Annotated in this window: 53 protein-coding genes (1 of these 53 only partly in view); 20 read left to right on the plus strand and 33 right to left on the minus strand. The window is 73.1% G+C overall.

Going from position 1 to position 56,599, the window contains the following annotated elements; all coding sequences use genetic code 11:
* Positions 1-205: 205 nt before the first annotated feature.
* The 6 genes from AB0D94_RS09575 (at position 206) to AB0D94_RS09600 (ending at position 7,903) form a co-directional block, all read left to right on the plus strand.
* Positions 206-1,411 (plus strand): ADP-ribosylglycohydrolase family protein, encoded by a 1,206-nt coding sequence (locus tag AB0D94_RS09575; RefSeq protein ID WP_362048593.1) that lies wholly within the window; start codon positions 206-208, stop codon positions 1,409-1,411.
* A 7-nt stretch (positions 1,412-1,418) separates the two neighbouring features.
* The gene (locus AB0D94_RS09580) at positions 1,419-2,564 is read left to right on the plus strand and encodes an ADP-ribosylglycohydrolase family protein (protein WP_362048193.1); all 1,146 of its coding nucleotides are present in this window, start codon (positions 1,419-1,421) and stop codon (positions 2,562-2,564) included.
* Positions 2,565-3,682: 1,118 nt separating this feature from the next.
* A complete protein-coding gene (locus tag AB0D94_RS09585) occupies positions 3,683-4,987 on the plus strand; it encodes an ADP-ribosylglycohydrolase family protein (RefSeq protein ID WP_362048596.1) in 1,305 nt (434 codons plus the stop codon).
* A complete protein-coding gene (gene rbsK / locus AB0D94_RS09590) occupies positions 4,984-5,892 on the plus strand; it encodes a ribokinase (protein WP_362048196.1) in 909 nt (302 codons plus the stop codon). Before AB0D94_RS09585 ends, rbsK begins: the two co-directional genes overlap by 4 nt.
* Positions 5,892-7,091 (plus strand): CoA transferase, encoded by a 1,200-nt coding sequence (locus AB0D94_RS09595; RefSeq protein WP_362048199.1) that lies wholly within the window; start codon positions 5,892-5,894, stop codon positions 7,089-7,091. Before rbsK ends, AB0D94_RS09595 begins: the two co-directional genes overlap by 1 nt.
* A complete protein-coding gene (locus tag AB0D94_RS09600; RefSeq protein WP_362048202.1) occupies positions 7,088-7,903 on the plus strand; it encodes a CoA ester lyase in 816 nt (271 codons plus the stop codon). The genes AB0D94_RS09595 and AB0D94_RS09600 overlap by 4 nt, the downstream gene beginning before the upstream one ends.
* Positions 7,904-8,054: 151 nt before the next feature.
* Here AB0D94_RS09600 and lgt read toward each other — a convergent pair whose 3' ends face one another.
* From lgt to hisI, 11 genes are all read right to left on the minus strand, one after another.
* The gene (gene lgt, locus AB0D94_RS09605) at positions 8,055-9,065 is read right to left on the minus strand and encodes a prolipoprotein diacylglyceryl transferase (protein ID WP_362048205.1); all 1,011 of its coding nucleotides are present in this window, start codon (positions 9,063-9,065) and stop codon (positions 8,055-8,057) included.
* A gap of 88 nt (positions 9,066-9,153) precedes the next feature.
* Positions 9,154-10,188: a thioredoxin domain-containing protein gene (locus AB0D94_RS09610; RefSeq protein ID WP_362048208.1), complete on the minus strand. Its 1,035-nt coding sequence runs from the start codon at positions 10,186-10,188 to the stop codon at positions 9,154-9,156.
* Between the two features lie 95 nt (positions 10,189-10,283).
* On the minus strand, positions 10,284-11,120 hold the full coding sequence (trpA, locus tag AB0D94_RS09615; protein ID WP_362048211.1) for a tryptophan synthase subunit alpha: 837 nt from the start codon (positions 11,118-11,120) through the stop codon (positions 10,284-10,286).
* Positions 11,117-12,358, minus strand: a complete 1,242-nt coding sequence (gene trpB, locus AB0D94_RS09620; protein WP_362048214.1) for a tryptophan synthase subunit beta — start codon at positions 12,356-12,358, stop codon at positions 11,117-11,119. The genes trpA and trpB overlap by 4 nt, the downstream gene beginning before the upstream one ends.
* A gap of 204 nt (positions 12,359-12,562) precedes the next feature.
* Positions 12,563-12,772, minus strand: a complete 210-nt coding sequence (locus AB0D94_RS09625) for a tryptophan synthase subunit(beta) (RefSeq protein WP_362048217.1) — start codon at positions 12,770-12,772, stop codon at positions 12,563-12,565.
* Between the two features lie 9 nt (positions 12,773-12,781).
* On the minus strand, positions 12,782-13,591 hold the full coding sequence (gene trpC / locus AB0D94_RS09630; protein WP_031148320.1) for an indole-3-glycerol phosphate synthase TrpC: 810 nt from the start codon (positions 13,589-13,591) through the stop codon (positions 12,782-12,784).
* Positions 13,592-13,762: 171 nt separating this feature from the next.
* Complete coding sequence (locus AB0D94_RS09635; RefSeq protein ID WP_362048221.1) at positions 13,763-14,353, minus strand: DUF2752 domain-containing protein; 591 nt, start codon at positions 14,351-14,353, stop codon at positions 13,763-13,765.
* A gap of 63 nt (positions 14,354-14,416) precedes the next feature.
* Positions 14,417-14,668 (minus strand): HGxxPAAW family protein, encoded by a 252-nt coding sequence (locus tag AB0D94_RS09640; protein ID WP_362048224.1) that lies wholly within the window; start codon positions 14,666-14,668, stop codon positions 14,417-14,419.
* A 102-nt stretch (positions 14,669-14,770) separates the two neighbouring features.
* Positions 14,771-15,430, minus strand: coding sequence for a TIGR02234 family membrane protein (locus AB0D94_RS09645; protein WP_362048227.1), 660 nt, complete (start codon positions 15,428-15,430; stop codon positions 14,771-14,773).
* A 23-nt stretch (positions 15,431-15,453) separates the two neighbouring features.
* Positions 15,454-16,944, minus strand: coding sequence for an anthranilate synthase component I (locus tag AB0D94_RS09650; protein ID WP_362048230.1), 1,491 nt, complete (start codon positions 16,942-16,944; stop codon positions 15,454-15,456).
* A 16-nt stretch (positions 16,945-16,960) separates the two neighbouring features.
* Positions 16,961-17,329 (minus strand): phosphoribosyl-AMP cyclohydrolase, encoded by a 369-nt coding sequence (gene hisI / locus AB0D94_RS09655; protein ID WP_266937140.1) that lies wholly within the window; start codon positions 17,327-17,329, stop codon positions 16,961-16,963.
* Positions 17,330-17,421: 92 nt separating this feature from the next.
* Between hisI and AB0D94_RS09660 the strand changes: the two genes are divergently transcribed.
* Positions 17,422-18,054 carry a TIGR03085 family metal-binding protein gene (locus AB0D94_RS09660; RefSeq protein WP_362048235.1) on the plus strand — a complete coding sequence of 211 codons (633 nt, stop codon included), beginning with the start codon at positions 17,422-17,424 and terminating at the stop codon, positions 18,052-18,054.
* 80 nt (positions 18,055-18,134) lie between these two features.
* Here AB0D94_RS09660 and AB0D94_RS09665 read toward each other — a convergent pair whose 3' ends face one another.
* From AB0D94_RS09665 to hisD, 9 genes are all read right to left on the minus strand, one after another.
* Positions 18,135-18,797 carry a hypothetical protein gene (locus AB0D94_RS09665; protein ID WP_362048238.1) on the minus strand — a complete coding sequence of 221 codons (663 nt, stop codon included), beginning with the start codon at positions 18,795-18,797 and terminating at the stop codon, positions 18,135-18,137.
* A gap of 108 nt (positions 18,798-18,905) precedes the next feature.
* On the minus strand, positions 18,906-19,661 hold the full coding sequence (hisF, locus tag AB0D94_RS09670) for an imidazole glycerol phosphate synthase subunit HisF (RefSeq protein ID WP_362048241.1): 756 nt from the start codon (positions 19,659-19,661) through the stop codon (positions 18,906-18,908).
* Positions 19,658-20,041: a RidA family protein gene (locus AB0D94_RS09675; RefSeq protein WP_362048244.1), complete on the minus strand. Its 384-nt coding sequence runs from the start codon at positions 20,039-20,041 to the stop codon at positions 19,658-19,660. Before AB0D94_RS09675 ends, hisF begins: the two co-directional genes overlap by 4 nt.
* Entirely contained in the window at positions 20,038-20,775 is a 738-nt protein-coding gene (gene priA, locus AB0D94_RS09680) for a bifunctional 1-(5-phosphoribosyl)-5-((5-phosphoribosylamino)methylideneamino)imidazole-4-carboxamide isomerase/phosphoribosylanthranilate isomerase PriA (protein ID WP_362048247.1), read from the minus strand. Before priA ends, AB0D94_RS09675 begins: the two co-directional genes overlap by 4 nt.
* Positions 20,775-21,425 (minus strand): imidazole glycerol phosphate synthase subunit HisH, encoded by a 651-nt coding sequence (hisH, locus tag AB0D94_RS09685; protein ID WP_362048250.1) that lies wholly within the window; start codon positions 21,423-21,425, stop codon positions 20,775-20,777. The genes priA and hisH overlap by 1 nt, the downstream gene beginning before the upstream one ends.
* Positions 21,422-21,589, minus strand: a complete 168-nt coding sequence (locus tag AB0D94_RS09690; protein WP_362048253.1) for a hypothetical protein — start codon at positions 21,587-21,589, stop codon at positions 21,422-21,424. Before AB0D94_RS09690 ends, hisH begins: the two co-directional genes overlap by 4 nt.
* Positions 21,590-21,591: 2 nt before the next feature.
* Positions 21,592-22,185, minus strand: coding sequence for an imidazoleglycerol-phosphate dehydratase HisB (gene hisB / locus AB0D94_RS09695; RefSeq protein WP_326591415.1), 594 nt, complete (start codon positions 22,183-22,185; stop codon positions 21,592-21,594).
* Positions 22,182-23,306: a histidinol-phosphate transaminase gene (locus AB0D94_RS09700; RefSeq protein ID WP_362048256.1), complete on the minus strand. Its 1,125-nt coding sequence runs from the start codon at positions 23,304-23,306 to the stop codon at positions 22,182-22,184. The genes hisB and AB0D94_RS09700 overlap by 4 nt, the downstream gene beginning before the upstream one ends.
* The gene (hisD, locus tag AB0D94_RS09705) at positions 23,303-24,625 is read right to left on the minus strand and encodes a histidinol dehydrogenase (RefSeq protein WP_362048259.1); all 1,323 of its coding nucleotides are present in this window, start codon (positions 24,623-24,625) and stop codon (positions 23,303-23,305) included. Before hisD ends, AB0D94_RS09700 begins: the two co-directional genes overlap by 4 nt.
* Positions 24,626-24,766: 141 nt before the next feature.
* On the opposite strand from hisD, the gene AB0D94_RS09710 reads away from it, so the two are divergent.
* Genes AB0D94_RS09710 through ybaK form a run of 3 tightly spaced genes read left to right on the plus strand, consistent with a single transcriptional unit; the run spans position 24,767 to position 27,642 of the window.
* Positions 24,767-26,362: an oxidoreductase gene (locus AB0D94_RS09710; protein ID WP_362048262.1), complete on the plus strand. Its 1,596-nt coding sequence runs from the start codon at positions 24,767-24,769 to the stop codon at positions 26,360-26,362.
* 34 nt (positions 26,363-26,396) lie between these two features.
* Positions 26,397-27,134 carry an LON peptidase substrate-binding domain-containing protein gene (locus AB0D94_RS09715; protein WP_362048265.1) on the plus strand — a complete coding sequence of 246 codons (738 nt, stop codon included), beginning with the start codon at positions 26,397-26,399 and terminating at the stop codon, positions 27,132-27,134.
* 13 nt (positions 27,135-27,147) lie between these two features.
* Positions 27,148-27,642 carry a Cys-tRNA(Pro) deacylase gene (ybaK, locus tag AB0D94_RS09720; protein ID WP_362048268.1) on the plus strand — a complete coding sequence of 165 codons (495 nt, stop codon included), beginning with the start codon at positions 27,148-27,150 and terminating at the stop codon, positions 27,640-27,642.
* Positions 27,643-27,966: 324 nt separating this feature from the next.
* Here the strand turns inward: ybaK and AB0D94_RS09725 are convergent, their stop codons facing one another.
* The 4 genes from AB0D94_RS09725 to AB0D94_RS09740 all read right to left on the minus strand — a co-directional run bounded on the left by AB0D94_RS09725 (position 27,967) and on the right by AB0D94_RS09740 (position 31,922).
* A complete protein-coding gene (locus tag AB0D94_RS09725) occupies positions 27,967-28,620 on the minus strand; it encodes a hypothetical protein (RefSeq protein WP_362048271.1) in 654 nt (217 codons plus the stop codon).
* Between the two features lie 50 nt (positions 28,621-28,670).
* The gene (locus tag AB0D94_RS09730; RefSeq protein WP_362048274.1) at positions 28,671-29,552 is read right to left on the minus strand and encodes an ABC transporter permease; all 882 of its coding nucleotides are present in this window, start codon (positions 29,550-29,552) and stop codon (positions 28,671-28,673) included.
* Positions 29,549-30,511, minus strand: coding sequence for an ABC transporter ATP-binding protein (locus tag AB0D94_RS09735; RefSeq protein ID WP_362048599.1), 963 nt, complete (start codon positions 30,509-30,511; stop codon positions 29,549-29,551). The genes AB0D94_RS09730 and AB0D94_RS09735 overlap by 4 nt, the downstream gene beginning before the upstream one ends.
* 115 nt (positions 30,512-30,626) lie before the next feature.
* Positions 30,627-31,922 (minus strand): NYN domain-containing protein, encoded by a 1,296-nt coding sequence (locus AB0D94_RS09740; protein ID WP_362048277.1) that lies wholly within the window; start codon positions 31,920-31,922, stop codon positions 30,627-30,629.
* A 222-nt stretch (positions 31,923-32,144) separates the two neighbouring features.
* Here AB0D94_RS09740 and AB0D94_RS09745 point away from each other — a divergent pair, with 222 nt between their 5' ends.
* A complete protein-coding gene (locus AB0D94_RS09745) occupies positions 32,145-32,312 on the plus strand; it encodes a hypothetical protein (protein WP_362048280.1) in 168 nt (55 codons plus the stop codon).
* A gap of 90 nt (positions 32,313-32,402) precedes the next feature.
* On the opposite strand, the gene dnaE is transcribed toward AB0D94_RS09745, so the two are convergent.
* Positions 32,403-35,945 carry a DNA polymerase III subunit alpha gene (gene dnaE, locus AB0D94_RS09750; RefSeq protein ID WP_362048283.1) on the minus strand — a complete coding sequence of 1,181 codons (3,543 nt, stop codon included), beginning with the start codon at positions 35,943-35,945 and terminating at the stop codon, positions 32,403-32,405.
* Positions 35,946-36,141: 196 nt separating this feature from the next.
* Between dnaE and AB0D94_RS09755 the strand changes: the two genes are divergently transcribed.
* The 5 genes from AB0D94_RS09755 to AB0D94_RS09775 all read left to right on the plus strand — a co-directional run bounded on the left by AB0D94_RS09755 (position 36,142) and on the right by AB0D94_RS09775 (position 42,063).
* Entirely contained in the window at positions 36,142-37,467 is a 1,326-nt protein-coding gene (locus tag AB0D94_RS09755) for a DUF2252 domain-containing protein (RefSeq protein WP_362048286.1), read from the plus strand.
* A 71-nt stretch (positions 37,468-37,538) separates the two neighbouring features.
* The gene (locus AB0D94_RS09760) at positions 37,539-38,228 is read left to right on the plus strand and encodes a hypothetical protein (protein WP_362048289.1); all 690 of its coding nucleotides are present in this window, start codon (positions 37,539-37,541) and stop codon (positions 38,226-38,228) included.
* Positions 38,229-38,294: 66 nt separating this feature from the next.
* The gene (locus AB0D94_RS09765; RefSeq protein WP_362048292.1) at positions 38,295-39,089 is read left to right on the plus strand and encodes a DsbA family protein; all 795 of its coding nucleotides are present in this window, start codon (positions 38,295-38,297) and stop codon (positions 39,087-39,089) included.
* Between the two features lie 131 nt (positions 39,090-39,220).
* Positions 39,221-40,882: an alkaline phosphatase D family protein gene (locus tag AB0D94_RS09770; RefSeq protein ID WP_362048295.1), complete on the plus strand. Its 1,662-nt coding sequence runs from the start codon at positions 39,221-39,223 to the stop codon at positions 40,880-40,882.
* A gap of 233 nt (positions 40,883-41,115) precedes the next feature.
* Positions 41,116-42,063, plus strand: a complete 948-nt coding sequence (locus tag AB0D94_RS09775) for a M43 family zinc metalloprotease (RefSeq protein WP_362048602.1) — start codon at positions 41,116-41,118, stop codon at positions 42,061-42,063.
* Between the two features lie 112 nt (positions 42,064-42,175).
* Here AB0D94_RS09775 and AB0D94_RS09780 read toward each other — a convergent pair whose 3' ends face one another.
* The gene (locus tag AB0D94_RS09780) at positions 42,176-42,754 is read right to left on the minus strand and encodes a dienelactone hydrolase family protein (RefSeq protein ID WP_362048298.1); all 579 of its coding nucleotides are present in this window, start codon (positions 42,752-42,754) and stop codon (positions 42,176-42,178) included.
* Between the two features lie 62 nt (positions 42,755-42,816).
* Here AB0D94_RS09780 and AB0D94_RS09785 point away from each other — a divergent pair, with 62 nt between their 5' ends.
* Positions 42,817-43,860 carry a mechanosensitive ion channel domain-containing protein gene (locus AB0D94_RS09785; RefSeq protein WP_362048605.1) on the plus strand — a complete coding sequence of 348 codons (1,044 nt, stop codon included), beginning with the start codon at positions 42,817-42,819 and terminating at the stop codon, positions 43,858-43,860.
* 289 nt (positions 43,861-44,149) lie between these two features.
* Here the strand turns inward: AB0D94_RS09785 and AB0D94_RS09790 are convergent, their stop codons facing one another.
* Together AB0D94_RS09790 and AB0D94_RS09795 are read right to left on the minus strand one after the other, a co-directional pair.
* Positions 44,150-45,487: a HAMP domain-containing sensor histidine kinase gene (locus tag AB0D94_RS09790; RefSeq protein WP_362048608.1), complete on the minus strand. Its 1,338-nt coding sequence runs from the start codon at positions 45,485-45,487 to the stop codon at positions 44,150-44,152.
* 239 nt (positions 45,488-45,726) lie between these two features.
* The gene (locus AB0D94_RS09795; RefSeq protein WP_266937111.1) at positions 45,727-46,422 is read right to left on the minus strand and encodes a response regulator transcription factor; all 696 of its coding nucleotides are present in this window, start codon (positions 46,420-46,422) and stop codon (positions 45,727-45,729) included.
* A gap of 73 nt (positions 46,423-46,495) precedes the next feature.
* Between AB0D94_RS09795 and AB0D94_RS09800 the strand changes: the two genes are divergently transcribed.
* Positions 46,496-47,692: a UDP-N-acetylglucosamine--N-acetylmuramyl-(pentapeptide) pyrophosphoryl-undecaprenol N-acetylglucosamine transferase gene (locus AB0D94_RS09800; protein WP_362048302.1), complete on the plus strand. Its 1,197-nt coding sequence runs from the start codon at positions 46,496-46,498 to the stop codon at positions 47,690-47,692.
* On the plus strand, positions 47,689-48,684 hold the full coding sequence (locus AB0D94_RS09805; RefSeq protein ID WP_362048305.1) for an SDR family NAD(P)-dependent oxidoreductase: 996 nt from the start codon (positions 47,689-47,691) through the stop codon (positions 48,682-48,684). Before AB0D94_RS09800 ends, AB0D94_RS09805 begins: the two co-directional genes overlap by 4 nt.
* A gap of 362 nt (positions 48,685-49,046) precedes the next feature.
* On the opposite strand, the gene AB0D94_RS09810 is transcribed toward AB0D94_RS09805, so the two are convergent.
* The 5 genes from AB0D94_RS09810 to AB0D94_RS09830 form a co-directional block, all read right to left on the minus strand.
* Positions 49,047-50,639: a Na+/H+ antiporter gene (locus AB0D94_RS09810; protein WP_362048308.1), complete on the minus strand. Its 1,593-nt coding sequence runs from the start codon at positions 50,637-50,639 to the stop codon at positions 49,047-49,049.
* Positions 50,640-51,409: 770 nt separating this feature from the next.
* Entirely contained in the window at positions 51,410-51,847 is a 438-nt protein-coding gene (locus AB0D94_RS09815) for a GNAT family N-acetyltransferase (protein WP_362048611.1), read from the minus strand.
* Between the two features lie 89 nt (positions 51,848-51,936).
* Positions 51,937-52,878: an RluA family pseudouridine synthase gene (locus AB0D94_RS09820; protein WP_362048311.1), complete on the minus strand. Its 942-nt coding sequence runs from the start codon at positions 52,876-52,878 to the stop codon at positions 51,937-51,939.
* Between the two features lie 41 nt (positions 52,879-52,919).
* Positions 52,920-53,480: a signal peptidase II gene (gene lspA / locus AB0D94_RS09825; protein ID WP_362048314.1), complete on the minus strand. Its 561-nt coding sequence runs from the start codon at positions 53,478-53,480 to the stop codon at positions 52,920-52,922.
* Positions 53,481-53,712: 232 nt separating this feature from the next.
* Complete coding sequence (locus AB0D94_RS09830; protein ID WP_362048317.1) at positions 53,713-54,672, minus strand: TraR/DksA family transcriptional regulator; 960 nt, start codon at positions 54,670-54,672, stop codon at positions 53,713-53,715.
* A gap of 544 nt (positions 54,673-55,216) precedes the next feature.
* Here AB0D94_RS09830 and ileS point away from each other — a divergent pair.
* Positions 55,217-56,599, plus strand: the 5' portion of a protein-coding gene (gene ileS / locus AB0D94_RS09835) for an isoleucine--tRNA ligase (RefSeq protein ID WP_362048320.1). 1,764 nt of this gene lie beyond the right edge of the window; 1,383 of the gene's 3,147 nt are visible here — the first part of the coding sequence; it begins with the start codon at positions 55,217-55,219; the stop codon falls past the right edge of the window.

Genomic DNA, 56,599 nt, shown 5'->3' on the forward strand with positions numbered 1-56,599 from the left:
CGCCGCCCCAGCCGACACCACCCGCACGGGGACACGTACAGCCGCAGTCCCGGCCCCGGACCACCTCGCCGCCCCAGCCGACACCACCCGCACGGGAACACGTACAGCCGCAGTCCAGGCCCCGGACCACCTCGCCGCCCCAGCCGACACCACCCGCACGGGGACCCGTACAGCCGCAGTCCAGGCCCCGGACCACCTCGCCGGCCTGGGCGACCCCGCCCCCGCCAGGGCCCGTGCAGCCGCCGGCCGGGCCGCCCGGAACCCCGCCGAGCCCCCCGCAGGGGCACCGGCAGGGGCCCGGCGGATCGAGGGGCTGCTCCTCGGGCTCGCCGCAGGCGACGCGGCAGGCTGGCCCGCCGCCCGGCACCGGGCCAGCCGGATGCCCGAGTGGACCCGCCGCCTCACCCGCGAGCTCGACACCTTCGCCGAGCAGAACGCCACCACCACCCTCCCCGTCCCCATCGCCCTCAACCAGCCCCCCGAGCCCCTGCGCCTCGGCCCGAGCGACGACGCCGAATGGGCCGCCTTCGTCGCCGAATCCGTACTCACCGCCGCCGGCGTGCTGCTCAGCGACCTGTCCCGGTCCCGCCGCATGCGGGCCGCCATCGACCTCGCCTGGAACGCCCTCGCCTCCGAGGTCGCCGCCGCGGCGGAACGCGCGCCCGAGGTCGAGTCCGCCGTGCTCCCCCTCCGCGCCCGGATCTCCGTCCGCGCCGGCCTCGGCAACCTCGCCACCGGCCTGCGCCCGCCCGCCACCGGCCACGACAACCCGCACTACTTCGACGACGCCGCCTGCATCCGGGCGTGCGTCCTCGCCGTCGTCCACCCCGGCGACGCCCACGCGGCGGCCGATCTCGCCGAGTTCGACGCCCGCTACACCCAGGACGGCGACGGCGTCCACGGCGCCCGCGCCATGGCCGCCGCCATCGCGACCGCCCTCGCCGGCTCGGACGTCGACGCCGCGGTCGACGCCGCCCTCGAACAGCTCCCCGAGAGCACGGAGATCGGCCGCAACGCGCGCCATGCCGTCAAACTCGCCCGGACGAGTGGGGAAGGCGGGGCGTTCGCCATCGTTCCCACCCTTGAGCACGAGATCGTGGACCACGTGTACAGCTACGGAATCGCCGCCGCCGAGACCGTGCCCGTGGCCCTCGCCCTCGCGACCGCCGCCCGGGGCAAGGTGACCGAGGCCGTCCCGGCCGCGGCCTGCCTGTCCCGCGTCGCCGACTCCGCCCCCGCCCTCGCCGGCGCGCTCACCGGCGCCCTCGGTGGCGGCGACTCTATCCCCGCCGCCTGGCGCGAGGCCTGCCGCACCCTCTCCGGCTGCGCCCTCCCCCGCCTCGCCGGCACCGACCTCGTGGAACTCGCCGCGCTCCTGACGCGCACGGAACTCACCTCACCCAAGGGATGATTCGGACATGACGCTCACGTTGGAGGACCGGGTAGCAGGCGCCCTCGTCGGAGCCGCCGTCGGCGACGCGCTCGGCGGCCCGGTGGAGGGCTGGACCCCGGACCAGATCGTGGAACGGCACGGCGGCCGCATCCACGGCATCGTCGGCCCCTGGCACGAGGACTGGCGCACGGCCCGCCCGATCGCCCCGTACCACAAGGGAGATGGCCACGTCACCGATGACACCCTCATGACCCACGCGCTGGTACGGGTCTACGAGACCGTACGGGACCACCTGGACGCGTACGCGGTCGCCGACCACCTGGTCCCGGACCTGATGACCAACCCGCGCTGGATCCCGGAGCTCGAAGCCGAGGCCCTGCCGCTCCAGCGGATCTTCCTCGCCGAGAAGTGGATCGTGACCCGGCTGCACTACGCGCACGCCGACCCCCGCGAGGCCGGCAGCGGCAACATCGTCAACTGCGGCGCCGCGATGTACATGGCGCCCGTGGGCCTCGTCAACGCGGGCAATCCGGCGGGGGCGTACGCGGAGGCGCTGGACGTGGCCGGCGCGCACCAGTCCTCGTACGGGCGGGAGGCGGCGGGCGTGTTCGCGGCGGCGGTGGCGGCCGCGTGCGTGCCGGGGGCTACGGCCGCCTCGGTGGTGGACACGGCCCTGTCCCTGGCCAAGGACGGCACCCGCACGGCCATCGCCGCCGTCGCCGAAGTGGCCGCCGGACACCGGGACTTCGAGTCGGCGCTGGCTCCGCTGCGGGCGGCGGTGACCCCGTACGACTCGGTCGGCCCGGACTACCGCAACCCCTCGCTGGGCGCCCGCCGCCCCTCGCGGCTGCACTCCATCGAGGAGCTGCCGATCGCGCTCGGCATGCTGCTGATCGCGGACGGGGCCTACGAGACCTCCGTGCTCGGGGCGGTCAACTACGGCCGGGACTGCGACTCCGTCGCCACCATGGCCGGGGCGATCGCCGGAGCGCTCGGCGGCGAGGACGCGGTCCCGGCGGCCTGGGCCAAGCAGGTGGCCGAGGCCAGCCGCCTCGACCTGCACGCCCCGGCCGCGGCGCTGGCCGCGGTGGCCCGGGAGGTCTTCACCCTCGACCTGGCCCGCCGCGAGGCCCACGAGTCGGCCTTCACCGCAATCTCGGCCCCCCGATGACCCCACCCGACCTCCCCGGACCGCCCCCGGAGCCCCGCACCCCGGGCACCCGCCCGGGAACCCCCGCAAGGCCTGCCCCTCGAACCGACACCGGCACGGCCCCGGAGCCCCGCCCGGCGACCGGCCCGGGCACGCGCCCGGCGACCCCCGCGGGAACCACCACAGGGCCCGGCCCTCGAACCGACACCGGAACGGACCCGAGGCCCCGCCCGGCAACCGACCCGAGCCCGGGCACGCGCCCGGCGACCCCCGCGGGAACCACCACAGGGCCCGGCCCTCGAACCGACACCGGAAGGGACCCGAGGCCCCGCCCGGCGAGCCACTCGGGTCCCCCGGCAGCCGCCCCGGCCACAGGCCCGGCGACCAACGCCGGGGCTGGCCCCGTCCCGACCGGTGCGGGTTCCGGGACCGGCGGCGATGCCGCTGCCGGTGGCGACGTGCTCCTGCGGGTGACCTGGGCGCAGCCCGAGGACCTGATCGGGCACGAGTTGCGGCAGGCCGCCGAGGACGGGCGCGACCCGGGCCCCGCCCTGCGGGTCTGGCTCGCCGCGGGCGGGCACCTCGCGCCCGAGCGGGCCGGCGCCTCCCCGGGCCCGGCGGACCCGGAGCTGCGAGCCCTGGCCTGCCGCCTGCTGGACGAGCTCGCGGCCGTGCCGTCCCCGCTGGCCGCCGCCGAACCACGGTCCTGGGAGGCCGTACGCGCCACCTGGCCTTCCCCCGCCGACCCACAGACCCCCGGACCGGACCTCGGCCCGCCGGACCCCTGGACCGACGGCGCGGCATCCCACCCGCAGCAGGAGCCCGCAGCACCCGGAACGGCCGGGGCAGCGAGGGCGCCCGAGGCAGCCGCAGCCATGGCGGCCAGGGCGGACGGCACGGCCCGGCCCACCGGCCCCCGCGCGGACGGAGCAGCCGGGGAAGCCGACGTGAACGGCCCGGACGGCCCGACCCGGCACCCCGGCCCCCGCGCGGCCGGCACGGCCGGGGCAGCCGGGGCGGCGAGGACGGCCGGCCCAGCCGGCCCGGACGCCGCAGCCGGCCCGGCCGGCCCGGCAGGCCCGGACGGCCCGGCTCTGCACACCGGCGCCCGCGCGGCCGGGGAAGCCGGGGCAGCGAGGATGGCCGGCCCAGCCGCCGCAGCCGGCCCGGACGCCGCAGCCGGCGCGCCCGGGACAGGCGACGCGGGCGGCGCGGCAAGGGCAGCCGGGGCAACGAGAACGGCCGGCCCGGACGGGGCAACCGGCCCGGACGGCGCAGCCGGCTCGGACGCCGCGGCAAGGGCGGCGACGGCGGCCGGTCCGGACGGCCCGGCCCGGCCCGACGGGCCGCGCGCCGCCGGCCGCCTCGGCGCGCAGCCGGCGGCCGTGGAGCTGCGGGCCCGGCTGGAAGCCGCATGGCTCGGCCGGGCCGTCGGGTGCCTGCTCGGCAAGCCCGTCGAGAAGCTGCCGCTGCACGCCATCCGCGACCTGGCCCGCGCCGCCGGCAACTGGCCGCTGGACGACTGGTTCAGCGAACGCGGCGTCCCGCCGGAGCTCCTGGCCGCGCACCCCTGGAACCGCCGCTCCGCCCCCACCTCCCTCGCCGAGAACATCGACGGCATGCCCGAGGACGACGACCTCAACTACCCCCTCCTCGGCCTGCTCCTGCTCCAGCGGCACGGCAAGGGCTTCACCACCGCCGACGTGGCCCGGCTCTGGCTCGACGAACTGCCGGCCGGGCGGACCTTCACCGCCGAGCGCGTCGCGTACCGCAACCTCCTCCTCGGGCTGGAGCCGCCCGCCACCGCCACCCACCACAACCCGTTCCGCGAATGGATCGGCGCCCTCATCCGCGCCGACGTGCACGGCTGGACCCACCCCGGCGACCCGGCCGCCGCCGCGGCCCAGGCCTACCGCGACGCCGCCCTGACCCACACCGGCAACGGCGTCTACGCCGCCCTCTTCGTCGCCGCCGCCACCGCCGAGGCCGCCACCGGCCGTACGGACGTCCACGGCGCGCTCCGGGCCGGGCTGGACTTCGTACCGCCCGGCTCGCGCCTCGCCGAGGCCGTCCGCTTCGGGATCCTGACGGCCCGCGGGGAGGCCCGCTTCGACCGCGTCGTCGACGCCCTGCACGCGCGCTACGGCCACTACCACTGGGTGCACGCCGTCCCCAACACCGCCCTGATCGCCGCCGCCCTCACCCACGCCGACGGGGAGTTCACCCGTTCCATCTGCCGCGCCGTGTCCGGCGGCTGGGACACCGACTCCAACGGGGCCACCGCCGGAGCCCTCGCCGGGATCCTGGCCGGGGCGCCCGGGAACCTCCCGCACCGCTGGACCGCACCGCTCAAGAACCGCCTCGCCACCACCGTCGCCGGTTTCGACGGCATCGGCTTCGACACCCTCGCCCACCTCACCGCACAGGAGGCAGCCCGCTCATGACGGCCATCGCCGTGCTCGGCAGTACCAACATGGACCTCGTCGCCTACGTCCCCAAGGCCCCCCGCCTCGGCGAGACCGTCACCGGCCGCGCGTTCCGCACGGTCCCCGGCGGCAAGGGCGCCAACCAGGCCGTCGCCGCGGCCCGCTGCGGCGGAGAGGTGGTGATGATCGGGGCGGTCGGGGCCGACGACTTCGGCGTACGGCTGCGCTCCGCGCTCGCCTCCGCCGGAGTCGACACGGCGGCCCTGCGCACCGTCGAGGGCGCCAGCGGCACCGCCCACATCACCGTGGACGACGAGGGCGCCAACAGCATCATCGTCGTCCCGGGGGCGAACGCCCACGTCACCGGCCTGGAGGCGGGTGACGACAGCCGGATCGGCGCGGCGGACTGCCTGCTGCTCCAGCTGGAGCTGCCGCTGGACGCCGTCCTCGCGGGCGCCCGGGCGGCCCGCGCCCACGGGGGCGTCCGTACGGTCCTCACCCCGGCCCCCGCCCAGCCGCTGCCCGCCGAACTGCTGGCCGCCACCGACCTCCTGGTCCCCAACGAGCACGAGGCGGCCGCCCTGACCGGGCTCACCGACCCGCACCGCGCGGCCGAGGCGCTCCTGGAGCAGGTGCCGGAGGTGGTGATCACCCTGGGCGCGGCCGGCTCCCTGTACGCGGCCCGGGGGCGGGAGCCGCTGACCGTGCCCGCCCCGCGGGTCCGGGCCGTGGACACCACCGCCGCCGGGGACACCTTCGTCGGAGCCCTCGCCGTGGCCCTCGGGGAGGGCCGCCCGGTGGACAGCGCCCTCGCCTGGGCCTCGTGCGCCGCCGCGCTGTCCGTCCAGCGGCCCGGCGCGCAGGACTCGATGCCGACCCGCGCCGAGGTCGTCGCGTTCGCGGCCGGGCAGGGCATCCGCTGATGGCCGAGCCCCCCGCCGGGCCCCTGCGCGGGCTGCGCGTCCTCGATCTGGCCACCCTCTTCGCCGGGCCGCTGGCCGCCACCCTGCTCGGCGACTTCGGCGCCGAGGTCGTCAAGGTGGAGCATCCCGGCCGCCCCGACCCCTCCCGCGGTCACGGCCCCGCCAAGGACGGGATCGGCCTGTGGTGGAAGCTGCTCGGCCGGAACAAGCGGACGATGACCCTCGACCTGTCCACGCCGGGCGGCCGGGACACCCTGCTGCGCCTCGCCGCCACCGCCGACGTGGTCATCGAGAACTTCCGCCCCGGCACCCTGGAGAAGTGGGGGCTGGGCTGGCCCGAGCTGTCCACCGTCAACCCGCGGCTGGTCCTGGCCCGGGTCACGGCCTTCGGCCAGCAGGGCCCGTACGCGCACCGCCCCGGCTTCGGCACCCTCGCCGAGGCGATGAGCGGCTTCGCCGCGATCACCGGGGAGCCGGACGGGCCGCCGACCCTGCCGCCCTTCGGGCTCGCGGACTCCATCGCCGCGCTGACCACCGCGTACGCCGTGATGACCGCCCTCGCCGGCCGGGACCGCACCGGGCACGGGCAGGTCGTGGACCTGGCCATCATCGAGCCGATCCTGACCGTGCTGGGCCCCCATCCGCTCTGGTACGACCAGCTCGGCTACGTCCAGCCGCGCACCGGCAACCGCTCCGCCAACAACGCGCCCCGCAACACCTACCGCAGTGCCGACGGGCGCTGGCTGGCGGTCTCGGCCTCCGCGCAGTCCATCGCCGAGCGGGTCATGCGGCTGGTCGGGCGGCCCGAGCTGATCGACGAGCCCTGGTTCGCGTCCGGCGCGCAGCGGGCCGCGCACGGGCACGTCCTGGACGAGGCCGTCGGGGGCTGGATCGCCCGGCACAAGGCGGATGAGGTGGTGGCGGCCTTCGAGGAGGCCGAGGCGGCCGTGGCCCAGGTCTACGACGTCCGGGACGTGATGGCCGATCCGCAGTTCGCCGCGCTGGACACGGTCACCGAGGTGGAGGATCCGGAGCTGGGCCCGCTGCGGATGCAGAACGTCCTCTTCCGGCTCTCCGAGACCCCTGGTGCGATCCGCTGGGCGGGCCGCCCGCACGGCGCGGACACCGAGGAGGTCCTGACCGAGCTCGGACTGAGCCCGGACGAGATCACCGCGCTCCGTACCGAGGGGGCGCTGTGATCCTGACCTGGCTGTACGCGCCGGGCGACCGCCCAGCGGTGGTGGCCAAGGCCCTGGGCTGCGGGGCCGACGCGGTCATCGTGGACCTGGAGGACGCTGTTCCGGCCTCCCGCAAGGAGTACGCCCGCTCCGCGACCGCCGAGCTGCTCGCCGAGCGGCCCCCGGTCCCCGTCCACGTCCGGGTGAACGCCCTGGACTCCCCCTGGGGTGGCGTCGACCTCACCGCCCTGGCGGGCCGCCGCGGCCTGGCCGGGCTCCGGCTGCCCAAGATCAGCGCCCCGGAGCAGGTCGCGGCCGTCGCCGACCGCACCGGCGGGGTCTGCCTGTACGCCCTGCTGGAATCCGCGCTGGGCGTGGAGCGCGCGTACGAGATCGCCCGCGCGCACCCCGCCCTGCGCGGGCTCTCCCTCGGCGAGGCGGACCTGCGGGCCGATCTGGCCGTCAGCGCGGAGACGGGCCTGGACTGGTGCCGCTCGCGGGTGGTGGTGGCTGCCCGGGCGGCCGGGCTCGCACCGCCGGCCCAGTCCGTCTTCCCCGACATCCGGGACCTGGAGGCACTGGCCGCGTCCTGCTCGCGGGGGCGTTCGCTCGGCTTCCTGGGCCGGGCGGCGATCCATCCCCGCCAGCTGCCGGTGATCGAGCGGGCCTACCTGCCCGCTCCCGCGGAGGTCACCGCGGCCCATGAGGTCCTGGCCGCGGCCCGCGCCACCCCGGGGGCACTGGCCCTGCCCGACGGGCGTTTCGTGGACCCCGCCGTGGTCGCCTCCGCGCACCGCACCCTTGCGCTCGCCGCGCGCATGGCCACGCGGTGATGGCTGATTTCGGCGCCCCCCGGCGCCGCTTCCCGGGGCTCCAACGCCGGCGGGCCTGAGTTCTGGCGCGGCGGCCACGCAGCGCGAGCCGCCAGGCAGCGCGAAGGGGGCGCCGCGTGGTGCGCGGCGCCCCCTTCGCGGACCGTTCCGGTCAGAGTTTCCCGGGCTCCGGGGCCTCGTCCTCGGCCGGCTGCGCCTTGCGCAGGTCGGCCTTGGCGGGCTCGCCCTCCGTCAGCACGGAGGCCTTCACCTTGTCCTCCGCATCGGCAGGGGCAGCGGTGTCCGAGGGCTCGCCCTCGGCCTGGCCGGCCCCGGCCGGGGCCGCGGCCTTGTCGCCCGCACCGCCGGGGGCGTCCGGCTCGACGACCTCCTCGCGGCCCGGCCGCAGCTTCGCCGACAGCACCAGGTAGACCACGGCCAGCACGAAGACCACGATCGAGGTCCACACGTTCAGCCGCAGGCCCAGGACGAGGTGCGCCTCGTCGACCCGCATGTACTCGATCCAGACGCGGCCGGCGCAGTACGCGGCGACGTACAGGGCGAAGGCCCGCCCGTGGCCGAGCTTGAAGCGGCGGTCGGCCCAGATCACCAGTACGGCGACGCCGACGCACCACAGCGACTCGTACAGGAAGGTCGGGTGATAGGTCCCCGCGATCCGGTTCGGGCCCTCGCTGATCTCCACCGCCCAGGGCAGGTCGGTCTCGCGGCCGTACAGCTCCTGGTTGAACCAGTTGCCCCAGCGGCCGCAGGCCTGGGCCAGGGCGATGCCCGGTGCCAGGGCGTCCGCCCAGGCCGGCAGCGGGATGCCGCGCAGCCGGCAGCCGATCCAGGCACCCACCGCGCCCAGCGCGATCGCTCCCCAGATGCCGAGGCCGCCCTCCCAGATCTTGAGGGCGTCGACCCAGTTGCGGCCCTCGCCGAAGTAGAGCTGGTAGTCGGTGATCACGTGGTAGAGGCGACCGCCGACCAGGCCGAACGGCACCGCCCACACGGCGATGTCCGCAACCGTGCCCGGCTTTCCGCCGCGCGCGATCCACCGCTTGTTGCCGAGCCAGACGGCGACGAAGACGCCGAGAATGATGCAGAACGCGTAGCCGCGCAGCGGGATCGGTCCGAGGTGGACCACGCCGGTCGACGGGCTGGGGATGTAAGCAATGTCCATGGCAGACATGACGCTACCCTGCCGGGCGGTGCTGACCGCAACCCGCCCGGCAAGACGAAACCAAATCCACACACGGCCCAGGCGCCGCTCAGTTCTCCGGGGAACCGCCGGAACCGGCCTTCGGGGCCGAGTTCGCCCCCCTGCCCGAGGGCTCGGACGAAGGCGAGGCCTTCGCCCCGGACGCCGTCCCTGACCCTGCCGTGGACCCGGACCCGGACACCGCCCCGGAGCGGGAGCCCGTGCTCGCGGACGGCGAGGCCTTGCCCGCGCCCTTCGGGGAGACGGCACCGTCCTTCGCGTCCGTGCCCTTCGCGCTGCCGCCGCCGGAACCCGTCGCCGCGCCCTCCACCTGTTCCTTCAGCTTCTGCGGGGTCAGCGGGTTGGCCTGGTCGGCGAAGATGTCCTTGCCGTCCAGGAGCACGGTCGGGGTGCCCCGGAACTTGCCGGCCCGGAAGGCCTCCTGCGATTTGCCCACCCAGCTGTTGTGGGTGCCGTCCTCGACGCACTTGCGGAAGGCCGGGGTGTCCAGCCCGTCCACCTTGCCCGCCAGCTCCAGCAGCTTGGCGTTCTTGCCGAAGGCGTCGTCGACCTCCTGCGGCTGGTTCTGGAAGAGCAGGTCGTGGTACGCGGTGAACTTGCCCGCGTCCTGCGCGCAGGCCGCCGCGTTCGCGCTCTTGAGGGAGCCGCTGCCGCCCATGTTGCCGTCGATGAGCGTGACCAGGTGGTAATCCACCTTGAGGAGCCCCTTGGCCTCCAGCTCGTGGACGGTGTCCCGGTAGTTGTCCTCGAAGGCCTTGCAGGCCGGGCAGCGGAAGTCCTCCCACACCGTCAGCGTGGACTTGGCCTCGCCCTTGCCCGTCTGGATGGCGAGCGCGTCCTTGCCGGTGGCCCCGGAGGGGGCGACCACCGGGCCGTCCTTGGCGGAGTCGCCGCTCTTGCCGGCGTTGGCCGCGATCAGGCCGACGACGGCGGCCAGGGCAAGGACGCCGACCACCGCCGCCGACACGACGAGGGTCCGCCGGCGCTTGTCCCGGGTCTTCTGCCGCTCGCGCTCCAGCTGGAGTCGCTCCCGGGCCGATCGTTTCGTCGCATCGCGGTTCGCACCGTCGTTCTTCTCGCTCACGTTCGGCCAAACGAAGCGGGGAGGCACTCTCGTGCCTCCCCGCTCCCAGTTCCACCCGATCGGGCTACAGAACCCGCCCGGCGAACCCCTGTGCGTCAGCTCCTGCGTACGCCTTCCGCAAGCTCGCCCGCCAGTTCCCGTACGGCGGTCAGCCCGGCGGGCAGGTCCGGCGCGTCCAGCAGCAGCTTCACGAAGGCCGAGCCGACGATCACACCGTCGGCGAAGGCCGCCACTTCCTTGGCCTGCGCGGCGTTGGAGACGCCCAGGCCGACGCAGACGGGGAGCCCGCCGCCGCCGGCACCGGGGGTGGCGCGGGTGCGCTCCACGAGGTCCTGGGCCTGGTTGCCGACCGACTCGCGGGTGCCGGTGACGCCCATGAGCGAGGCGGCGTAGACGAAGCCGGAACCGGCCGCCGTGATGGTGGCCAGGCGCTCGTCCTTGCTGCTGGGGGCCACGACGAAGACGGTCGCCAGACCGTGCTTCTGCGCGTGCTCGCGCCACAGCGCGGACTCCTGGACCGGCAGGTCGGGCAGGATGCAGCCGGCGCCGCCCGCCTCGGCCAGCTCGGAGGCGAACCGCTCCACGCCGTAGCGGTCGATGGGGTTCCAGTACGTCATCACCAGGACCGGGGCCCCGGTGGCCTCGTGCGCCTCGCGGACCGTCCGGATCACGTCGGCGATCTTGACCCCGCCGCGCAGGGCGATGTCGTCGGCGGTCTGGATGATCGCGCCGTCCAGGACCGGGTCGCTGTGCGGGAGGCCGACCTCGACCACGTCCGCGCCGCCCGCGATGACGGCCTTGACCGCCTCGATGGCACCGTCGACGGTCGGGAAGCCCGCCGGGAGGTAGGCGACGAGCGCGGCGCGGTTCTCGGACTTGGCCTTCGCGAGGGTGTCGCTCAGCAGCTGGATGTTGCCGGTTCCCGTGCTCACTTGCTCTCCCCTTCAGCGTCGTACAGCCCGAAGTAGCGGGCCGCCGTGTCCATGTCCTTGTCCCCGCGGCCGGACAGGTTGACCACGATCAGCCCGTCCTTGCCCAGCTCCTTGCCCAGGTCGAGGGCGCCCGCGAGGGCGTGTGCCGACTCGATGGCCGGAATGATCCCCTCGGTGCGGGAGAGCAGGCGCAGGGCCTGCATCGCGGCGTCGTCGGTCACCGCGCGGTACTCGCCGCGGCCGGAGTCCTTGAGGTAGGAGTGCTCGGGGCCGATGCCCGGGTAGTCCAGTCCGGCCGAGATCGAGTAGGGCTCGGTGATCTGGCCCTCCTCGTCCTGGAGGACGTACGAGCGGGAGCCGTGCAGGATCCCGGGCTCGCCCGCGGTCAGCGTGGCCGCGTGCTCGCCGGTCTCGACGCCGTGCCCGGCGGGCTCGAAGCCGACCAGGCGGACGCCGGCGTCCGGGATGAAGGCGTGGAAGAGGCCGATGGCGTTGGAGCCGCCGCCGACGCAGGCCGCGACGGCGTCGGGGAGCCGGCCGGCGCGCTCGATGATCTGGCGGCGGGCCTCGACGCCGATGACCCGGTGGAAGTCGCGGACCATGGCCGGGAAGGGGTGCGGACCCGCGACCGTGCCGAAGAGGTAGTGGGTCCGGTCCACGTTGGCGACCCAGTCGCGGAACGCCTCGTTGATGGCGTCCTTGAGGGTCCGGGAGCCGGACTTCACGGCGATGACCTCGGCGCCCAGCATGCGCATCCGGGCCACGTTGAGGGCCTGGCGCTGGGTGTCGATCTCGCCCATGTAAATGGTGCAGTCGAGGCCGAAGAGCGCGCAGGCAGTGGCGGTGGCGACGCCGTGCTGGCCGGCTCCGGTCTCGGCGATGACGCGGGTCTTGCCCATGCGCTTGGTGAGCAGCGCCTGGCCCAGCACGTTGTTGATCTTGTGCGAGCCGGTGTGGTTGAGGTCCTCGCGCTTGAGGAAGATCCGCGCACCGCCGGCGTGCTCGGCGAACCGGGGCACCTCGGTGAGGGCGCTGGGCCGGCCCGTGTAGTTGACCATCAGGTCGTTCAGCTCGGCCGCGAAGGCCGGGTCGCCCTTGGCCTTCTCGTACTCGACGGCTACCTCGTCCACGGCGGCGACGAGCGCCTCGGGGATGAACTTGCCGCCGAACTCGCCGAAGTAGCCCTCGGCGTTCGGGACGTGACCCTCCGGGTCCGGAATGAAGAACTCACTGGACATGCCCAGTACTCCTACGGATGCGTGGTGCGGCGGGGGTATTCACCGTATTGCGCCGCCCGCCCGTGGCGCGCACACCCCGCTGGGGCATGCGTACTCGCACGGTACGGAGCGACCCGCGCCCGGAGCCGGCGGCCCGGGCGGCAGGCCGTACGGGAGCGCCCTCGGCCGCCCTGCTCCTCGGCAGGGGCCGCGTGGCGTTCCTCGTTACAGCGCGCCTCCGCGGCGCCATCGCATGCCGTTGACCTGACCGGGCTCGGAGCCGATCACGTACCGGACCCGCCGCCCGTGCACGCGCCGGGCCGGGGCACGGCAGCCGCGAGGGCGGCAGCCGCGCGCCAGGGGCGCGTGCGCCGTCGGCACGCCGGCCAGGCCGGAGCCCGGTCGGGTGCGGACGGAGGAGCGGTCGTGGGCCATGGGTGCGGGTCAGCTCCGCCCGTGGCGCAGGGCGGGGTGGGCGCCGGCGGCGACGAGGTCGGCCACGGCCGACTTCGGGTCACGGCCGGTGACCAGGGACTCCCCGACGAGGACGGCGTCGGCGCCTTCGTTGGCGTAGGCGATCAGGTCGTGCGGCCCGCGGATGCCGGACTCGGCGACCTTGACGATGTGGGCGGGGATCTCCGGGACGACGCGCTCGAAGGTGGAGCGGTCGACCTTGAGGTCCTTGAGGTTGCGGGCGTTGACGCCGATGATCTTGGCACCGGCGGCGACCGCGCGCTCCACCTCTTCCTCGTCGTGGACCTCGACGAGCGGGGTCAGGCCGATGGACTCGGCCCGCTCGATGAGGGAGACGAGGGCTTCCTGCTCCAGGGCCGCGACGATCAGCAGCGCGAGGTCGGCGCCGTAGGCACGGGCCTCCCACAGCTGGTACGCGGTGACGATGAAGTCCTTGCGCAGGATCGGGATGTCCACGCGGGCGCGAACGGCCTCCAGGTCGGCCAGCGAGCCGCCGAAACGACGCTGCTCGGTGAGGACGGAGATGACCGCCGCACCGCCCGCCTCGTAGTCGGCGGCGAGCCCGGCCGGATCCGCGATCGCGGCCAGCGCGCCCTTGGAGGGGCTGGAACGCTTGACCTCGCAGATCACCTTGACGCTGTCGCCGCGCAGGGCAGCGACGCCGTCCTTGGCCTGGGGCGCCTTGGCGGCACGCTCCTTGAGCTCGTCGAGGCTCACGCGGGCCTGCCGTTCGGCAAGGTCTTCGCGGACCCCTTCGATGATCTCGTCGAGCACACTCACGCGAGCGGCCCCCTTCCGGGTCGATGACGGTCGGCCGCCTTGCAGACACGTACAACTGCAAGGTCAGCAATCAAATGATATCCGCAGGAGGCCTTGCTCTCCGCACGCGCTTGACGCCGTCCCAGTAATTGGACATTCGGAATCAGGGCTTCATATGGCCTGCTGACAGGCTCAGGGCGCCAGCGCGGAGCCGAAAGAAAGATTCCGGATCACGGCGAAAACCAGTGCCACGGCGCCGATCCCCCACCAGTACGGCGGCTTCAGGACGATCTTCGGTACGGGACCGCCGCGGGCCGCCCGCGACAGCCACAGCGCCATGAATCCCGCGAAGACGAAATAGCCGGCGACGGCCAGGGCATTTGCCCCGAAAGCTGTGATCAGATCGCCCTGGGCGAACGCGTGTGCGCTGCGCAGGCCGCCGCAGCCGGGGCACAGGACCCCGGTCAGCCGGAAGAGCGGGCAGACCGGGTAGTGGCCGGGCTCGTTCGGGTCCACGGCGCCCACGTACCCGAAGGCGGCGACGGCCCCGGCCAGGACCAGCACCGGCGCGGCCAGCCTCCGGGCCGGGCCCCGTACGGCGCCCGCCGCGGGCACGGCGGGGGCCTGCGGCGAGCCGGGGGGCTGCGCGGCGGGGAACGGCGCAGGGCCGCGGGCCGGCTCAGGGCCGCGGGCCGGCGCGGCGGGTGACGGCGCGGGGCCGCCGGGAGCCGGTGCGGCGTCGGGGGTGCGGGGGGCGTCCACCCGCTGATTCTCTCCGGTCATGACAAAAGGCGCAGCCCGACGGGGCCGCGCCTTTCGGCTGCGCCGGACCCGCCGGCCGGGCACTCAGACCTTGGCGGGGACCTTCTTGGCGGCGATGACCTCGGCGAGGTCCGTGTAGGTGGCCTTCGGCGCACCCATGCCGGCGGCCTTCATCGCCATGCCGACGACACCACCGAGCACGACGACACCGAGACCGAGCCAGAACCCGAGCTGGTTCGCCAGCACCATGAAGGCACCCGAGATGCAGAAACCGACGAAGGCGATGATGACACCGGTCCAGGCGGCCGGGGTGTGTCCGTGTGATGTGCCCGCCATGAGTTGCTCCTTGTTGCTCTGTCTTCTGTGTCGAACGCTCGGTGCTCATTGTCCCGCACCGGGCGCGGTCGCCGTCCACGGGGGTCCGGTCGGCGCACGGGGTCAGCGGGTCGGATCCTCGCCGCGGTCCAGAGCCTTCCACAGATCTTCCGGACGTTCCGGATCCACCGCCGCGGCCGCGCGTTTGCGGGGGCTTCCGTCACGCTCGTAGCGGCCCCCCATCGCGGGCCAGCCGCGCCCGAAGAACAGGGCCAGCAGACCGGCGGCGAGGATCAGGGCCCCGCCGGCGGCCGTGACGTACGGCCACGCCGTGTGGGTCAGCCCCGCCACCTGGGCGGCGGTGTCCGCGGTCGTACGGGCGGCCTCCGCGTCCAGGGCCCGCCGGTCGTCGGCGGCGAAGACGGCGGCCAGCGCCGCGCCCAGCCCGCTCAGCGCGAGCAGGCCGGAGACCAGCAGCCGGCCCTTGCCGCGTACGGCGAACACGGCCACCAGGGCGGCGAGGCCCACGATGGCCAGCGCGGCGGGCAGCCCGGTGACGGCCCGCCCGTCCGCGGTCAGCGGCAGCGCACCGCCCCCGACGGCGGCGGTGCCCCGGGCCCAGACCCGACCGGAGGCGAGCAGGACGACGGTCGCGCCGAGCGCCCCGAGCAGCAGGGCGATCGCCACGCTGCGGCGGCTGCCACGGCTGTCGGAGGCGGCGGGAGCCTGCGGGCCCTCGGGCTCGGAGGCTCCATCGTTTCGGGACGGGGGTACGGCGCTCACGTACCCCACTATCCCCTACGCCCTCACGCGCCGTGGAGGCGGTTGGCCGCTCCCACCGCGCGCAGCACGGCGGCGGCCTTGTTGCGGCACTCCTGGTCCTCCAGCTCGGGCACCGAGTCGGCGACGACCCCCGCGCCGGCCTGCACGTACGCCGTCCCGTCGCGCAGCAGCGCGGTGCGGATGGCGATGGCCGTGTCGGAGTCCCCGGCGAAGTCCAGGTACCCCACGCAGCCGCCGTACAGACCGCGGCGGGAGGGCTCCAGCTCCTCGATGATCTGCATGGCCCGGGGCTTCGGCGCCCCGGAGAGGGTGCCGGCCGGGAAGCAGGCGGTCAGCACGTCGAAGGCGGTCTTCCCCTCGGCGACCCGGCCGGTGACGGTCGAGACGATGTGCATGACGTGCGAGTACCGCTCGATGTTCATGAAGTCGACGACCTCGACGGAGCCCGGCTCGCAGACCCGGCCGAGGTCGTTGCGGCCGAGGTCGACGAGCATCAGGTGCTCGGCGCGCTCCTTGGGGTCGGCCAGCAGTTCCTCGGCGAGGTCGTGGTCCTCCTGCGGGGTGGCGCCGCGGTGCCGGGTGCCCGCGATCGGGTGGACCATGGCCCGCCCGTCCTCCACCTTGACCAGGGCCTCGGGGCTGGAGCCGACGACGTCGAAGCCGTTCTCGAAGCGGAAGAGGTACATGTACGGGGACGGGTTGGTGGCCCGCAGCACCCGGTAGACGTCCAGCGCGGAGGCCTGGCAGGGGGTCTCGAACCGCTGCGAGGGCACCACCTGGAAGGCCTCGCCGGCCCGGATCCGCTCCTTGATGTCCTCGACGGCGGCCTGGTACTTCTCGCCGCCCCACAGCGCGGAGAATTCCGGCAGCTCGGAGGCGGGCAGCGGGGCGGGCACGTACGGGGCGGGCCGCGCGAGGTCCGCCTCCATCGCGTCGAGGCGCGCCACGGCGTCCGCGTACGCCTCGTCCACGCCGGTGTCGAGGTCGTTGTGGTTGATCGCGTTGGCGATGAGCTGGACCGTGCCGTCCCAGTGGTCCAGGACCGCCAGGTCCGAGGTCAGGAGCATGGTCAGCTCGGGCAGTTCGAGGTCGTCGGCGGTGTGCTCGCCGATGCGTTCCAGGCGGCGCACGATGTCGTAGCCGAGGTAGCCGACCATGCCGCCGGTGAAGGGGGGCATGCCGCCCGCGAGGTCGCGGGGGGTGTGCAGGGCCTCCACGGTGGCGCGCAGCGCGTCCAGCGGGTCACCGCCGGTGGGGACGCCCACGGGCGGGGTGCCGATCCAGTGCGCCTGGCCGTCGCGGACGGTCAGGGTGGAGTCGCTGCGCACCCCGATGAAGGAGTAGCGGGACCAGGAGCGGCCGTTCTCGGCCGATTCCAGCAGGAAGGTGCCGGGGCGTTCTCCGGCCAGCTTGCGGTAGAGCCCCACGGGGGTGTCGCCGTCGGCCAGCAGCTTGCGGCTCACGGGAACGACCCGGCGGTCTACCGCGAGCTTGCGGAACGTATCGAGATCCATGTACGTGGGACCCTACTCAGTCGGCGTCGCGGAAGAGGACATCGGCGTCGAAGCAGGTACGGGCGCCCGTGTGGCAGGCGGCTCCGACCTGGTCGACCTTGACTAGCACGGTGTCGGCGTCACAGTCCAGGGCGACGGACTTCACGTGCTGGAAGTGGCCAGAAGTGTCCCCCTTCACCCAGTACTCCTGGCGGCTGCGTGACCAGTACGTGCAGCGTCCGGTGGTCAGGGTGCGGTGCAGGGCCTCGTCGTCCATCCAGCCGAGCATGAGCACCTCACCGGTGTCGTACTGCTGGGCGATGGCCGGTACCAGGCCGTCGGCGGAACGCTTGAGGCGCGCCGCGATGGCGGGATCGAGACTGCCGGGGCGGGGGGACGTACTCATGCGGCCATTGTGCCGGGCCGTATCGCCCGATACGGATCACTGTCCGCCTGATGGGCAGGCGCGCGGCGGGTTCCGGCCGTAGGCTTTCGCGCATGTCTACCCATGCGAAGCGTGAACGTCTGCTCCTGGCGGACCTGTTGGAGGCGGCCGGCCCGGAGGCGCCGACACTGTGCGACGGCTGGACCTGCCGGGAACTGGCGGCGCACGTCGTGGTCCGCGAGCGGCGCCCGGACGCGGCGGGCGGGCTCCTGCTGAACGTCCTGAAGGCACGGCTGGACAAGGCGATGGAGGAGTACACGGCCAAGCCGTACGAGGAACTCATCCAGTTGATCCGGACCGGACCGCCGAAGCTGTCGGTGTACGCGCTCAAGCAGATCGACGAGGCCGCGAACGCGGTGGAGTTCTTCGTCCACGCGGAAGACGTCCGGCGGGCGCAGCCGGACTGGTCCCCGCGCGAGCTGGACCCGGTCTTCTCGGACGCCCTGTGGTCCCGCCTGGAGAAGCTGGCCCGCCTGACCGGACGCCGCTCCCCGGTGGGCCTGGTGCTGCGCCGGCCGAACGGGCAGACGGCGGTGGCGCACAAGGGGGCGCCGGTGGTGACGGTGACGGGCGAACCGGGGGAGCTGACGCTGTTCTGCTTCGGCCGCCAGGACGCTGCCGCTGTGACGCTCGACGGGGAGAAGGACGCCGTCGCGAAACTGTCGACGGCCGAACTGGGCATTTGATCCTTCACGCGCCCCTTGCACGGCTCGGCCCTGGCGGGCCTCCCCGGCTGCGGGCCGCTGCGCCGGACTCCGCCCGGCGGTCAGCCGGTCCGCGGCTGGAGCCGGATCATGGGGATTCCCGGGCGCACCTTGCTGATCTCGGCGAAGTCGTCATCGACGTGCAGCACCGTGAGCCGGTGCTGCTGCGCGGTCAGCGCGATGAGGATGTCGACCGGGGACGGACCTCGGTGGTGGCCGATGGCGGCGAGGTCCCGCTGCAGGGCCAGCGCGACCGCCGACGACAGGTCGGGGGCCAGCGCCAGGGCCCCGATGCCGACGGAGCCGGCGGAGTCGATGACCAGGGTGAGGTTCTGGACCGCCCCCGCCCGGGGAACCGCGGGACCAGCGTCAGCACGAGCGCACTGCTCGCCGCACCCACCCCGAACGCGCCCACGATCCAGCCGATCCCGCCCGGCCCCCAGCCGCGCTCCTCGGCCAGCAGGATCAGCCCCGGCGTCATCGGCGCCGAGGTGCCGAGCTGGCTGAGCGCGCCGGAGAGCACCAGCGGGCCGATCAGTCCGTGCCGCCGTATGTAGCCCAGGCCGCCGCGCAACTGCCGCGCCCACGGCCATGACCAGCCCCGCCTCGGCCGGCCCGGCCGCCTGCACCGCCGCCCAGGCGAGGGCGAGGAAGTAGACCCCGTCCCCGATCAGCGAGGGGGTGTAGGCGGCGAGCCGGCGCAGCACGTTGCCGTCACGGCACACGCCGTCACACCCATGCCACTGCCCCCCCAGATTGGTCTGGACCAGACGGAGGGGGTGGGCGGCGCACGCCAGGCCAATTGCGCGCGGAACGGCCTCGGCGGACCGGCCTCAGCGGACCGGGTGACCCGCCTCCCGGAGGACGTTCTTGACCTCTGAGATCCGCAGGTCGCCGAAGTGGAACACCGAGGCCGCGAGCACCGCGTCGGCGCCCGCCGCGATCGCCGGCGGGAAGTGCGCGAGCGTGCCCGCACCGCCCGAGGCGATCACCGGGACCGTGACGTGCTTGCGCACGGCCGCGATCATCTCGGTGTCGTAGCCGTCCTTCGTGCCGTCGGCGTCCATCGAGTTCAGCAGGATCTCCCCGGCGCCCAGTTCGGCCGCCCGGTGGGCCCACTCGACGGCGTCGATGCCGGTGCCCCGGCGGCCGCCGTGCGTGGTGACCTCGAAGGAGCCGGTGGCCGTGCGGCGCGCGTCGACGGACAGGACGAGCACCTGCCGGCCGAAGCGTTCCGCGATCTCCTGGATGAGCTCGGGGCGGGCGATGGCGGCCGTGTTCACGCCCACCTTGTCCGCGCCGGCCCGCAGCAGCTTGTCCACGTCGTCCGCGGTGCGGACGCCGCCGCCCACGGTCAGCGGGATGAAGACCTGCTCGGCGGTCCGCCGGACCACGTCGTACGTGGTCTCGCGGTTGCCGGAGGACGCGGTGATGTCGAGGAAGGTCAGCTCGTCGGCGCCCTCGGCGTCGTACAGCTTCGCCATCTCCACCGGGTCGCCCGCGTCGCGCAGGTTCTGGAAGTTGACGCCCTTGACGACCCGGCCGTTGTCCACGTCCAGGCAGGGGATCACGCGTACGGCCAGGGTCATGCCGCACCTCCGTACGCTTCGACCTCGACCTCGACGACCATGCTGGGGTCGACGAAGCCGGAGACGATGATCATGGATGCGGCGGGGCGGACCGCGTCGAACAGCTCCTTGTGGGCGCGGCCCACCTCGTCCACGTCCCGGGCGTGGGTGAGGTACATCCGGGTGCGGACCACGTGCTCGGGGCCGAGACCGGCCTGGGCGAGCGCCTTGAAGGCCACGCCGAAGGCGCCGACGGCCTGGTCGTACGGGCCGTTGGCGTCGGCCGCGGTGCAGCCGGAGACCAGGACGAGGCCGTTCGGGAGCTGGACGGCGCGGGAGTAGCCGATGACGTCCTCGTAGGCGCCGCCGGACGAGATGCGGCGTACTTCGTCGGAGCTCATGCGGAGACCACCTTCAGGGCTTCTTCCAGGGTGAAGGCCTTGGCGTACAGGGCCTTGCCGACGATCGCGCCCTCGACGCCCAGCGGCACCAGCCCGGACAGGTCGCGCAGGTCGTCGAGGGAGGAGATGCCTCCGGAGGCGACGACGGGCCGGTCGGTGGCGGCGCAGACGTTCCTCAGCAGCTCCAGGTTGGGGCCGGTGAGCGTGCCGTCCTTGCCGATGTCCGTGACGACGTACCGGGCGCAGCCCTCGGAGTCCAGGCGGGCGAGGGTCTCGTAGAGGTCGCCGCCCTCGCTGGTCCAGCCGCGGCCCTTGAGGGTGGTGCCGCGGACGTCGAGGCCGATGGCGATCTTGTCGCCGTGCTCGGCGATGGCCTTGGCGGCCCACTCGGGGGTCTCCAGGGCTGCGGTGCCGAGGTTGACGCGGGTGCAGCCGGTGGCGAGGGCCGCGGCGAGCGAGGCGTCGTCGCGGATGCCGCCGGACAGCTCGACCTTGATGTCCATGGCGCCGGTGATCTCGGCGACGAGGGCGCGGTTGTCCCCGGTTCCGAAGGCGGCGTCGAGGTCGACGAGGTGCAGCCATTCGGCGCCGGCGCGCTGCCAGGCGAGGGCCGCCTCCAGCGGGGAGCCGTAGGAGGTCTCGCTGCCGGACACGCCGTGCACGAGGCGGACGGCCTGTCCGTCGCGGACGTCGACCGCGGGGAGGAGCTCAAGCGTCTTCTGCGTCGAAGTCATCAGAGGGTCTCGATCCAGTTGGTGAGGAGCTGGGCTCCGGCGTCTCCGGACTTCTCGGGGTGGAACTGGGTGGCCCACAGGGGCCCGTTCTCCACCGCCGCGACGAAGCGCTCGCCGTGGGTGGCCCAGGTGACCTTGGGGGCGCGGATCAGCGGGTTGGTGACTTCCAGGCTCCACTCGCGCGCCGCGTAGGAGTGCACGAAGTAGAACCGGGCGTCGTCGTCCAGCCCCGCGAAGGCCTGGCTGTCGGCCGGGGCCTCGACGGTGTTCCAGCCCATGTGGGGCACGATCGGGGCCTTGAGCGGGCCGACCGTGCCGGGCCACTCGTCCAGGCCCTCGGTCTCGACGCCGTGCTCGATGCCGCGCTCGAAGAGGATCTGCATGCCGACGCAGATGCCCATGACCGGGCGGCCTCCGGAGAGCCGGCGGCCGATGATCCAGTCGCCGCGGACGTCCTTGAGCCCCTGCATGCAGGCGGAGAAGGCGCCGACGCCGGGGACGAGGAGTCCGTCGGCGTCCATGGCCTTGTCGTAGTCGCGGGTGATCTCGACGTCCGCGCCGACGCGCGCGAGGGCGCGCTCGGCGGAGCGGACGTTGCCGAAGCCGTAGTCGAAGACCACGACCTTCTTGGTGGGGTGCGCTGCGCTCATTCCCAGATTCCTTGGATCCGCAGGACTCCGGCGGCGAGGCACATCGCGGAGCCGATGGCGAGCAGGATGACGACCGACTTGGGCATCTGCTGCTTCTGGAAGGAGTAGACGCCACCGGCCAGGAACAGGCCGAGGACGATGAGGATGGTGTTGAGCCCGGTCACGGTTAGAGGGCGCCCTTCGTGGAGGGAAGGATGCCGGCCGCGCGCGGGTCGAACTCGGCGGCGTAGCGCAGGGCGCGGGCGAGGGCCTTGAACTGGCACTCCACGATGTGGTGGGCGTTGCGGCCGTACGGGACGTGGATGTGCAGCGCGATCTGGGCCTGCGCGACGAAGGACTCGAAGATGTGCCGGGTCATCGTCGTGTCGTAGGTGCCGATCATCGGCGCCATGTTCTCGGGCTCGGTGTGCACGAGGTACGGGCGGCCGGAGAGGTCGACGGTCACCTGGGCGAGGGACTCGTCGAGCGGCACGGTGCAGTTGCCGAAGCGGTAGATGCCCACCTTGTCGCCGAGGGCCTGCTTGAAGGCGGCGCCGAGCGCGAGGGCGGTGTCCTCGATGGTGTGGTGGGTGTCGATGTGCAGGTCGCCGTCGGTCTTGACGGTGAGGTCGAAGAGGCCGTGGCGGCCGAGCTGGTCGAGCATGTGGTCGTAGAAGCCCACGCCCGTCGAGACGTCGACCTGGCCGGTGCCGTCGAGGTTTATCTCGACGACGACGGAGGTCTCCTTCGTGGTCCGTTCGACCCGTCCGATGCGGCTCATGCGTGCTGCTCCTTCTTCAGTGCGCGAACCGCTTCCAGGAACGCGTCGTTCTCGGCCGGGGTGCCGGCGGTGACCCGCAGCCAGCCCGGTACGCCGTTGTCACGGACCAGGACGCCCTGGTCGAGGATCTTCTGCCAGGCGGTGTGCGAGTCCTCGAACTTCCCGAACTGGATGAAGTTCGCGTCGGACTCGGTGACCTCGTAGCCGATGGCCCGCAGCTCCACGACCAGGCGGTCGCGCTCGGCCTTGAGCTGCTCGACGTAGCCGAGCAGGGTGTCGGTGTGCTCCAGCGCGGCCAGCGCGGTCGCCTGGGTGACGGCCGACAGGTGGTACGGCAGGCGCACCAGCTGGACGGCGTCCACGACGGCGGGGTGCGCGGCCAGGTAGCCCAGGCGCAGCCCGGCGGCGCCGAAGGCCTTGGACATGGTCCGGGAGACCACCATGTTCGGGCGGCCCTCGATGAGGGGCAGCAGCGAGTCGCGGTGGCTGAACTCCACGTACGCCTCGTCCACGATCACCAGCGAGGGCTTGGCCGCCTGCGCGGCCTCGTAGAGGGCGAGGACGGTCTCGGCCTCGACCGCGGTGCCCGTGGGGTTGTTGGGGGAGGTGATGAAGACGACGTCGGGGGCGTTCTCGGCGATGGCCTGCTCCGCCGCCTCCACGTCGATCGTGAAGTCCTCCCGGCGCGGCCCGGAGATCCAGCCGGTGCCGGTGCCGCGCGAGATCAGCGCGTGCATCGAGTAGGAGGGCTCGAAGCCGATCGCGGTGCGGCCGGGGCCGCCGAAGGTCTGCAGCAGCTGCTGGATGACCTCGTTGGAGCCGTTGGCGGCCCATACGTTCTCCCGCGCGACCGGGTGCTTGCCCGTACGGGTGAGGTAGGCGGCCAGCTGGGTGCGCAGCTCGACCGCGTCCCGGTCGGGGTAGCGGTTGAGGGTGCGGGCGGCGTCCGCGACGCGCTCGGCGATCCGCCGTACGAGCGGCTCGGGCAGCTCGTACGGGTTCTCGTTGGTGTTCAGCTGGACGGGCACGTCGAGCTGCGGGGCGCCGTACGGGGTCTTGCCGCGCAGCTCGTCCCGGATGGGGAGGTCGTCGATACCGATGCTGGTCGTACGGTCGGTCATACGGTCGGCACCTTCCAGCCGAAGCGCGCCTTGAGGGCGGCGCCGTGCGCGGGCAGGTCCTCGGCCTCGGCCAGCGTCACCACGTGGTGGGTGACCTCGGCGAGGGCGTCGCGCGTGTAGTCGACGATGTGGATGCCGCGCAGGAAGGACTGCACGGACAGGCCGGAGGAGTGGCAGGCGCAGCCGCCGGTGGGCAGCACGTGGTTCGACCCGGCGCAGTAGTCGCCGAGGGAGACCGGGGCCCAGGGGCCGACGAAGATCGCGCCGGCGTTGCGGACGCGGGCGGCCCAGGCGGCGGCGTCGGCGGTCTGGATCTCCAGGTGCTCGGCGCCGTACGCGTCGACGACCTTGAGGCCGTCCTCCAGGCTGTCGACCAGCACGATCGCGGACTGCTTGCCCGCGAGCGCAGGCTTGATCCGGTCCTCGACGTGCTTGGTGGCGGCGACCTGCGGCTCCAGCTCCTTCTCGACGGCGTCGGCGAGCTCCGCGGAGTCCGTGACGAGGACGGCGGCGGCCAGCGGGTCGTGCTCGGCCTGGCTGATCAGGTCGGCGGCCACGTGCACCGGGTCGGCCGTGGAGTCCGCGAGGACGGCGATCTCGGTCGGGCCGGCCTCGGTGTCGATGCCGATCTTCCCGGTGAAGTAGCGCTTGGCGGCGGCGACCCAGATGTTGCCGGGGCCGGTCACCATGTTGGACGGCAGGCACTCTTCCGTGCCGTACGCGAACATCGCGACGGCCTGGGCCCCGCCGGCCGCGTACACCTCGTCGACGCCGAGCAGCGCGCAGGCGGCGAGGATCGTCGGGTGCGGCAGACCGCCGAACTCCTTCTGCGGCGGGGAGGCCAGCGCGATCGACTCGACGCCCGCCTCCTGCGCCGGTACGACGTTCATGACGACGGAGGACGGGTACACCGAGCGGCCGCCCGGGGCGTACAGCCCCACGCGCTCCACCGGAACCCACTTCTCGGTCACCGTGCCGCCGGGGACCACCTGGGTGGTGTGCTCGCTGCGGCGCTGGTTGCGGTGCACGATCCGGGCGCGCCGGATCGACTCCTCCAGGGCGGCGCGGACGGCAGGGTCCAGCTGCTCCAGGGCAGCCTTGACGGCCTCCGCGGGTACCCGGACCTGCGAGAGTTCGACACCGTCGAACTTCTGCGCGTACTCGATCAGCGCCGCCGTGCCACGATGATGGACGTCCTCGCAGATGGGCCGCACCTTCTCCAGGGCAGCTTCTACGTCGAACTCGGCACGGGGCAGCAGATCGCGCAGGGCGCCGCCCTCGGGGAGGGCGTCACCGCGCAGGTCGATACGAGAGATCACCCCCCAATTCTCTCAGACCGTTTCGCGCCGCCGTTCTCCCGTATCACTGGCTGATACACGCCCCGGATGTCACAGGCGCCCGTTAGCGTTTCTCACAGATCTTTTTCGAATACGTGAAAGTGACCGCGGAGGGGGGCCGCCATGACCGAGGCACGCGCCGGTGAGGAACCGGCGGACCTCACGGACGCCGAGCGCCGCATGTGGGAGGCCTTCCGCACGGGCGCCGTCTGCGATCTGAGCGTCCGCCGCGCGGACCGCGACGATCCGCACGCCGACCGGGTCTGGGGCCCCGAGCGCAGTGTCCGCGCCCAGGTGGTGGCGCTGCTGCTGCTCCACGGACCGCCTCCGGTACCGGGCCGGGTGGCCTCGCTGAAGCTGCGCGGTACGCGGATCACGGGGCGCCTCGACCTGTCCGGCGGCACGGTGGACCCGTACGTGGAGCTCCAGTCCTGCCGCTTCGACAGCGAGGTCCAGCTCTCCGAGACCCGCTTCGGCACGCTGCGGCTGGTGAACTGCGCGATCCCCCGCCTGGAGGCGGCGCGCCTGCACACCGAGGGCGATCTGCACCTGCCGCGCTGCCGGGTGGCCCGGGGCGTGCGGCTGACCGACGCGCAGATCGGCACCGACCTGCTGATCAGCCAGGCCGTGGTGCAGCGGGACGCCAAGGGCCGGGCGATCGCCGCGGACGGGATGTCCGTCGCGCAGGACTTCCAGGGCGAGCTGCTGGAGACGTACGGGGAGGTGAGCCTGCGCGGGGCGAAGGTCGGCGTGTCGATGAACCTGCGCGGGGCCCGCCTGCGCAACCCGTACGGGAAGTACGCGCTGAACGCCCCGCAGCTGACGGTCGAGCGGACCTTGTACCTGACCTCCATCGCACTGGACTACGTGCCCGGCACGAACTCCTCCACTCCCCCGTACGGGCTGGGGACGACGCCGACGCGCGGCCGGCGGGCGCAGCGCTTCGAGTGCCGGGGCGGACTGCGGCTTGACGACGGCCGCTTCGGCGACGCCATCGACTTCTACGGCGCGCGCTTCGTGCTCACCGCCGAGCAGGAGGTCTCCCTGCGGCGGATCCAGACGCCCGAGTTCCGCTTCGTGGGCGAGCGGCCCGAGTACGGGCGGGTGGTGGTGTCGGGGGCCAAGGTGGTCAAGCTGGTCGACACCTCCACGAGCTGGCCGGGACCGGGCGGGGTCTCCATCGAGGGCTTCGTCTACGAGAACCTCGCGCCCCGCGGCCATTTCCCGCTCTCCCGCAGGCTGGCCTGGGTCGAGGCGGCCACCCCCGAGTACTCGCCGGAGCCGTACGAACGCCTCGCCGCCGTCCTGCGGGCCAGCGGCGAGGACGCGGACGCCCGCGAGGTGCTGCTGGCCAAGCAGCGGCGCCGCCGGACCACCCTGTCACCGGCGGCCAGGGCCTGGGGCTACCTCCAGGACTGGACGGTGGTCTACGGGTACCGCCCGGGCCGGGCCGCCCTGTGGATGGCGGTCCTGTGGGCGGCGGGTGCCCTGCTGTTCTCCCAGCTCGACCCGCCGGCGATCAAGGCGGACGAGCACCGGCAGTGGAACGCCGCCCTGTACGCGCTGGACCTGCTGCTCCCGGTGATCGATCTCGGCCAGGAGGGCCAGTGGCAGGTCAGGGGCGGCTGGCAGTGGGGCGCGGCCGCCCTCGTCCTGCTGGGGTGGATCCTGGCCACGACGGTGGCGGCCGGGGCCTCGCGCCTGCTGAGGCGGGGGTGACGGGGCCCGGCCTCCGGCCATTACCCTGTGCCTCGTGACCACGGTTCGCCTGCCCCTCTTCCCGCTGAACTCGGTGCTGTTCCCGGGACTCGTCCTCCCGCTGAACATCTTCGAGGAGCGTTATCGCGCCATGATGCGCGAGCTGCTGAAGACGGGCGAGGACGAGCCGCGCCGTTTCGCGGTCGTCGCGATCCGCGACGGCCGGGAGGTCGCTCCGACCGCCCCGGGCCTCCCCGACCAGACGGCCGTCCCCGAACGGGGGCCCGCCGCGGGCTTCGGCGCGGACCCGATCCAGGCCTTCCACCGGGTGGGCTGCATCGCGGACGCGGCGACGATCCGGGAACGGGAGGACGGCAGCTTCGAGGTCCTGGCCACCGGTACTTCCCGGGTGCGGTTGCTCTCCGTGGACTCCTCGGGCGCCTTCCTGACCGCGGAGCTGGAAGAGCTCCCGGAGGACGCGGGCGAGGGTGCGGGGGCACTGGCCGAGGGGGTCCTGCGGGCCTTCCGCGCCTACCAGAAGCGCCTCGCGGGCGCCCGCGAGCGGTCCCTGACGGGCGCGGACCTGCCCGACGAGCCGTCGGTGGTCTCGTACCTGGTGGCGGCGGCCGCCGTGCTGGACATCCCGGCCAAGCAGCGGCTGCTCCAGGCCCCGGACACGGCGACTCGGCTCGCGGAGGAACTGAAACTGCTGCGGACGGAGACCGCGGTGATCCGGCACCTGCCGTCGCTGCCCGCGGTGGACCTGACCCGTGCTCCGACGAGCCCGAACTGACGGAGCCGCACCGATGGCGAAGAAGTCGAAGCAGGCGGCCGGGACCCCGGCGATCGTGGCCCTGACGGCGGCGGGCATCCCCTTCACCACCCACGCCTACGAGCACGACCCGGCGCATCCCTCGTACGGCGAGGAGGCGGCCGAGGCGATGGGCGTCTCCCCGACGCAGGTCTTCAAGACCCTGGTGACCGACGTGGACGGGGTCCTGACGGTGGCGGTGGTCCCGGTCTCGGGCTCGCTGGACCTGAAGGCCCTGGCGGCGGCGGTGGGCGGCAAACGGGCGGCGATGGCCGACCCGGCGATGGCGGAACGCACCACGGGGTACGTCCTCGGCGGCATCTCCCCACTGGGCCAGCGCAAACGCCTGCGCACGGTGCTCGACCAGTCGGCCGCCGCCTTCGCCACGATCTGCGTCTCGGCCGGCCGCCGCGGCCTGGAGATCGAACTGTCCCCCGCGGACCTGACCGCCCTGACGGGCGCCACCCTGGCCCCCATCGCCCGCCCGTAGCCATCCGCGGCGCCGCTGTCGGGGGCGCTGCCCCCGAACCCCCGCGCCTCAAACGCCGGCGGGGCTGGATATGCCCGGCGCCGGGGCGGGGACGCGCAGGAGGGTCCCCGCAGGACGAGCGCGCAACCACCGCTCAAGCCACGAAGCCATGCCTGGGTGCGCGAGCCGAGGAGACCCTCCGGAGCGGCACCGCCCCGGACCCCGCGCTCCCGCCGGGGTACATCAACCCAGCCCCGCCGGCGTTTGAGGCGCGGGGTCCGGGGCGGAGCCCCGGCAGCGGCGGGTGGCGCAGGACCCGGAGCCCAGGCGAGCCCAGCCGGCCGGTCAGCCGCGCGGCGGCTCCGGCGCGGGCGAAGGATCGGCGTGGACGTGCGGCGGCGGGTAGGCGCCGGCCCACTCGGGTACGGGCGCCGGGTCGCGCGGGGCCCACAGGGCCGTCAGGCCGAGGTGGGCCAGTACCGCGGCCATCGGCCAGGTCAGCAGCACCCCGTGCGCGAGCAGCTGCAGCGGCGCGTCGAACGGCACGCCCTTGCCCGCCTCCGCCGCGGCCGAGGCCAGATCGGCGGACGGCCCCAGCCACAGCCCCAGGCGCCAGCCGACGAGCGCGGCGAAGAGCGATCCGACGGCGAGCCCGATCACCAGCGGCACACCGCCCCTGCGGCGCCACAGGAAGACGGCCCCGGCGCTCAGCACGCCCAGGGCGACCGACAGCAGGAAGAAGGTGCCGTCGGCGCCGATCCGCGCCTCGCTCTCGCTGTTGCGCAGGAACACCGCCTCGCCGTTGGAGACGTACTGCGTCCGCGGCGCCAGCCAGGCCCACAGCACGGCGAGGAGCACACCCGCCGCCCCGACCGCCAGGGCGACGGCGGCGCCGTCGCGGACGTCCAGCGCGGTGATGCGCCCCGACGCGTCGCCCGGCTTCTCGGGCGGGTGCGGCGGCGGGTCGTAAGGGGAGGGCGGGGTCACGGCTTCGGTCACCCTCACATCGTGCCAGGTCTTCGACGAGGGGGGTCGGCCGGGCACGGGCGTCAGCGGACCGCCGCCCGCCGGTACGCCCACGTCGCGAGGGCCAGCGAGAGCACGCCTACGGCCGCGCACACCCCGAGGTCGAGCACGACGGCGGTCCAGTCCGGATGCGGGGCGAAGGTGCGCGCGAAGGCCTCGACCCCGTACGTCGACGGCAGCAGGTCCCGCGTCCACACGATGACGTCCGGCATCCGCTCCGGCGGCAGCACCCCCAGCAGCAGCGCCGCCGACATGCCGAGCTGCCCCGCGAGGGTGGCCAGCTCCTGGCGGGGCGCCAGCAGTCCCAGCGCCGCCCCGAGCCCGGCCAGCGCGGCTCCGGCCAGCGGCACGACGGCGGCGAGGATCCACAGTCCGCTCAGGGGCAGCCCGAACAGCACGCATCCGAAGACGGCGGTGACCAGGGTGCCCGGCAGGGTGAAGGAGGCGTACGCGGCGGCCGCGCCCAGCACCACCGAGGCGGGCGGCACCGGCAGCGTGGCGTAGTGGTCGAGCCCGCCGCCTGCCCGCAGCTGCCCGAAGTACTGGGCGAGCAGGTTCAGCGCGACGAAGGCGACGACCAGCACCGAGGACCCGGCGACCACGGCCCGGGCCTCCGAGCCGCCGTCCACCACCCCGCGCATCAGGATCATGATCCCGACGGACTGGAAGGTGGCCACGAACAGCAGCGGGATCCGGGCCACCCGGGCCCGGGAGAGCTGCGCCCGGTAGACCGCCGCCAGCGCGGGGAAGAAGCGTGCCCGGGCCGCGAGCGGCGCGGGCCGGGTGACCCCGGCCCGCTGCGGGGCCGCGTCCTGGGCGGTGCCCGGAGCCGCGTCCTCGCCGGCGCCCGGTACGAGGTCCTGCGCGAGGCCGGGTGCGACGGCGCCCGTGGAGCGGTCGCTCACGACTTCACCAGCCCTTTCGTCTTGCCGCCGAGCGCGAGGTACACGTCCTCCAGGCTCGGCGTGGCCAGGGTGAAATCGTCGAGGGCGGCGAAGGCCGGGCCGCCGGTGACCGCGGCCACCGCGGCCCTGGCCTCGTCCGGCGCCAGCCGCAGTACCCAGCGGCGTCCGGACTCGACGGCCTCCGCGCGCAGCCGCGCGACCTCGGGCACGTCCAGCGGAGCGCCCTCGCGCCACACCAGCTCCAGCCGGACCTCGCCGGAGACCTGGGCCTTCAGCCCGGCCGGGGTGTCGCAGGCGATGACCTTGCCCTGGTCGATGACGGCGACCCGGTCGAGGACGGTCTCGGCCTCGATGACGTTGTGCGTGACGAGCAGGACCGTGGCCCCGTGCTGGGCGCGCCGCCGGTCCACGGCCGACCACACCGCCCGCCGGGCCACCGGGTCCATGCCGGTGGTGGGCTCGTCCAGGACCAGTACGGGCCGCTCCCCCACCAGCGCGGCGGCGAAGCAGGCGAGGCGCCGCTGGCCGCCGGAAAGCTTCTTCAGGGGCCGTCCCGCGATCGCGGTCAGCCCGAGTTCCTCCAGTACGGCGTCCCGCGCGGCCCGGGCCTCGCGTGCGCCCAGTCCGCGCAGCCGCCCGGTGGTCTCGGCGGCCAGGGACACGGTGAGCTCGTCCAGGGCGGTGGACTCCTGCCCCAGGTAGGCGAGCAGCCGGGCCGCCCGCTCGGGGTGGCGTACGAGGTCGTGGCCGAGGAGGGTCACGGTGCCGGAGTCGGGCCGCATCAGGCCGGTCAGCTGGCGGACCAGGGTGGACTTGCCGGCGCCGTTGGGGCCGAGCAGGCCGAAGATCTCGCCGCGCCGGACGTCCAGGGAGATCCCGTCGTTCGCACGGGTCTCGGGCAGGGCGGGGGCCCCGCGCCGGCCGCGTACCGCGGGATAGGTCTTGACGAGGTCACGCACCGCGCAGACGACGTCGGAGGCCGCTCCCGCGGCTGCTGCCGAGGCCGCCGCCGTGGGGTGTCCCGCGTGTGCTGTGCCCGTACTCACGAGGGAGCAGCCTACGGGGTTCCCGGCCCTACTCGGCCGCCGGGGTGGCCGGGGCGGCGGGCGCGGCGGGGGCGGCGCTCGGGACCGCCGCCACGTGTTCGGCGGCCGCCCGGACGTCGATCTCGCGCCAGAACCCGGCCCGGATGGCGTACCGGTCGTGCTCGTCGATCTGGTCGTCCTTGTGCGCGAGCAGCCCGAACCGGGCGGCGTAGCGCAGCAGCTCGCCGTCGATCCGGTGCGGGATCCGCGGGTACATCGTGGCGAGTTTCTGCAGGTGCACGGTCTCGGGGAGCCGTTCCATCCAGCGCCGGGCGAACACCTGTCCCACCTCGAACGGGTCCCCGCCGACGGTGGTGATGTCCTCCTCGCGGTCCGCCCAGCGCTGTTCGGCGCTGGTGAGCTGGGCGAGGGTGGGCAGCGAGGCGGTTTCGGCGGGTTCGCCGAGCGGTCCGGCCCGGTCGATCCAGCCCTTGTCGGAGGACCAGCGCAGGGCGCTGCCGGCCGGGGGCTGCGCGGTGCTCTGCCCTGCGGGCGGACCGGCCTGCTGTCCGGGGGCCCGCAGGGATCCGGCGAGGTCCTTGGGCGTGGGCACGGTCTTGGCCGCGGAGCCGGCGGGCGCGGGCAGGGAGGGGCCGCTGCTCTCGGCCTCGGCGGCGGAGCTGCCGTTGCGGGCGGCCTCAGCGAGCGCCGCCTCGGGCAGCGGGGCGGAGAGGATGGCGGCGATGTCGGGGCGCGGGGCGGGCGGCGGGGCGCACAGTCCGGTGAGGTCCTTGGCGCGGACGGCCCGGGTGATCCAGACGCGGTCGAGGACGCGGCGTTCGTCGGCTTCGGCGACGAGGTCCTCGGACTGGTTGTAGTCCCCGTCGGCGGCCTGGACGGCCCACAGGTGGACGGCGACGCCGTGTTCCTTGGCGGACATCAGGCCGGGCAGCAGGTCGCCGTCGCCGGTCACCAGGACCACGTCGGAGCAGGCGCGGTTGCGGGCGAGCTCGGTGAGCTCGGCGTGCATGGCCGCGTCGACGCCCTTCTGGGCCCAGCGGCCGTCGCTGCGGGTCAGGGCGCCGAGGCGGACGGTGACGCGGGGCATGACGCGCAGCCGCCGGTGCTCGGGCTGGGGCACCCGGTCGGGTGCGCCGTCGAACCAGTAGATCCGCAGCAGGGGCTGCTCGGTGTCGGCCTCGGCCCGCTCGCGCAGGCCCTGGATGAGGGCGGCGTGGTCGACGGTGATGCGGGAGCGTGAGGGCTCCCCTGCGAGAAGGCTCGCGGCGGCGCCCAGCAGATAGCCGGCGTCCACCAGGACGACGCAGCGGTCCACGCGTTCCACCCTCTTCCCTGGGGGTCCTCTGTGCTTTCGGCGAGTGCCCCGAGTCTGCCCGACCGCAAGGGTGTTGACGGCCGGAACTGGATCATCGGCGTGGCGTATCTCTCAGGAGACCCGGGAATGCCGTGCAGCTACGCGCAGTAATGATCCAAAATGCGCTGTTTCTGAGCTTGTGTGAGTGTGAAGGCGGTCCTGGCCCCTAGACCCCATCACGGAGGCTCCACCATGGCCAAGAACAAGCAGCAGAAGCAGCCGAAGCAGCAGCAGGCCCGCTCGTCCTCGCAGGACCCGTCGAAGAGCTCGACGGAATCCTCGCCCGAATCGACCTCGCAGGCGCCGAGTCCGATGGATCTGGCGCACAAGAGCAAGACGAAGAAGTTCGGCCACAACTGACGCGGCCGCGGCCGCTCACCAGCGGTCCGCACGCGGAAAGGGCCTGCCCGGCGATGCCGGGCAGGCCCTTTCCGTGCGGTCCGGCCGGGACTATCCGGCCAGGCAGGACGGGCCGAGCAGCACCTTCAGATCGCCGAAGAGCGCGGGGTCGGGCTGTACGCGGTGCCTGTCGAGGCGCAGCACGGTGGTGGTCCGCGGCCCCTGGAGCTTGATGCGCACCTCGGTGTTGCCCTTGTGGTGGCGCAGGATCTCCCCCAGCCGGGTCACCATCGGCGGCGTGACCTTGACCGTGGGGATGGTGAGGACCACGGGGGCGTTGGTGCCGGCGGAGGAGAGGTCGGGGACCATCAGCTCCATCGCGACCAGGCGGGGCACGTCCTCGCGCTTGTCGAGGCGGCCCTTGACGAAGACGACGGTGTCCTCGACCAGCTGGGTGGACACCAGCTGGTAGGTCGCGGGGAAGAACATGCACTCGATGGAGCCGGCCAGGTCCTCGACGGTGGCGATGGCCCAGGCGTTGCCCTGCTTGGTCATCTTGCGCTGGAGGCCCGAGATGATGCCGCCGATGGTGACGACGGCGCCGTCGGAGTGCTCCCCGCCGGTGAGCTGGGAGATCCCGGCGTCCGTCTTGTCGGACAGCACGTGCTCCAGGCCGAAGAGCGGGTGGTCGGAGACGTAGAGGCCGAGCATCTCGCGCTCCTGGGCGAGCAGGTAGGACTTCTCCCACTCCACGTCGGAGAACTCCACGTCGAGGCCGAAGCCGGGCTCGTCGCCGGCGCCCTCGTCGCCCATCGCGCCGAAGAGGTCGAACTGTCCCTCGGCCTCCTTGCGCTTGACGGCGACCACGTTGTCGATCATCGGCTCGTGGTGGGCGACCAGGCCCTTGCGGGTGTGGCCCATCTCGTCGAAGGCGCCGGCCTTGATCAGGGACTCGACGGTCCGCTTGTTGCAGACGACGGCCTCGACCTTGTCCAGGAAGTCGGGGAAGGAGGAGAACTTCCCCTTGGCCTTCCTGGTCTTGATGATCGACTCCACGACGTTCTGTCCGACGTTGCGCACCGCGGTGAGGCCGAAGAGGATCACGTCGTCGCCCTGGGCGGCGAAGTTCGGCTCGGACTCGTTCACGTTCGGCGGCAGGACCTTGATGCCCATGCGCCGGCACTCGTTCAGGTAGATCGCGGACTTGTCCTTGTCGTCCTTGACCGAGGTCAGCAGGCCCGCCATGTACTCGGCCGGGAAGTTCGCCTTGAGGTAGGCGGTCCAGTAGGAGACCAGGCCGTACGCGGCCGAGTGGGCCTTGTTGAAGGCGTAGCCGGCGAAGGGGACCAGGACGTCCCACAGGGCCTGGATGGCCTTGTCGTTGTAGCCGTTCTTCCGGGCGCCCTCCTGGAAGATCGTGAAGTTCTTCGCCAGCTCCTCGGGCTTCTTCTTGCCCATCACGCGGCGCAGGATGTCGGCCTCGCCGAGCGAGTACCCGGCGATGATCTGGGCGGCCTTCTGGACCTGCTCCTGGTAGACGATCAGGCCGTAGGTGACCGCGAGCACCTCTTCGAGGGGCTTCTCCAGATCCGGGTGGATCGGGGTGATCTCCTGCTGCTTGTTCTTGCGCAGGGCGTAGTTCGTGTGCGAGTTCATGCCCATCGGGCCCGGCCGGTACAGGGCCGAGACGGCGGAGATGTCCTCGAAGTTGTCGGGCTTCATCAGGCGCAGCAGGGAGCGCATGGGGCCGCCGTCGAACTGGAAGACGCCGAGGGTGTCACCGCGGCCGAGCAGTTCGAAGGTCTTGGGGTCGTCGAGCGGCAGGGCCAGGAGATCGATGTCGATCCCCTTGTTGGCCTTCACCATCTTGACGGCGTCGTCCATGATCGTGAGGTTGCGCAGGCCGAGGAAGTCCATCTTCAGCAGGCCGAGCGACTCGCAGCTCGGGTAGTCCCACTGGGTGATGGTGACCTGGTCCGTGTGCCGGACCCAGACGGGCACGTGGTCGGTGATCGTCTCGCTGGACATGATCACGCCGGCGGCGTGCACGCCCATCTGGCGCACCAGGCCCTCCACACCGCGGGCGGTGTCGATGACCTTCTTCACGTCCGGCTCGTTCTCGTACATCCCGCGGATCTCGCCGGCCTCGCCGTAGCGGGGGTGCGAGGGGTCGAGGATGCCGGAGAGCGGGATGCCCTTGCCGAGGACGTCGGCGGGCATGGCCTTGGTGAGGCGGTCGCCCATGGCGTACGGGTAGCCGAGGACGCGGGCGGAGTCCTTGATCGCGTTCTTGGCCTTGATGGTGCCGTAGGTGCCGATCATGGCGACCTTGTCCTGGCCGTACTTCTCGGTCACGTACCGGATCACCTCGACGCGCCGGCGCTCGTCGAAGTCGATGTCGACATCGGGCATGGACACGCGCTCGGGGTTCAGGAACCGCTCGAAGATCAGACCGTGGGTGAGCGGGTCGAGGTCGGTGATGCCCATGGCGTACGCGACGATCGAACCGGCCGCGGAGCCTCGGCCGGGGCCGACCGCGATGCCCTGGTTCTTGGCCCACATGATGAAGTCGGCGACGACGAGGAAGTAGCCGGGGAAGCCCATCGAGATGATGGTGTCCATCTCGTACTCGGCCTGCTTCATCCGGTCCTCCGGAATGCCTCCGGGGTAGCGGCGGTGCATGCCGCGCATGGTCTCCTCGCGGAACCAGCTGACCTCGGTGTGGCCTTCCGGGATGTCGAACTTCGGCATCAGGTTCCGGAACTTGAACATGCCCTCGGTGTCGATCTGGTCCGCGACCAGCTTCGTGTTGGCGCAGCCCTCCTGCCAGGCGTCCGAGGAGTCGATGGCGTACATCTCGTCCGTGGACTTCAGGTAGTAGCCGGTGCCGTCGAAGCGGAAGCGGTCCGGGTCCGAGAGGTTCTTGCCGGTCTGGATGCACAGCAGGGCGTCGTGGGCGCCGGCCTCGCTCGCGTAGGTGTAGTGCGAGTCGTTCGTCACCAGCGGCGGGATGCCGAGCTTCTTGCCGATGTCCAGCAGCCCGTCGCGGACCCGGCGCTCGATCTCGATGCCGTGGTCCATCAGCTCCAGGAAGTACCGGTCCTTGCCGAAGATGTCCTGGTACTCGGAGGCGGACTTCAGGGCCTCGTCGAACTGGCCGAGGCGCAGCCTGGTCTGGAGCTCGCCGGAGGGGCAGCCGGTGGAGGCGATCAGCCCCTCGGACCACTTGGAGATGGTCTCCTTGTCCATGCGGGGCCACTTCGTGAGCCAGCCCTCGGCGTACGCGTCGGAGGACAGCCGGAAGAGGTTGTGCAGGCCGGTGGCGTTCGCCGCCCAGATCGTCTTGTGGGTGTAACCGCCGGAACCGGAGACGTCGTCGCGCTTCTGGTGGGGCTGGCCCCACTGGATGCGCCGCTTGTTGCGCCGGGACTCGGGGGCGACGTACGCCTCGATGCCGATGATCGGCGTGATCCCGGCCTTCTGGGCGGTGTGGAAGAAGTCGTAGGCCCCGTGCAGGTTGCCGTGGTCGGACATGGCGATGTGCGTCATGCCCATCTCGTTGCACGCGTTGAACATGTCCTTCAGCCGCGCGGCACCGTCCAGCAGCGAGTACTGGGTGTGGACGTGCAGGTGCGTGAACGGCGGCTTGGTCACGGTGTGAGTCCTCCGGAGGGGAGAGAGGTGGCAGCCTCGAAGTCTACGTCGCCGGACCGACACAGAAGGGTCGCACCGCGTCTCCCGTGGCGTGGGCACTCACGGGTACGGTCGGGCGTTGCAGAACCAGGAGCACCGGTCCGGCGTCCCGCCTGACAGGACCTGTACCACCCCGCACCACCAGGAGGCACCGGCCATGGCGGTTCCCGAGACGACCGACGAGCAGCGCGCCGAGCAGATACTCGATGTGTTCGACACCGCTTTCGGCGAGCTGCTCGCCGCCGACCCCGCCGCCTTCCAGGTCAAGTTCCGGAAGATGGCGGCCTCCGCCTTCGCCTTCTACCGGGGCACGGCCTGCCTGTTCTACGCGGACCTGGAGCACGACCGGCACGGGGGCCCGTACCTGGACGAGCGGACGGGCCGGGTGTGGATCCACGGCGATCTGCACGCCGAGAACTTCGGCACGTACATGGACTCCAACGGCCGGCTGATCTTCAACGTCAACGATTTCGACGAGGCCTACGTCGGCCCCTTCACCTGGGACCTGAAGCGCTTCGCCGCCTCCGTCGCCCTGATCGGCTACACCAAGGCGCTCAGCGACGAGCAGATCAGCGGGCTGGTGCGGATCTACGCCGGCGCCTACCGGGAGCGGATCCACCGCCTGGCCACCGGCGCCAAGCACGACGAGGCGCCCTCCTTCACCCTGGACAGCGCCGAGGGCCCGCTGCTCGCGGCGCTGCGCTCGGCCCGTTCCCGCACCCGCTTCTCCCTCCTGGACTCGATGACGGAGATCCGGGACTACGAGCGCCGCTTCACCTCCGGCGGAGGCACCGTCGAGCTGGACGCCGCCACCCGCTACAAGGTGCTGGCCGCCTTCGACGGGTACCTGGAGACCCTCCCGGACGAATCGCTGGTCCGCCCGGACTCCTACCGGGTCAAGGACGTGGTGGGCCGCCGCGGCGTCGGCATCGGCTCGGCGGGCCTGCCCTCCTACAACATCCTGCTGGAGGGCCACAGCGACGCCCTGGAGAACGACGTCGTGATCTACCTCAAGCAGGCCCAGACCCCGGCCGTGTCCCGGCACATCACCGAGCGGGCGGTGCGGGACTACTTCCATCACGAGGGGCACCGCACGGTGATCTCCCAGCGGGCCCTCCAGGCGCATGCCGACCCGTGGCTGGGCTGGACGGAGCTGGGCGGCTCCGGGCAGCTGGTGGCGGAGGTCTCCCCGTACGCGGTGGACCTGGACTGGTCGGACCTGGACGACCCGGAGGAGATCGCCGCGGTGGTCGCGGACCTGGGCCGGGCGACGGCGACCATGCACGGGGCGGCGGACGCGGACGAGAGCGGGCAGACGCTGGTGCCCTTCTCCACCGAGCGGGCCATCGACGCGGCCATCGCGGCCGACGAGGAGGGCTTCGCGGAGCTGCTGGTGGACTTCGCCCACGCGTACGGGGCCCGGGCGCGCGCCGACCACCAGATCTTCGTGGACCTCTTCCGCAACGGCCGCCTCACGTCGTGACCGGCGGGAACGGGACCCGGCGCGACACCCCAGGTCCCGTTTTCACAGGCTCGCATGGCACACTCGCGGCGATGGACATATCAGGAGCAGGACTCCGGGGGCTGCGGGCGGCGCTGTTCAGCGCGCTCGTCGTGCTGCTCTCGGCCGGCTCGCACGTCCTGATGTCCCGGGTGCCGCTGCCGGCGCCGCTGGCGGTCGGGGCCTTCGCCGCCGTGTTCGTCCTCGCCTACGCGTTGGCGGGCCGTGAGCGGGGTTTCGGCCCGATCACCGGACTGCTCGTGCCGCTGGAGCTGGCCGCCGACACCGTCTTCACCGCCGGGCAGCACGTCTGCTACGGCCCGGCGGGCGGCCCGGTCTCCGGTCCGCTGCGCGCGATGGGCCTGGACGAGCTGTGCGGGGGCACTCCCGTGGGCGGGCCGCTGACCGAGGTGGGCGGCCCGGCCGCCGATCCGGCGGCGCTGCTGGCCGCGCCCGGACCGTGGGCGCCCTGGCTGCTGCTCGGCGCGCACGTCTCGGTCGGGCTGCTGGCCTCCGCCTGGCTCGCGTACGGCGAGCGGGCCCTGGGCCAGCTGCTGCGGGCGGTGGCCGCCCTCGCGTTCCGGCCGCTGCTGCTGGCGGTGGCCAAGGTGGCCGTGGCCGCCGGGCCGGCGCGCCGGGCGCTGCGGCCCTTCCGCTCGGGCGCGGTGGCCCGTACCCGGTTCCCGGCTCATTCCGTGGGGCGACGGGGACCTCCCGTGCTCGGCGCGCTCACCGGCGCCTGACGCACGTACGGCAGTCCCCCTTCCCTTCTGCATGTCACTGACATGCCACCACCCACGGAGATCACGATGAGTGCACGCAACAGCCAGGCGAACAAGGCCGCGGCCCGCGAGCGGCTGCGCGCCGAGCGCGAGAAGCAGGCGAAGCGGGACCGCACCCGCCGCCAGGTGATCGTGGCCGGCGCGGTCGCCGGCGTCCTCGCCCTGGCCGGCGGCGTCGGCTACCTGGTCGTCCAGGCCAACGAGCCCGGCTACTGGGACAAGGCCGCCAAGGCCGAGCTGGTCAAGCCGAAGAACACCGAGGGCGAGGACGGCACCACGGTCGTCATCGGCAAGGCCGAGGCGAAGAAGACCCTGGAGCTGTACGAGGACTCGCGCTGCCCGGCCTGCGCGGACTTCGAGCAGAAGAGCGGCGAGCAGATCCGCAAGGACGTGGACGCGGGCAAGTACAAGCTCCAGTACGTCGGCGCGACCTTCATCGACAACGCGGTCAAGGGCGAGGGGTCGAGGAACGCCCTGAGCGCCCTGGGCGCGGCGCTGAACGTCAGCCCGGAGGCCTTCCTCGACTACAAGGCGGCGCTGTACTCGAAGGAGCTGCACCCCGAGGAGACGGTCGACAGCTTCGCGAAGGACGACTACCTGCTGAAGGTCGCGGACACCGTCCCGGCGCTCAAGGAGAACGCCGACTTCAAGAAGGACGTCGAGAACGGTACGTACGACCGCTGGGCCCTTGAGATGTCCAAGGCCTTCAACAAGTCGGGAGTGACGGGCACCCCGACGCTGAAGATGGACGGCAAGAAGATCAACACCCCGGACTCGCCGCAGGCGTTCACCGAGGCGGTCGACAAGGCTCTGCAGGGCTGATCACCGGCCATTCGGAAAGCTGCTTTTCCGGACATCGCGGCCCAACTGGCGGGCGGACTCCCAGAGTTCGCCCGCCCGTCGCATTTCCGGCTCTGTTCTCGGAGGTGTACCGATCAGTAATATGATCATCCGTGACCAGTCATCTCTCATCCTCTTCGACCCCGGCAACTCCCCGCCGCCGTACGGTCGTCCTCGCCGCCGCGGCCACGGCCGCGCTGGCCCCCATCACCTCGCTGGGCGCCACCGCCGCCCACGCGGCGGAAGCCGCCCCCGCCTTCCTGCACGGCGTCGCCTCCGGTGACCCGCTGCCCGACGGGATCCTGCTGTGGACCCGCGTCACCCCGACCGCCGCGGCCGTACCCGGCTCGGGCGCCGGCCCCGACACCCAGGTGACCTGGGAGGTGGCCGGGGACCAGGCCTTCTCCCAGGTCGTCGCCCGGGGCGCCGTCACCGCGAGCGCCGCCACCGACCACACCGTCAAGGTGGACGTGCGCGGGCTGCGGCCGCAGACCTCGTACTGGTACCGGTTCACCGCCGGCGCGAGCGTCTCCCCCGTCGGGCGCACCAAGACCACCGCGGGCCCCGACGTCACCACGGCCGGAGTCCGCTTCGGCGTGGTCTCCTGCGCCAACTGGGAGTCCGGCTACTTCTCCGCCTACCGCCACCTGGCGGCCCGCGCGGACCTGGACGCGATCCTGCACCTGGGCGACTACATCTACGAGTACCAGTCGGGCGGGTACCCGGAGGCCAAGTACGTCGTGCGCCCGCACGAGCCGAAGCACGAGATCGTCTCGCTCGCCGACTACCGCACCCGGCACGGCAAGTACAAGACGGACGGCGACCTCCAGGCGCTGCACGCCGCGCACCCGGTCGTCGCCATCTGGGACGACCACGAGTTCGCCGACGACGCCTGGGCGGGCGGGGCGGACAACCACACCCCGGCCTCCGAGGGCGACTGGGCGGCCCGCGCGGCCGCCGCCAAGCAGGCGTACTTCGAGTGGATGCCCGTACGCGCCTCCATAGCCGGCACCGTCTACCGGCGGCTGCGCTTCGGCACCCTCGCCGACCTGCACCTGCTCGACCTGCGCTCTTTCCGGTCCCAGCAGGTCAAGGTCGGCAGCGGCTCAGTGGACGACCCGGAGCGCACCCTCACCGGGCGGGCCCAGCTGGACTGGCTCAAGGCGGGTCTCGCGGAGTCCGACGCGACCTGGAAGCTGGTCGGCACCTCGGTGATGATCTCGCCGGTGGCCTTCGCCTCGCTGCCCGCGCACCTGCTCCAGCCGCTGGCCAAGCTGCTGGGCCTGCCGCAGGGCGGAATCGCGGTCAACGTGGACCAGTGGGACGGCTACACGGACGACCGCAAGGAACTCCTGGGCCACTTGAAGGACCGCAACGTCAAGAACACGGTGTTCCTGACCGGTGACATCCACATGGCGTGGGCCAACGAGGTCCCGGTGAACATGGCGACCTACCCGGGTTCGGGCACGGCGGCGACCGAGTTCGTGGTCACCTCGGTGACCTCCGACAACCTGGACGACATCCTGCACGTGCCGGCGGACACCGCCTCGCTGGTCGCCGAGTCGGCCGTCAAGGGCGCCAACTGGCACGTCAAGTGGCTCGACATGGACGCCCACGGGTACGGCGTCCTGGACGTGACCGCCGAGCGTTCGCAGATGGACTACTACGTGGTCTCCGACAAGCGGCGGCAGGACGCCACGGCCGCCTGGACCCGCTCGTACCGGACCCTGAACGGGACCCAGAAGGTGGAACGGGCCGACCGACCGGTTCGCTGACAGACCGTCAATTCTACGGCGCAGAGGGGCCCCTGGTGCAGACCAGGGGCCCCTTCGTCATCAGAAGCAACAAATCTTTTACGTAAAGGGCTTGACCCGTACGCGTCATGAACACATAAGCTTCGCGCCATCCGGAGAGATCAACAGGCCGGAAACCCCCCACCGAGTCCCCACCTCGAGGAGCCCACGTGCGCGCTGTCGCCCGCATATCCCCCCTTCTCCGCCGCCGCCTGATGGGTACCGCGGTACTGGCCGGAACCCTGGCCTTCACCCCGCTCGCCGCTCCCACGACGCTCGCCGCCGCCAAGACCCCGGCCGAGGTGTGTGCCGAGGAGTCCGCCGCTCCCGCGAACGCCCGCGTCGAGCGCCCGGAGGACCACCACGCGGCCGAGCCGAACGAGGTCACCGAGGCGCAGGCCAAGGCCATGGACGCCGACCTCAAGGCGAAGCTGGACAAGGCCCTGAAGAACCAGCCGCAGCGCGGCATGGCCGCCGCCGAGGCCGTCGTCAACATCCCCGTGTACTTCCACGTCGTGCACTCCGGCACCACCGGAAAGCTGTCGGCCACCGACATCGACAAGCAGCTGTCGGTCCTGAACGCGGCCTACGGCGGCCAGGGCACCGGCAACGCCAACACGAACTTCCAGTTCACCCTGGCGTCCACCGACTACACGGACAACGCCGGCTGGTACAACCTGGCCTCCGGCTCCCAGGCCGAGAAGGACATGAAGAACACCCTGCGCCAGGGCGGCCCGGGCGCGCTCAACTTCTACACCGCCAAGCTCTCCGGTGGCCTGCTCGGCTGGGCGACCTTCCCGAGCTCCTACGCCTCCAGCCCCAAGATGGACGGCGTGGTCGTGCTCGACTCCTCGCTGCCGGGCGGCTCCTCGGCCAACTACAACGAGGGTGACACCGCGACCCACGAGGTCGGCCACTGGCTGGGGCTCTACCACACCTTCCAGGGCGGCTGCAACGGAAACGGTGACTACGTCTCCGACACCCCGGCCGAGAAGAGCCCCGCGTACGAGTGCCCGACCGGGCGCGACAGCTGCGCCAGCAAGCCCGGCGCGGACCCGATCCGCAACTTCATGGACTACACGTACGACTCCTGCATGTACCAGTTCACCGCCGGCCAGGTGACCCGGATGCAGAGCAGCTGGACCGCCTACCGGGCGGGCTGAACCACTCCCCGGACCTCCCCCCGGGGTACCCCTTGAACGACCCGAAACCGGCTTTCCGCGGCCACCGGACCGCGGAGAGCCGGTTTCCGGCTTCCCCCGGGAACCACAAGGGTCACAGGGTGTCGAGGAACCCGATCGCGACCTTCCACAGCTGCTCGGCGGCCTCGGCGTCGTAGTCCTCCAGTTCCGGATCGGTGAACAGGTGCCCGGCACCGGGGTAGTTGTGGACCTCCACGTCGGCCCCGGCCCGCTGCATCCGCAGGTACCAGGCGGTCAGCCAGTCGTGCGGCTCGAAGGGGTCCGGGTCGGCGATGTGGAGCTGCACCGGCAGCTCGTCTACCGAGGCGCCGTCCTCCAGGTCCGCCGTCCCGTGCAGGAGGAGCAGCCCGCGCGCCTTCTCGTCGGCCAGCGCCAGGTGCTGGGCGACGGAGCCGCCGAAGGAGAAGCCCGCGTAGACCAGGCCCTGGTCGGAGTAAGGGGCGGAGGCCAGCACCGCGCGCCGGAGCAGCTCGTCACGGCCGATCTCGTCCTGGTGGGCCAAGCCCTCCTCGACGGTCTCGAAGGTGCGCCCCTCGAAGAGGTCCGGCACCTGGACCTGGTGCCCGGCCGCGCGCAGCCGGTCGGCCGCCGCGTGCACCGCGGGCCGCAGCCCGTACGACGAGTGGAAAAGCATGATGTTCATGCCTCTCATCGTGCCAGCCGCCGATGGAAGGTGTGAGAAGGCGCCTTCCGGTTACGTTCCTCCCCATGGAGATGGACAACGTACTGCGCCCCGTCGCGGTCGTCGGCGGCGCGCTGGTGATCACCCTGATCGCGGGGTGGCTGCTGGACCTGCTGCTGCGCCGTGCCGACGCCCGGCACACCGAGACCCCCTTCTGGGGCCTGCTGCGCCGCTGCCGCCTGCCCTTCCAGCTCGTCCTGTGCACGACGCTGCTGAGAGGCTCCTACCGCGAGGCGGGGATCCTGCCCGACCACCCGGTCGGCGTGGGCCGGGCCCTGACCCTGGTGCTGATCGCCGGGGCGGCGTGGCTGCTGGTGCGGTTCGCGACCGCGGTCGTCGACTCCACCTACGCCCGGTACGCCGCCGCCACCCCCGACGCCGCCCGGGTCCGCCGGGTCCGTACCCAGGTCACGCTGATCCAGCGGGTGGTCACGGCGGTGGTGGTGGTCGTGGCGCTGGCCGCGATGCTGCTGACCTTCCCGCCGATGCGCACCCTCGGCGCGTCCATGCTCGCCTCGGCCGGCGTCCTCGGCATCGTGGTGGGCATCGCCGCCCAGTCCTCGCTGGGCAACCTCTTCGCCGGCCTCCAGATCGCCTTCGGCGACACCGTCCGCATCGGCGACACGGTGGTGGTCGACAAGGAGTGGGGCACCGTCGAGGAGATCACCCTGACCTTCCTGACCGTCCGCACCTGGGACGAGCGCCGCATCACGATGCCGGTCTCGTACTTCACGAACAAGCCCTACGAGAACTGGTCGCGCGGCGGCGCGCAGATGACCGGCACGGTCTTCTGGTACCTGGACCACAGCGCCCCTCTCGGCCTGATGCGCGAGCAGCTCCAGCGGATCCTGAAGGACGTCCCCGAATGGGACGGCCGGGGCTCCGGACTGGCGGTGACGGACACCACCCCGCACACGGTCGAGGTCCGGGCGGTGGTCACGGCGCACAACGCGGACGACGTCTGGACGGTCCGCTGCGCGGTGCGCGAGCGCATGATCACCTGGCTCCTCACCCACCACCCGTACGCCCTCCCCCGCATCACCACCGCCGAAGCCGTCCTGCCACCCACCGACTGACCCCCGCCCCCCTCCAGCCCCACCCCGCCCCTCCAGCCCCGCCGGCCCAATCCAGCCCCGCCGGCGTTTGAGCCGCGGGGTCTGGGGCGGAGCCCCAGCAGCCGGCCCGCAGGCAGGGCAACCGGCTCAGCCCAACCCAGCCCCCACCGGCTTTCGCGGCGCGCGGCCCACGGCGGAGCCCCAGCAGCCGGTCCGCAGGCAGGGAAACCGGCTCAGCCCGATCCAGCCCCGCCGGCGATCGAGGCGCGGGGCCCGGGCCCGAGCCCCGGCGTCAAGGCTCGGCCACGACTCAGAACGTCAGCCGGAACAACGCCCCACCCCCCGGCGCCGCCTCGGCAGTCAGCTCGGCCCCGTGCGCCCGCGCGATCTGCCGCGCCATGGCCAGCCCCAGCCCCGACCCCGGCAGCGCCCGAGCCGCATCGGCCCGGTAGAACCGGTCGAAGACGTACGGCAGGTCCTCGGCCGCGATCCCCGGCCCGTGGTCCCGTACCGTCAGCTCAGGCCCAGCGGCCCCCGCGCCCCGCACCGTCAGCTCGACCTCCACGGGCAGCCCGGCCGGGCTGAACTTCGCCGCGTTGTCCAGCAGGTTCCCCAGCAGCCGGCTCAGCCGGGCCGGCACCCCGGGCACCACCACAGCCTCCGCCGCCTCCCCCACCGCCAACTCCGCGCGCCAGCGGAACGGCACGTCCGGCCAGTGCGCCCGCGCCGCCCGCACCCCGTGCTCCACCAGGGTGTCCAGCCGGACCTGCTCCACGAGCGGCTGCGGTTCCTCGTCCCGGGCCAGCTCGATCAGGTCGTTCACCAGCCCCGTCACCTCCCGCAGCTGCCGCCCCAGCGCTCCGGACGCCCGCTCGCGCTGCGCGGGGGTGAGCCGGTCGGCCCGGGCCAGCAGTTCCGCGTTGGTGCGCAGCGCCGTCAGCGGGGTCCGCAGCTCGTGGGAGGCGTCCGCGACCAGCCGCCGCTGGGCCGTGACGGACTCCTCCAGCTCCCCGAGCATGGTGTTGAAGCTCCCGGCCAGCCGGGTGATCTCGTCCTCCCGCCCCGGCGGCGGGAGTTCGATGCGGTGCCGGGGGTCCCGGGTGGCGGCGATCCGCTCGGCGGTGGCGGTGAGCCGGGTGACGGGGGCCAGACCGGTCCGCGAGACCCAGTGGCCGAGAACGGCGGCGAGCAGCACCCCGGCCGCCGCCGTCAGGACGAGCCACCAGGCGGCCTCCTCGATGCCCTCCTCGACCCGGTCGGCCCGCAGGGCGACCTGGAGCGCCCGCCCGTCGGCGTAGTCGGTGGTGAGCATCCGGGCGGGGTGCCCGGCGAACGTGAAGTTCGTGTAGTACGGGGCCCGCTCGCCCCGCGCGACCTCCCGGGCCGCCGGGTCCACGGGCAGCAGTCCCGGCGTACGGGGATCTGCGGCCGGGTCGGCCGGGACCACCTCCGCGCAGGCCGGGGCGGCGAGGAAGCGGCACTCCCCGGCCAGCGTGCCCGGCCCGGCGTCCGGGTTGCGCTGGGCGGCGAGCCGGGCGGACTGGGTGAGGCTGAGGTCGAGCTGCCGGTAGAGAGCGCCCCGGACCACGAAGAAGGCCGCGGCGCACACCCCGACGGCCACGAAGGCCACCGCCGCGGTGACGGCCAGCGCCAGCCGGGTGCGCAGCGGCCTGCGCCTGCGCCAGGCGGCCCCGAGCCCCCGCCTGCCGCGCCCGCGCCGTTTCCCGTGACCCGACCCTGGCCCAGGCCCTTGGCCTTGCCCCGCCCCCGACCCCTGCCCTTGCCCTTGCCCTTGCCCTTGCCCCGACCCCAGCCCTTGGCCTCGGCTTTGCCCAGACCCAGACCCAGACCCAGACTCCGCCCCCGCCCCGGTCATGCCGACCCCGGTCATGCCGTGTCCAGCCGGTAGCCGACCCCGTGCACGGTGTGGACCAGCCGCGGCTCGCCCCCGGCCTCCAGCTTCCGGCGCAGGTACCCCACGTACACGGCCAGCGAGTTCGAGTCCGGCCCGAAGTCCCGCCCCCACACCAGCTCCAGGATCAGCTCGCGCGGCAGCACCTGGCCGGGGTGGCGCAGGAGCAGCTCCAGCAGGGCGGCCTCGGTCCGGCTGAACTCCAGCGGCCGCCCGCCGCGCCGCCCGGTCCGGGTCACGGGGTCCAGCACCAGGTCGGCGAAGGCCGGCGCGGCGGCGCCCGCGGGCTCCGGCGCGGCCCGCCGCAGCAGCGCCCGTACCCGCGCGACCAGCTCGTCCAGCGCGAAGGGCTTGACCAGGTAGTCGTCGGCGCCCGCCTCCAGCCCGTCGACGCGTTCGCTGACCGAGCCGAGCGCGGTCAGGACGAGTACGGGCGTCCGGTCGCCCATCGCGCGCAGCTGCCGGCACACCCCCAGCCCGTCGAGCACCGGCATCATCACGTCCAGGACGACGGCGTCGGGCTCCCAGGCCGCCACCTCGGACAGGGCGGCCAGCCCGTCCGCCGCTCCCCGCACCTCGTACCCCTCGACGGCCAGGCCGTCCTCCACGGCGGCCCGTACCTCGGGCTCGTCGTCCACCACCAGAATCCGATGCCTGTTCAGGGTGCTCATGGGACAAAGCCTGCCAAACGCTTATGAGAGTTCCTCTTAGAACCTTCTTAGGGCGCACCGGGAGGGTGCGTCCATGACCACACGAGACACACGAGACACGCCCCGGGCGCCCCTCTCCGTCGTGATCGGCGCGGGCGGCACCGGCGGCCACATCTATCCGGGACTCGCTCTCGCCGAGGCGCTGCGCGCGGCCGTCCCCGGCGCCGTGGTCTCGTTCATCGGGACCGAACGGGGCCTGGAGACCGAGCTGATACCCGGCGCGGGCTACCGCCTGCACACCGTCGACATGATCCCCTTCGACCCGGCACTGGGCGCGAAGCGCTATCTGCTGCCCGCCGCGCTGCTGCGCTCGGCGCACCAGGCGCGGGCCGTGATCCGGGCCCAGGGCGCGCACGCCGTCGTCGGCATGGGCGGCTACCCGAGCGCGCCCGCCGTGCTCGGCGCCCGCCTCGCCGGGCTGCCCGCGGTGATCCACGAGTCCAACGCGGTGCCCGGCCGCGCCAACCAGTTCGCGGCCCGGCTCACCCCGCACATCGCGGTGGCCTTCGACCGCAGCCGCGGCCATCTGGCAGGCGGGGCGCGGGCGCTGACCACCGGAATGCCGATCTCCGCGGCTCTCGCCGGGCTCGCCGGCCTGCCCGGAGCGGCCCGGGCGGCGCTTCGCGCCGAGGCCCGGCGGGCCCTCGGGGTTCCCGCCGGGCGGCGGCTGGTGGTGTTCAACGGCGGCAGCCTGGGCGCCCTGCGCCTGACCGGGGCCGCGGCCGCGCTGGCCGCGCTCTGGCAGGGGCGCGACGACGTACAACTGCTGGTCAAGACGGGTCCGGCGGCTCTGGCGGACACCGAGCGGGAGCTCGCGGCCTCGGGCGGCGGGCGGATCGCGCGGGCCGTGCCGTACCTGGACCGGATGGACCTGGTGTACGCCGCCGCCGACCTCGTGGTGTGCCGGGCGGGCTCGGCGACGGTCGCGGAACTCGCGGCGACCGGCGTCCCGGCGGTGCTCGTCCCCTACCCGCACGCCCCCGGCGACCACCAGACCCACAACGCCCGGGTCCTGTCCGACGCGGGCGCCGGACTGCTGCTGCCCGACTCCGAGACCACCGCGGAACGCCTCGCGGAGCTCGTCGGCCCCCTGCTGGCCGACCCGGCCCGGCTGGCGGCCATGGCCGGCGCCGCCGACCCCGGCCCGCACGCGCGGGCCGCCGAACTGCTGGCGGCGGAGGTCCTCCGCGTCGCCGGCCTCGTCCCCACCCCCCTCCTGGAGCGCATGTGAACACCTGGACCGACCGCACCGTCCTCGTCACCGGAGCCGAGGGCTTCATCGGCTCGACGCTGGTGGACCTGCTGGTGGCACGGGGTGCGCGGGTGCGCGCCTTCGTGCACTACAAGCCGTACGCCGAGAAGGGCCACCTGGCCCGGTACCTGGCCGACCCGGACGGGCCGGTCGAGATGTGGGCGGGCGACGTCCGCGACGCCGGCCGGGTCAGCGACGCGGTGGCCGGCTGTGACACCGTCTTCCACCTGGCGGCTCTGATCGGCATCCCGTACAGCTACGCCTCGCCCGGCGCGTACGTGCAGACCAACGTCACCGGCACGCAGAACGTGGCGGAGGCCTGCCGCCGGCACGGTGTGCGCCGCCTGGTGCACACCTCCACGAGCGAGGTCTACGGGACCGCGCTGACGGCCCCGATCTCCGAGAGCCACCCGCTCCAGCCGCAGTCCCCGTACTCCGCGTCGAAGATCGGCGCGGACATGATGGCGCTCTCCTTCCACCACGCCTTCGAGCTGCCGGTGACGGTGGTGCGGCCCTTCAACACCTACGGCCCCCGCCAGTCGGCCCGCGCGGTGATCCCCACGATCCTGGCGCAGCTCCACGCGGGCGCCGCGGAGGTCCGCCTCGGGTCGGTGACCCCCACGCGGGACTTCACGTACGTGACGGACACGGCGGCGGGCTTCCTCGCGGTGGCCGAGTGCGACCGGGCCCTGGGCCAGGTGGTCAACCTGGGTACGGGCGAGGAGATCTCCGTCGGCGACCTCGCGCGGTCCCTGATCGCGGCCTCGGGCCGGGAGGCGGAACTGGTCGTGGACCCGTCGCGGCTGCGCCCGTCGGGCAGCGAGGTCCAGCGGCTCCTGTCGGACAACACCCGCGCCCGCGACTGGGCGGGCTGGCAGCCTGAGGTCTCCCTGGCGGAGGGCCTGCGCCGGACCTCGGAGTGGGTCGCGGCCAACCTCCAGCTCTTCGCCCCGGACCGCTACGCGGTGTAGAACAGGGCGCCCGCGCACTCCTCGACGAGGTCCTCGGCGTGCGGCGGCAGCGGCCGCCCGGCGCGCGGGGGGGGCGGCGTACGACGGCGAACGGCAGCCCGCCCAGGGCCAGGGCGATGCGCTCCCGGTCCTGGGCGGTACCCGCCCCGGGGGCCCGGCGCGGGTGCCGGCGGAGGCGTGCCGCGCGGGGCCGGATCCACGAAGCCGTGGTCGAGGACGGCCTGGTCCGGGTCCGCGCCGGACCGCCGGACCGCCGGGCCCGCTGGAGATCCCGTACGTCCGCCTCCCGCGCGGCCTGGCCCGCCCGGCGGGCCGGTAGGGGTCACGGAGCTGCGGGGCTACGGGTCTAGGGGGCTACGGGGCTACGGGTTGCGCAGGCTGCGGACGTCCAGGAAGCGCAGCACCCGGTCCACGATCTCCGGGTCGGCGCCGGGCTCGCTGCGGGCGGAGAGGACCTCGTGGCGGGCGGCGGACATCATCTCGCGCTGGATCCGCTGGATGTCCCGGATCCGCTGCACCCGCTGCGCGTACGCCTCCCGCCGCTCCTCGTCCACCATGTCGGGGCTGATCCGGGCCCCGACGTCGTACGCGCGCCGGTACAGCGTCTCCACCAGGTCCTCCGGCAGGTCCTCGACCTCCTGGATCTCCCGCAGCCGCCGCTTCGCGGCCTTGGCGGCGCGGATCGCCAGCTGCCGTTCGGTCTCCTGCGCCGCGCCCGTGTCGGCCTCCACCCCCAGCCGACGTACGAGCCACGGCAGGGTCAGCCCTTGCAGGACCAGCGTCACCATGATCACGGCGAAGGCGATGAAGACGATCTGGTCCCGCGCGGGGAACGGCTCACCGCTGTCCGTACGGAAGGGAATCGCCAGGGCCAGCGCCACCGAGGCCACCCCGCGCATACCGGCCCACCACATCACCACGCTCTCCCGCCAGCTCAGCGGGATCTCCTCGTCGTAGTCGCGCCGCTTGTGCAGCTTCTTGGCGAGCCAGCCGGCCGGGAGCAGCCACACCAGCCGTACGCCGACCACCACCCCGATCACGGCCGCCGCCCAGCCGGCCATCTCCCCCACGCGGCCCTGGGCGGTACCGAACACGTTGTGGAGTTCCAGCCCGATCAGCCCGAACGCCACGCCCGTGACCAGGGTGTCGACGACCTCCCAGAAGGTGTGCCCGGCCAGGCGCCCCAGGACGTCGTCGGCGTCGTGCGCGTACTCGGCGAGGAACAGCGCGGTCGTCAGTACGGCCAGCACCCCCGACCCCTGGAGTTCCTCCGCCACCACGTACGACACGAACGGCACCAGCAGCGTCAGCCCGATCTGGAGGGTGGCGTCGCCGAGCTTGCCCATCAACCGGTTCGCGGCCCAGCCGAGGGCGAGTCCGACGGCCACGGCGACGACGGCGGACAGGACGAACTCCCCGAGCGCCTCCGGCCAGGAGAAGCTGCCGCTGACGGCGGCGGCGATGGCCACGTGGTAGAGCACGATGGCGGTGACGTCGTTGAAGAGCCCCTCCCCCTCCAGGATCGAGACCATCCGGCGGGGCAGCCCGAGCGAACCGGCGACGGCGGTCGCGGCGACGGGGTCGGGCGGGGCGACGAGCGCGCCGAGCGCCACGGCGGCGGCGATCGGCAGCCCCGGCACCACGGCGTGCGCGACGGCGGCCACGGCGGCGGTCGTGACGAACACCAGGGCCACGGCCAGCAGGAAGATGGGCCGGATGTTGGCCGCGAACTGCCGCCAGGAGGTGCGCTGCGCGGAGGCGTACAGCAGCGGGGGCAGCACCAGCGGAAGGATGTACTCGGGCGGGATGTCGACATTGGGCACGGCGGGCACCAGCGCGAGGCCCACCCCGCCGATGGTCATGAGCACGGGCGCGGGCAGTCCGAGCCGATCCCCGAGCGGCACCGTCACCACGGCCCCGAGCAGCAGCACGAACAGCAGAGCAAGCTGATCCACTCCCCCACCCTGCCAGGCCGCTGCGCTCGCCGGAGCGCGGTGTCCCCCCGCGGCTTCGTGTCGGAACCGCCGCCACGCTCGGCGCTACGCGATCTCAGCCCGCGGCTTCGTGTCGGAGCCGCCGCCACGCTGGGCGGTGCGCGGTGTCAGCCCGCGGCTTCGTGTCGGAGCCGCCGCCACGCTCGGCGGCGCGCGGTGTCAGCCCGCGGCTTCGTGTCGGGGCTCCGCCCGGAGCCGCGCTCAGCAGTTCGCGGTGAGCCCGCGGCCCCGCGCCGGGGCTCCGCCCCGTACCCCTCCGGGCGCTCCGCGCCCGCGCCTCAAACGCCGGCGGGGCTGAATTGCCCTCCGGGCAATCCAGCCCCGCCGGACGCAACTTCGGCTCTGCCGGGGCCACCCCCACCCCGCCGGGGACAAATCCAGCCCCGCCGGCGATTGAGGCGCGGGGGCCCGGGGGCAGCGCCTCCGCAACGGCGGCGAGCCCACGCACGAACGGAACACCGAACCCAGCCGGGCAAGGGGCGAAGCCCCAGTCCCTCAGCCCGCCAGGAGCAACCCAGCCCACTCCAGCCCCGCCGGCGATTGAGGCGCGGGGGCCGGGGGCAGCGCCCCCGCAGCGGCGGCGAGCACGGGCGCGGGCAGATGCCGAACCGAGCCGGGCCCGGGCAGCAGCCCAGGCCAGACACCCGTAAGCACCCCGCAGGGGCCCCGGCAGGCCAGGCCAGACCGGACAGCACCCCCCGCAGGGGCCAGGCCGGACCCCGCAGGCCCCGTCAGGACGGGTGGCCCCCCGCCAGGGGACGCCGCATCGAGCGGTGCGGAATACCCGCGTCCTGGAACTCCGGCCCGTAGGCCACGTACCCGAGCCGCTCGTAGAAGCGGAGCGCATGCGTCTGCGCGCCCAGGTCCACCGCGACGAGCCCCATCCGCGCGGCCTCCGCCTCGATCGCCCGGACCAGCGCCACGCCCACGCCCAGCCCGCGCGCGGACTTCCGTACGGCCAGCCGGCCCAGCGAGCCGACGCCCTCGGAGCCGGTCTTGGCCAGCGCCGCGGCCCCGTGCAGGAGCCGCCCGGTGCCCAGCGGCACCCCGTCCGGCCCCACGGCCAGCACGTGCACCGCGCCCGCGTCGTACGCGTCGTACTCGATCGACTCGGGCACGGACTGCTCGACCACGAACACCTCGGTCCGCACCTCGAAGCAGGACTTCAGGTCCTCCTCCGAGGCGACGACCCGGACCTCGACCGGCGACGCGCCCTGCGGCGCGCCCGCCGACCCACCAGGCGGCCCGGCCGGCGAGGTCACTCGCTCTCCGCCCGGATCACGTCCAGCGCGTGCTGAAGGTCGGCCGGGTAGGTGCTCTCGAACTCCACCCACTGCCCGTCCGAGGGGTGCTCGAAGCCGAGCCGCACCGCGTGCAGCCACTGCCGGGACAGCCCCAGCCGCTTGGCGACGGTCGGGTCGGCGCCGTAGGTCAGGTCGCCGACGCACGGGTGGCGGTGCGCGGACATGTGCACGCGGATCTGGTGCGTACGCCCGGTCTCCAGCTTGATGTCCAGCAGCGAGGCGGCGCGGAAGGCCTCGATGAGGTCGTAGTGCGTGACGGAGGCCTTGCCGTCCTGGGTGACGGCCCACTTGTAGTCGGCGCTCGGGTGACGGCCGATCGGCGCGTCGATCGTGCCGCTCATCGGGTCCGGGTGACCCTGCACCAGCGCGTGGTAGCGCTTGTCCACGACCCGCTCGCGGAACTGGTTCTTCAGCGAGGTGTACGCCCGCTCCGACTTCGCGACGGCCATCAGGCCGGACGTGCCGACGTCGAGGCGGTGCACGATGCCCTGGCGCTCGGCCGCGCCGGAGGTGGAGATGCGGTAGCCGGCCGCGGCGAGGCCGCCGATGACGGTGGTGCCGGTCCAGCCGGGGCTCGGGTGGGCGGCGACGCCCACCGGCTTCATGATGACGACGATGTCGTCGTCGTCATGGACGATCTCCATGCCCGGGACGGGCTCGGCGACGACCTCGACCGGCCGCGGCGGCTCGGGCATCTCGACTTCGAGCCAGGCGCCACCGTGCACACGCTCGGACTTCCCGACGACACTGCCGTCGACCGACACCTTCCCCGCGGCCGCGAGATCGGCCGCCTTCGTCCGGGAAAATCCGAACATACGGGCGATGGCGGCGTCGACGCGCTCGCCCTCGAGGCCATCGGGAACGGGCAGGGTGCGGATCTCGGGAATCGTACTCACCTGTCGAGTATGCAGGACTCGACAGGAGAGCCGTCCCGCGATCAGTCCTTGTGGAGGGTCCCGTCCGGGTCCAGCCCCTTGAACGAGAGCAGCACGATCAGGATGCCGCCGCACACGATCGCGGAGTCGGCGAGGTTGAACACGGCGAAGTGGGCCGGCGCGATGAAGTCGACGACCGCACCCCGGAACACGCCCGGCGAGCGGAAGATCCGGTCCGTCAGATTGCCCAGCGCCCCGCCGAGGAGCAGGCCCAGCGCGATCGCCCACGGCAGGCTGTACAGCTTGCGGGCCAGCCGTACGATCACGACGATCACGGCGGTCGCGATGCAGGTGAAGATGATCGTGAAGGCCTCGCCGAAGCCGAAGGCGGCGCCGGGGTTGCGGACCGCCTCGAACCTCAGCAGGTCACCGATGATCTCGATCGGCGGCTGGTGCTCCAGCTTCGCCACGACCAGCATCTTGGTGCCGAGGTCGAGTACGTAGGCGAGTACCGCCACGACGAGCAGCGCCACGATCCGCCGGTGCCCCTTGGGCTCGGCGGGCTCCGGCTGGGCGTCGTCCCCGACCTCCGGCGTACCGATGATGCGCTCCGCCTCTGCCACGTGAGTCCCTCGAACTAGCTCGAACCAGGTTGCCGACGACACCTGCCAGGTTCCTGGACCCTGACGAGACACGAGGGTACGTCAGGGCACCCGCACGGCGCCCGTCAGGAGGCGTACTCCCGTGCGGACCGTACGCACGGCCCGCCCGGCGGCCACCGACGGCCACCGGGCGCCACCCACGGTGACCGCCGTCCCGCCCAGCGCGCGTCGGCGGGACGAAGCCGGACAGGGCCTAGTGGCGCCGCTCCTGCTTCTGCTTGCAGTCCACGCACAGGGTGGCCCGCGGGAAGGCCTGCATCCTGGCCTTGCCGATGGGCTTCCCGCAGTTCTCGCAGAGACCGTACGTGCCCGCTTCGAGCCGCTCCAGGGCCCGCTCGGTCTGCTCCAGCATCGAGCTGGCGTTCGCCGCGAGCGCCAGCTCGGACTCCCGGGTGATGTTCTTGGTGCCCGTATCGGCCTGGTCGTCGCCCGCGCCGTCGCCCGAGTCCCGCATCAGGCCCGAGATGGCCACCTCCGAGGCGTCCAGCTCGCTGCGCAGCCGCAGGACCTCCGCCGCCAGCCCCGTACGGGCCTCTTCGACCTCCGCCGGGGTCCAGGGGTCCTCCCCGGGCCGTACGGCGAGCCCGCCCGGCGCGGAGGCCGCCGTGGCGCGCGTCTTGGGCAGCCCGCTGGTGGCGGCCGCGGCCGTCTTCCTCGCCGTCCCGGTGCTCTTCTTGGCAACCACTTTCCGGACTCCCGTCTTCTTCGCGGCCTGCGCCGCCCCCTCGGCCGCGGCCGTCTTGGCCGTGGCCTTCCGCTTCTCGACGGCGGTCGTCTCCGTGACGGCGGTCGCCTTCTTGGTGGTGGTCGCCTTCTTGGTGGCCGCCGTCTTCACGGCGGTCCCGTCGGCGGTGGTCGCCTTCCTGGCTGCGGCCTTGGCCGTCACGGTCTTGGCCGTCAGGCTCTTGTCGGCCACCGTCTCCTTGACCACGCTCTTCTTGGCCACGGACTTCTTCGTCACGGCCTTCTTGGCCACGGACTTCTTGGCCACGACCTTCTCCGTCACGGCCTTCTTCGCCACGGCCTTCTTCGCCACGGCCTTCTTCGCCACGGTTTTCCCGGCGGGTACCTCCCCGGCCGTAGCCGTCCTGGAAGTACTCCCGGCGGTCTTCTTCGCCACCATGGCCGCGGCCCCTTCACATACTGTGATCATTGCTCGCGAATCGTGCCGGAACGATAAATCGACACCGGCCCCGCGGCAACGGGGCACGCATCCCGCGAGGTCAACCTGCATCCGTTGTGCCCATCCGCAGGCCCGATAACCCGCCCCACCCGCCCCACCGGAATCCGTACCGGTGCGTAGGGCCGTTCGAGTCACCGCCGCGCCCCTTCCGCACCCCCGCCACGCCGCGCCGGCCGTCCCGCCACGGGCCCCCGTAAACCGGTCTGCCGAGGCGCGCCCCGGCCCGTACACTGAGCGCAGCGAGAGGCATGGATGGGGACGAGTAGCGTCGGACGCAGCCAGGAGCGACCCGGGGACGGTGAGAGCCCGGGGGCGAGCGCGATGTGAAGGATCACCCCGGAGCCGCCGGAAGAAAGCCCGTACGGATCCCCGTAGGGCGAGTAGAACCGGCTTCGCACCCCAATGAGGGGGCCGCCGGACCTGTCCGGAGGCCAAGGAGGGTGGTACCGCGGGAGCAGCGCGCTCTCGTCCCTCCGGACGGAGAAGACACCCGCCGGAGGAAGAGTTCAGCCTCATGACCACACCGCCGCAGTACCGCCCGGTACCCGCCCAGGTCGACCTGCCCGCCCTCGAACACGCCGTCCTCGACTTCTGGCGCGAGAGCAAGACCTTCGCCAAGACCCTGGAGCAGTCCGAGGGCCGCCCCGAGTGGGTCTTCTACGAGGGCCCGCCCACCGCGAACGGCATGCCCGGCGCGCACCACATCGAGGCCCGCGTCTTCAAGGACGTCTTCCCCCGGTTCCGCACCATGCGCGGCTACCACGTGGCCCGCAAGGCCGGCTGGGACTGCCACGGCCTGCCCGTCGAGCTCGCCGTCGAGAAGGAGCTGGGCTTCAACGGCAAGCAGGACATCGAGGCGTACGGCATCGCCGAGTTCAACGCCAAGTGCCGCGAGTCCGTGACCCGCCACACCGACGCGTTCACCGAGCTCACGACCCGGATGGGCTACTGGGTCGATCTGGACGACGCCTACCGGACCATGGACCCCGAGTACGTCGAGTCCGTGTGGTGGTCGCTCAAGGAGATCTTCAACAAGGGCCTGCTCACCCAGGACCACCGCGTCGCCCCCTGGTGTCCGCGCTGCGGCACCGGCCTCTCCGACCACGAGCTGGCCCAGGGCTACGAGACGGTCGTCGACCCCTCGGTCTTCGTCCGCTTCCCGCTGACCTCCGGCCCGCTGGCCGGCCAGGCCGCGCTCCTGGTCTGGACGACGACCCCCTGGACCCTGGTGTCCAACACCGCCGTGGCCGCGCACCCGGAGGTCACGTACATCGTGGCCACCAATGGTGAGGAGAAGCTGGTCGTCGCCCAGCCGCTGCTGGAGAAGGCCCTCGGCGAGGGCTGGGAGGCCACCGGCGAGACCTTCACGGGCAAGGAGATGGAGCGCTGGACGTACCAGCGCCCCTTCGAGCTCGTCGAGTTCCCGGCCGAGGCCCACTACGTCGTGAACGCCGAGTACGTCACGACCGAGGACGGCACCGGTCTGGTCCACCAGTCCCCCGCCTTCGGCGCCGACGACCTCGCGGTCTGCCGCGCCTACGGCCTGCCGGTCGTGAACCCGGTCCGCCCCGACGGCACCTTCGAGGAGGAGGTCCCGCTGGTCGGCGGCGTCTTCTTCAAGAAGGCCGACGAGAAGCTGACCGCCGACCTGGACGCGCGCGGCCTGCTCTTCAAGCACATCGCCTACGAGCACAGCTACCCGCACTGCTGGCGCTGCCACACCGCGCTGCTCTACTACGCGCAGCCGTCCTGGTACATCCGCACCACCGCCGTCAAGGACGCGATGCTGCGAGAGAACGAGAAGACCAACTGGTTCCCGGACTCCGTCAAGCAGGGCCGCTTCGGCGACTGGCTGAACAACAACATCGACTGGGCGCTGTCCCGCAACCGCTACTGG

The sequence above is a fragment of the Streptomyces sp. NPDC048255 genome (genome assembly GCF_040652415.1).
In the GTDB taxonomy this organism is placed as follows: Bacteria; Actinomycetota; Actinomycetes; order Streptomycetales; family Streptomycetaceae; genus Streptomyces.

Excerpts from the sequence above, each read along its gene's own strand:
- AB0D94_RS09580 (WP_362048193.1), top strand. The coding sequence starts at position 1,419 with ATGACGCTCACGTTGGAGGACCGGGTAGCAGGCGCCCTCGTCGGAGCC.
- AB0D94_RS09585 (WP_362048596.1), top strand. The coding sequence starts at position 3,683 with ATGGCCGGCCCAGCCGCCGCAGCCGGCCCGGACGCCGCAGCCGGCGCG.
- rbsK (WP_362048196.1), top strand. The coding sequence starts at position 4,984 with ATGACGGCCATCGCCGTGCTCGGCAGTACCAACATGGACCTCGTCGCC.
- AB0D94_RS09595 (WP_362048199.1), top strand. The coding sequence starts at position 5,892 with ATGGCCGAGCCCCCCGCCGGGCCCCTGCGCGGGCTGCGCGTCCTCGAT.
- lgt (WP_362048205.1), bottom strand. The coding sequence starts at position 9,065 with ATGGACATTGCTTACATCCCCAGCCCGTCGACCGGCGTGGTCCACCTC.
- trpB (WP_362048214.1), bottom strand. The coding sequence starts at position 12,358 with ATGTCCAGTGAGTTCTTCATTCCGGACCCGGAGGGTCACGTCCCGAAC.
- AB0D94_RS09625 (WP_362048217.1), bottom strand. The coding sequence starts at position 12,772 with ATGGCCCACGACCGCTCCTCCGTCCGCACCCGACCGGGCTCCGGCCTG.
- AB0D94_RS09635 (WP_362048221.1), bottom strand. The coding sequence starts at position 14,353 with ATGACCGGAGAGAATCAGCGGGTGGACGCCCCCCGCACCCCCGACGCC.
- AB0D94_RS09640 (WP_362048224.1), bottom strand. The coding sequence starts at position 14,668 with ATGGCGGGCACATCACACGGACACACCCCGGCCGCCTGGACCGGTGTC.
- AB0D94_RS09650 (WP_362048230.1), bottom strand. The coding sequence starts at position 16,944 with ATGGATCTCGATACGTTCCGCAAGCTCGCGGTAGACCGCCGGGTCGTT.
- hisI (WP_266937140.1), bottom strand. The coding sequence starts at position 17,329 with ATGAGTACGTCCCCCCGCCCCGGCAGTCTCGATCCCGCCATCGCGGCG.
- AB0D94_RS09660 (WP_362048235.1), top strand. The coding sequence starts at position 17,422 with ATGTCTACCCATGCGAAGCGTGAACGTCTGCTCCTGGCGGACCTGTTG.
- hisF (WP_362048241.1), bottom strand. The coding sequence starts at position 19,661 with ATGACCCTGGCCGTACGCGTGATCCCCTGCCTGGACGTGGACAACGGC.
- AB0D94_RS09675 (WP_362048244.1), bottom strand. The coding sequence starts at position 20,041 with ATGAGCTCCGACGAAGTACGCCGCATCTCGTCCGGCGGCGCCTACGAG.
- priA (WP_362048247.1), bottom strand. The coding sequence starts at position 20,775 with ATGACTTCGACGCAGAAGACGCTTGAGCTCCTCCCCGCGGTCGACGTC.
- hisH (WP_362048250.1), bottom strand. The coding sequence starts at position 21,425 with ATGAGCGCAGCGCACCCCACCAAGAAGGTCGTGGTCTTCGACTACGGC.
- hisB (WP_326591415.1), bottom strand. The coding sequence starts at position 22,185 with ATGAGCCGCATCGGACGGGTCGAACGGACCACGAAGGAGACCTCCGTC.
- AB0D94_RS09700 (WP_362048256.1), bottom strand. The coding sequence starts at position 23,306 with ATGACCGACCGTACGACCAGCATCGGTATCGACGACCTCCCCATCCGG.
- AB0D94_RS09710 (WP_362048262.1), top strand. The coding sequence starts at position 24,767 with ATGACCGAGGCACGCGCCGGTGAGGAACCGGCGGACCTCACGGACGCC.
- ybaK (WP_362048268.1), top strand. The coding sequence starts at position 27,148 with ATGGCGAAGAAGTCGAAGCAGGCGGCCGGGACCCCGGCGATCGTGGCC.
- AB0D94_RS09745 (WP_362048280.1), top strand. The coding sequence starts at position 32,145 with ATGGCCAAGAACAAGCAGCAGAAGCAGCCGAAGCAGCAGCAGGCCCGC.
- AB0D94_RS09755 (WP_362048286.1), top strand. The coding sequence starts at position 36,142 with ATGGCGGTTCCCGAGACGACCGACGAGCAGCGCGCCGAGCAGATACTC.
- AB0D94_RS09760 (WP_362048289.1), top strand. The coding sequence starts at position 37,539 with ATGGACATATCAGGAGCAGGACTCCGGGGGCTGCGGGCGGCGCTGTTC.
- AB0D94_RS09765 (WP_362048292.1), top strand. The coding sequence starts at position 38,295 with ATGAGTGCACGCAACAGCCAGGCGAACAAGGCCGCGGCCCGCGAGCGG.
- AB0D94_RS09775 (WP_362048602.1), top strand. The coding sequence starts at position 41,116 with ATGGGTACCGCGGTACTGGCCGGAACCCTGGCCTTCACCCCGCTCGCC.
- AB0D94_RS09780 (WP_362048298.1), bottom strand. The coding sequence starts at position 42,754 with ATGAGAGGCATGAACATCATGCTTTTCCACTCGTCGTACGGGCTGCGG.
- AB0D94_RS09785 (WP_362048605.1), top strand. The coding sequence starts at position 42,817 with ATGGACAACGTACTGCGCCCCGTCGCGGTCGTCGGCGGCGCGCTGGTG.
- AB0D94_RS09795 (WP_266937111.1), bottom strand. The coding sequence starts at position 46,422 with ATGAGCACCCTGAACAGGCATCGGATTCTGGTGGTGGACGACGAGCCC.
- AB0D94_RS09800 (WP_362048302.1), top strand. The coding sequence starts at position 46,496 with ATGACCACACGAGACACACGAGACACGCCCCGGGCGCCCCTCTCCGTC.
- AB0D94_RS09830 (WP_362048317.1), bottom strand. The coding sequence starts at position 54,672 with ATGATCACAGTATGTGAAGGGGCCGCGGCCATGGTGGCGAAGAAGACC.